Origin of the sequence: Propionibacterium cyclohexanicum (genome assembly GCF_900111365.1) — a bacterium.
GTDB classification, from domain to species: domain Bacteria; phylum Actinomycetota; class Actinomycetes; order Propionibacteriales; family Propionibacteriaceae; genus Propionibacterium; species Propionibacterium cyclohexanicum.
Window position 1 is genome coordinate 1 of record NZ_FOGZ01000004.1, and the last position, 57671, is coordinate 57671.

General features: G+C 66.6%; 49 protein-coding genes, 4 tRNA genes and 1 pseudogene (1 of these 54 running past the window's edge). 21 read left to right on the plus strand and 33 right to left on the minus strand.

Annotation, left to right across the window (positions count from 1 at the left end):
* Positions 1-844: 844 nt before the first annotated feature.
* From BMX93_RS13215 to BMX93_RS02935, 15 genes and pseudogenes are all read right to left on the minus strand, one after another.
* Positions 845-2182, minus strand: a pseudogene (locus BMX93_RS13215) (glycine dehydrogenase); the annotation flags it as partial.
* Positions 2183-2311: 129 nt separating this feature from the next.
* Positions 2312-2914 carry a MerR family transcriptional regulator gene (locus BMX93_RS02870; protein ID WP_425438738.1) on the minus strand — a complete coding sequence of 201 codons (603 nt, stop codon included), beginning with the start codon at positions 2912-2914 and terminating at the stop codon, positions 2312-2314.
* A 159-nt stretch (positions 2915-3073) separates the two neighbouring features.
* The gene (locus tag BMX93_RS02875) at positions 3074-3535 is read right to left on the minus strand and encodes a bifunctional nuclease family protein (protein ID WP_177170036.1); all 462 of its coding nucleotides are present in this window, start codon (positions 3533-3535) and stop codon (positions 3074-3076) included.
* Between the two features lies 1 nt (position 3536).
* Complete coding sequence (gene ftsR, locus BMX93_RS02880) at positions 3537-4229, minus strand: transcriptional regulator FtsR (RefSeq protein ID WP_091967647.1); 693 nt, start codon at positions 4227-4229, stop codon at positions 3537-3539.
* Positions 4229-4717, minus strand: a complete 489-nt coding sequence (locus tag BMX93_RS02885) for a double zinc ribbon and FHA domain-containing protein (RefSeq protein ID WP_091967650.1) — start codon at positions 4715-4717, stop codon at positions 4229-4231. The genes ftsR and BMX93_RS02885 overlap by 1 nt, the downstream gene beginning before the upstream one ends.
* Positions 4718-4819: 102 nt before the next feature.
* On the minus strand, positions 4820-5206 hold the full coding sequence (gene gcvH, locus BMX93_RS02890; protein WP_091967653.1) for a glycine cleavage system protein GcvH: 387 nt from the start codon (positions 5204-5206) through the stop codon (positions 4820-4822).
* Positions 5207-5374: 168 nt separating this feature from the next.
* Positions 5375-6016, minus strand: a complete 642-nt coding sequence (clsA, locus tag BMX93_RS02895) for a cardiolipin synthase ClsA (RefSeq protein WP_091967656.1) — start codon at positions 6014-6016, stop codon at positions 5375-5377.
* 17 nt (positions 6017-6033) lie between these two features.
* The gene (locus tag BMX93_RS02900; RefSeq protein ID WP_091967675.1) at positions 6034-7191 is read right to left on the minus strand and encodes a glycosyltransferase family 4 protein; all 1158 of its coding nucleotides are present in this window, start codon (positions 7189-7191) and stop codon (positions 6034-6036) included.
* Positions 7188-8066, minus strand: a complete 879-nt coding sequence (locus BMX93_RS02905; protein ID WP_091967678.1) for an LpxL/LpxP family acyltransferase — start codon at positions 8064-8066, stop codon at positions 7188-7190. Before BMX93_RS02905 ends, BMX93_RS02900 begins: the two co-directional genes overlap by 4 nt.
* Positions 8063-8686, minus strand: a complete 624-nt coding sequence (gene pgsA, locus BMX93_RS02910; protein ID WP_091967682.1) for a phosphatidylinositol phosphate synthase — start codon at positions 8684-8686, stop codon at positions 8063-8065. The genes BMX93_RS02905 and pgsA overlap by 4 nt, the downstream gene beginning before the upstream one ends.
* Positions 8679-9278 carry an HIT family protein gene (locus BMX93_RS02915; protein ID WP_245725692.1) on the minus strand — a complete coding sequence of 200 codons (600 nt, stop codon included), beginning with the start codon at positions 9276-9278 and terminating at the stop codon, positions 8679-8681. The genes pgsA and BMX93_RS02915 overlap by 8 nt, the downstream gene beginning before the upstream one ends.
* Entirely contained in the window at positions 9275-11335 is a 2061-nt protein-coding gene (gene thrS, locus BMX93_RS02920) for a threonine--tRNA ligase (protein WP_091967685.1), read from the minus strand. Before thrS ends, BMX93_RS02915 begins: the two co-directional genes overlap by 4 nt.
* Positions 11336-11656: 321 nt before the next feature.
* Positions 11657-11733 (minus strand) — tRNA-Val (locus BMX93_RS02925).
* Positions 11734-11804, minus strand: a tRNA-Cys gene (locus BMX93_RS02930). It abuts the tRNA gene before it with no gap.
* A 64-nt stretch (positions 11805-11868) separates the two neighbouring features.
* Positions 11869-11941 (minus strand) — tRNA-Gly (locus BMX93_RS02935).
* A gap of 361 nt (positions 11942-12302) precedes the next feature.
* Here BMX93_RS02935 and BMX93_RS02940 point away from each other — a divergent pair.
* Positions 12303-12374, plus strand: a tRNA-Val gene (locus BMX93_RS02940).
* Between the two features lie 342 nt (positions 12375-12716).
* Complete coding sequence (locus BMX93_RS02945) at positions 12717-13550, plus strand: sirohydrochlorin chelatase (protein WP_245725693.1); 834 nt, start codon at positions 12717-12719, stop codon at positions 13548-13550.
* Positions 13551-13668: 118 nt separating this feature from the next.
* Here the strand turns inward: BMX93_RS02945 and BMX93_RS02950 are convergent, their stop codons facing one another.
* Positions 13669-14544, minus strand: coding sequence for a PPK2 family polyphosphate kinase (locus tag BMX93_RS02950; protein ID WP_245725694.1), 876 nt, complete (start codon positions 14542-14544; stop codon positions 13669-13671).
* 110 nt (positions 14545-14654) lie between these two features.
* Here BMX93_RS02950 and msrB point away from each other — a divergent pair, with 110 nt between their 5' ends.
* The 3 genes from msrB (at position 14655) to BMX93_RS02965 (ending at position 17069) form a co-directional block, all read left to right on the plus strand.
* On the plus strand, positions 14655-15080 hold the full coding sequence (gene msrB, locus BMX93_RS02955; RefSeq protein ID WP_245725695.1) for a peptide-methionine (R)-S-oxide reductase MsrB: 426 nt from the start codon (positions 14655-14657) through the stop codon (positions 15078-15080).
* 89 nt (positions 15081-15169) lie between these two features.
* Positions 15170-15796 (plus strand): DUF3000 domain-containing protein, encoded by a 627-nt coding sequence (locus BMX93_RS02960; RefSeq protein WP_091967714.1) that lies wholly within the window; start codon positions 15170-15172, stop codon positions 15794-15796.
* Positions 15789-17069 carry an HRDC domain-containing protein gene (locus tag BMX93_RS02965; protein ID WP_091967717.1) on the plus strand — a complete coding sequence of 427 codons (1281 nt, stop codon included), beginning with the start codon at positions 15789-15791 and terminating at the stop codon, positions 17067-17069. Before BMX93_RS02960 ends, BMX93_RS02965 begins: the two co-directional genes overlap by 8 nt.
* 1 nt (position 17070) lies before the next feature.
* Here BMX93_RS02965 and dxs read toward each other — a convergent pair whose 3' ends face one another.
* The 3 genes from dxs to acnA form a co-directional block, all read right to left on the minus strand.
* Positions 17071-19011, minus strand: a complete 1941-nt coding sequence (gene dxs / locus BMX93_RS02970; RefSeq protein WP_091967721.1) for a 1-deoxy-D-xylulose-5-phosphate synthase — start codon at positions 19009-19011, stop codon at positions 17071-17073.
* A gap of 46 nt (positions 19012-19057) precedes the next feature.
* Positions 19058-19570: a hypothetical protein gene (locus BMX93_RS12660; protein WP_143052797.1), complete on the minus strand. Its 513-nt coding sequence runs from the start codon at positions 19568-19570 to the stop codon at positions 19058-19060.
* A 152-nt stretch (positions 19571-19722) separates the two neighbouring features.
* On the minus strand, positions 19723-22395 hold the full coding sequence (acnA, locus tag BMX93_RS02980; RefSeq protein ID WP_091967727.1) for an aconitate hydratase AcnA: 2673 nt from the start codon (positions 22393-22395) through the stop codon (positions 19723-19725).
* Positions 22396-22616: 221 nt separating this feature from the next.
* On the opposite strand from acnA, the gene BMX93_RS02985 reads away from it, so the two are divergent.
* The 3 genes from BMX93_RS02985 (at position 22617) to BMX93_RS02995 (ending at position 25736) form a co-directional block, all read left to right on the plus strand.
* Entirely contained in the window at positions 22617-24155 is a 1539-nt protein-coding gene (locus tag BMX93_RS02985; RefSeq protein ID WP_091967730.1) for an Hsp70 family protein, read from the plus strand.
* Positions 24156-24307: 152 nt separating this feature from the next.
* On the plus strand, positions 24308-24523 hold the full coding sequence (locus BMX93_RS13505) for a DUF2087 domain-containing protein (RefSeq protein ID WP_091967733.1): 216 nt from the start codon (positions 24308-24310) through the stop codon (positions 24521-24523).
* A 16-nt stretch (positions 24524-24539) separates the two neighbouring features.
* A complete protein-coding gene (locus tag BMX93_RS02995) occupies positions 24540-25736 on the plus strand; it encodes an MFS transporter (protein ID WP_177170037.1) in 1197 nt (398 codons plus the stop codon).
* A gap of 229 nt (positions 25737-25965) precedes the next feature.
* Here BMX93_RS02995 and BMX93_RS03000 read toward each other — a convergent pair whose 3' ends face one another.
* Both BMX93_RS03000 and BMX93_RS03005 read right to left on the minus strand, forming a co-directional pair.
* Complete coding sequence (locus tag BMX93_RS03000) at positions 25966-27135, minus strand: class I SAM-dependent RNA methyltransferase (RefSeq protein WP_245725712.1); 1170 nt, start codon at positions 27133-27135, stop codon at positions 25966-25968.
* A gap of 116 nt (positions 27136-27251) precedes the next feature.
* Positions 27252-29243 (minus strand): APC family permease, encoded by a 1992-nt coding sequence (locus BMX93_RS03005; RefSeq protein ID WP_091967742.1) that lies wholly within the window; start codon positions 29241-29243, stop codon positions 27252-27254.
* A 208-nt stretch (positions 29244-29451) separates the two neighbouring features.
* Here BMX93_RS03005 and BMX93_RS03010 point away from each other — a divergent pair, with 208 nt between their 5' ends.
* Both BMX93_RS03010 and BMX93_RS03015 read left to right on the plus strand, forming a co-directional pair.
* Positions 29452-30099 carry a potassium channel family protein gene (locus BMX93_RS03010; RefSeq protein WP_091968007.1) on the plus strand — a complete coding sequence of 216 codons (648 nt, stop codon included), beginning with the start codon at positions 29452-29454 and terminating at the stop codon, positions 30097-30099.
* A 33-nt stretch (positions 30100-30132) separates the two neighbouring features.
* Positions 30133-30807: a potassium channel family protein gene (locus BMX93_RS03015; RefSeq protein WP_091967745.1), complete on the plus strand. Its 675-nt coding sequence runs from the start codon at positions 30133-30135 to the stop codon at positions 30805-30807.
* A gap of 112 nt (positions 30808-30919) precedes the next feature.
* Here the strand turns inward: BMX93_RS03015 and BMX93_RS03020 are convergent, their stop codons facing one another.
* Both BMX93_RS03020 and BMX93_RS03025 read right to left on the minus strand, forming a co-directional pair.
* Positions 30920-31246: an OB-fold nucleic acid binding domain-containing protein gene (locus BMX93_RS03020; RefSeq protein WP_245725696.1), complete on the minus strand. Its 327-nt coding sequence runs from the start codon at positions 31244-31246 to the stop codon at positions 30920-30922.
* Between the two features lie 91 nt (positions 31247-31337).
* The gene (locus BMX93_RS03025) at positions 31338-32123 is read right to left on the minus strand and encodes a DUF3710 domain-containing protein (protein WP_245725697.1); all 786 of its coding nucleotides are present in this window, start codon (positions 32121-32123) and stop codon (positions 31338-31340) included.
* Positions 32124-32374: 251 nt separating this feature from the next.
* Between BMX93_RS03025 and BMX93_RS03030 the strand changes: the two genes are divergently transcribed.
* Complete coding sequence (locus tag BMX93_RS03030) at positions 32375-32662, plus strand: DUF4235 domain-containing protein (RefSeq protein WP_177170038.1); 288 nt, start codon at positions 32375-32377, stop codon at positions 32660-32662.
* A gap of 268 nt (positions 32663-32930) precedes the next feature.
* Here BMX93_RS03030 and BMX93_RS03035 read toward each other — a convergent pair whose 3' ends face one another.
* Positions 32931-33227 carry a DUF4193 domain-containing protein gene (locus BMX93_RS03035; RefSeq protein WP_091967758.1) on the minus strand — a complete coding sequence of 99 codons (297 nt, stop codon included), beginning with the start codon at positions 33225-33227 and terminating at the stop codon, positions 32931-32933.
* 342 nt (positions 33228-33569) lie between these two features.
* Between BMX93_RS03035 and sepH the strand changes: the two genes are divergently transcribed.
* The gene (sepH, locus tag BMX93_RS03040; protein WP_177170039.1) at positions 33570-34715 is read left to right on the plus strand and encodes a septation protein SepH; all 1146 of its coding nucleotides are present in this window, start codon (positions 33570-33572) and stop codon (positions 34713-34715) included.
* A 32-nt stretch (positions 34716-34747) separates the two neighbouring features.
* Here the strand turns inward: sepH and BMX93_RS03045 are convergent, their stop codons facing one another.
* The 3 genes from BMX93_RS03045 to BMX93_RS03055 are packed head-to-tail and all read right to left on the minus strand — an operon-like array spanning position 34748 to position 37151.
* Positions 34748-35410, minus strand: a complete 663-nt coding sequence (locus BMX93_RS03045; protein ID WP_091967764.1) for a thymidine kinase — start codon at positions 35408-35410, stop codon at positions 34748-34750.
* A 5-nt stretch (positions 35411-35415) separates the two neighbouring features.
* A complete protein-coding gene (locus BMX93_RS03050; protein WP_091967766.1) occupies positions 35416-36558 on the minus strand; it encodes an alkaline phosphatase family protein in 1143 nt (380 codons plus the stop codon).
* Positions 36555-37151 carry a DUF5998 family protein gene (locus BMX93_RS03055; RefSeq protein WP_245725698.1) on the minus strand — a complete coding sequence of 199 codons (597 nt, stop codon included), beginning with the start codon at positions 37149-37151 and terminating at the stop codon, positions 36555-36557. The genes BMX93_RS03050 and BMX93_RS03055 overlap by 4 nt, the downstream gene beginning before the upstream one ends.
* Positions 37152-37206: 55 nt before the next feature.
* Here BMX93_RS03055 and BMX93_RS03060 point away from each other — a divergent pair, with 55 nt between their 5' ends.
* From BMX93_RS03060 to BMX93_RS03080, 5 genes are all read left to right on the plus strand, one after another.
* Positions 37207-38271, plus strand: coding sequence for an App1 family protein phosphatidate phosphatase (locus tag BMX93_RS03060; protein WP_091967770.1), 1065 nt, complete (start codon positions 37207-37209; stop codon positions 38269-38271).
* A 97-nt stretch (positions 38272-38368) separates the two neighbouring features.
* The gene (locus tag BMX93_RS03065; protein WP_091967773.1) at positions 38369-39379 is read left to right on the plus strand and encodes an MDR family oxidoreductase; all 1011 of its coding nucleotides are present in this window, start codon (positions 38369-38371) and stop codon (positions 39377-39379) included.
* 83 nt (positions 39380-39462) lie between these two features.
* The gene (locus BMX93_RS03070) at positions 39463-41916 is read left to right on the plus strand and encodes a DNA gyrase/topoisomerase IV subunit A (RefSeq protein ID WP_091967776.1); all 2454 of its coding nucleotides are present in this window, start codon (positions 39463-39465) and stop codon (positions 41914-41916) included.
* Positions 41917-42170: 254 nt separating this feature from the next.
* Positions 42171-43106: a 2-dehydropantoate 2-reductase gene (locus BMX93_RS03075; protein WP_091967779.1), complete on the plus strand. Its 936-nt coding sequence runs from the start codon at positions 42171-42173 to the stop codon at positions 43104-43106.
* A gap of 139 nt (positions 43107-43245) precedes the next feature.
* A complete protein-coding gene (locus tag BMX93_RS03080; RefSeq protein ID WP_245725699.1) occupies positions 43246-43740 on the plus strand; it encodes a beta-class carbonic anhydrase in 495 nt (164 codons plus the stop codon).
* Positions 43741-43756: 16 nt separating this feature from the next.
* Here BMX93_RS03080 and BMX93_RS03085 read toward each other — a convergent pair whose 3' ends face one another.
* Positions 43757-45100, minus strand: a complete 1344-nt coding sequence (locus BMX93_RS03085) for an MFS transporter (protein WP_091968013.1) — start codon at positions 45098-45100, stop codon at positions 43757-43759.
* A gap of 151 nt (positions 45101-45251) precedes the next feature.
* Positions 45252-47339: a DNA gyrase/topoisomerase IV subunit B gene (locus tag BMX93_RS03090; RefSeq protein ID WP_245725701.1), complete on the minus strand. Its 2088-nt coding sequence runs from the start codon at positions 47337-47339 to the stop codon at positions 45252-45254.
* A 206-nt stretch (positions 47340-47545) separates the two neighbouring features.
* Between BMX93_RS03090 and BMX93_RS03095 the strand changes: the two genes are divergently transcribed.
* From BMX93_RS03095 to BMX93_RS03105, 3 genes are all read left to right on the plus strand, one after another.
* Entirely contained in the window at positions 47546-47980 is a 435-nt protein-coding gene (locus BMX93_RS03095) for an ester cyclase (protein WP_177170040.1), read from the plus strand.
* Between the two features lie 44 nt (positions 47981-48024).
* Positions 48025-48264 (plus strand): DUF7455 domain-containing protein, encoded by a 240-nt coding sequence (locus tag BMX93_RS03100; RefSeq protein WP_425438739.1) that lies wholly within the window; start codon positions 48025-48027, stop codon positions 48262-48264.
* A 155-nt stretch (positions 48265-48419) separates the two neighbouring features.
* Entirely contained in the window at positions 48420-49385 is a 966-nt protein-coding gene (locus BMX93_RS03105; RefSeq protein WP_091967788.1) for an L-lactate dehydrogenase, read from the plus strand.
* 131 nt (positions 49386-49516) lie between these two features.
* Here the strand turns inward: BMX93_RS03105 and BMX93_RS03110 are convergent, their stop codons facing one another.
* The gene (locus BMX93_RS03110; RefSeq protein WP_425438744.1) at positions 49517-50911 is read right to left on the minus strand and encodes an RNA polymerase sigma factor; all 1395 of its coding nucleotides are present in this window, start codon (positions 50909-50911) and stop codon (positions 49517-49519) included.
* Positions 50912-51211: 300 nt separating this feature from the next.
* On the opposite strand from BMX93_RS03110, the gene BMX93_RS03115 reads away from it, so the two are divergent.
* Positions 51212-52138, plus strand: a complete 927-nt coding sequence (locus tag BMX93_RS03115; RefSeq protein ID WP_091967791.1) for a sigma-70 family RNA polymerase sigma factor — start codon at positions 51212-51214, stop codon at positions 52136-52138.
* A 119-nt stretch (positions 52139-52257) separates the two neighbouring features.
* Here the strand turns inward: BMX93_RS03115 and BMX93_RS03120 are convergent, their stop codons facing one another.
* From BMX93_RS03120 to BMX93_RS03130, 3 genes are all read right to left on the minus strand, one after another.
* Positions 52258-53130 carry an acyl-CoA thioesterase gene (locus BMX93_RS03120; RefSeq protein WP_091967794.1) on the minus strand — a complete coding sequence of 291 codons (873 nt, stop codon included), beginning with the start codon at positions 53128-53130 and terminating at the stop codon, positions 52258-52260.
* A gap of 30 nt (positions 53131-53160) precedes the next feature.
* Positions 53161-57183 carry an ATP-dependent RNA helicase HrpA gene (hrpA, locus tag BMX93_RS03125; protein WP_091967797.1) on the minus strand — a complete coding sequence of 1341 codons (4023 nt, stop codon included), beginning with the start codon at positions 57181-57183 and terminating at the stop codon, positions 53161-53163.
* A 74-nt stretch (positions 57184-57257) separates the two neighbouring features.
* Positions 57258-57671, minus strand: partial view of a phosphoketolase family protein gene (locus tag BMX93_RS03130; RefSeq protein WP_218139202.1) — the final stretch only. 2076 nt of this gene lie beyond the right edge of the window; the window shows 414 of its 2490 coding nt (coding positions 2077-2490); its start codon lies off the right edge, out of view — the gene reads right to left on this strand; it ends in the stop codon at positions 57258-57260.

Sequence of the window (57671 nt, forward strand, 5' to 3'; positions counted from 1 at the left end):
CCCTGGGCTTCCGCAACCTCACCAACTACATCGCCAGAAGCCTGCTCGAGACAGGCGGATTCAGACCCCAACTACACCCTCGATTGGGATGAGCCCGTCCGGGTTGCGCGAGCCCGACCAGGGCATTGAGGTTGGCGCCATCGACATAGACCTGTCCGCCCGCCTCGTGCACCATCGAGCACAGTCTCGTGATGGTCTCCTCGAAGACGCCGTGCGTACTGGGATAGGTGACCATCGCCACAGCGACTGTGTCGCCATGGCGCGCCAGCTTGTCGGCCAGGTCCGTCAGGTCGATCTGGCCGTCGGCTTCGGACTTCACGACAACGACCTGAAGGCCTGCCATGCTCGCGGAGGCGGCGTTGGTGCCGTGCGCCGAGGACGGGATGAGGCAGACGCGGCGGTGGCCTTCGCCGCGGGAGCGGTGGTAGGCCCGGATGGCCGACAGGCCGGCGAACTCACCGGCCGCCCCGGAGTTGGGTTGCAGCGTGCATCCCGCGTAGCCGGTGATGGCCATCAGCCAGTCCGAGAGCTCTTTCAGGAGGATCCGGTAGCCCTGCGCGTCCTCGCTGGGGGCGAAGGGATGCAGGTCCGCGAAACCGGGCAGGGTCATGGCCTCCAGTGCTACGGCAGGGTTGAGTTTCATGGTGCAGGAGCCGAGCGGGATCATGCCCGTGTCGAGCGCGTAGTCGCGGTTCTGGAGAGTCCGCAGATAGCGCATCAAGCGCGTCTCGTTGTGCTGACCGGTGAACACCGGATGGGTCATGAACGCATCCGTGCGCAGATCGGCGCCCAGGCCGCCCCACGGTTCGGCCGGTCCCTGGGGGCTTCCAGCGAAGGCCTGCACGACATGATCGAGATCCTCGTCGGTGGCGTCCTCCCCGATGCTGATCCCCACCAAGTCGTGATCCACCAGCCGCAGATACACCCCCAGCTCGCGAGCGGCGGACACGATCTGGCGTGCCCGACCCGGCGCCCGTACCGTGAGCGTGTCGAAGAAACTCCCTGACAGGAGTTCGAACCCGCCGGCGCGCAACACCCCGGCCAGCCCACGAGCGCGCCCGTGGATGCTGCGCGCCATGGCTCGTAGTCCCTCGGGGCCGTGATGGACGCCGTACATCGCGGCCACCACGGCGAGCAGCACTTGGGCCGTGCAGATATTGGAGGTCGCCTTGTCGCGGCGGATGTGCTGTTCGCGGGTCTGGAGCGCCAGCCGATAGGCGACGGCGCCCTCGGCATCCCGCGAGACCCCCACCAGCCGCCCGGGCAGCTGCCGGGCAAGCTCGTCGCGTACCGCGATGTAGCCGGCATGCGGACCGCCGTAGAACAGGGGCACCCCGAAGCGCTGGGTGCTGCCCACCGCAATGTCGGCACCCCATTGCCCCGGTGGCACGACGAGCGCCAGCGCGAGCGGATCGGCGGCGGCGATCACCAGGGCCCCGGCATCGTGAGCTGCGCCGGCCAGGGCGCGCAGCTCGTCGGTGCTGTGCATCCGCCCGTCCACGGTGGGGGTCTGCACCACCACCGCGAAGGCCTCGCCCAGGGCAGCCGGATCGTCGGGGTGCGCTGCCGGGAACACCTCGACACCGATCGCATCCATCCGGGTGTGCAGCACGGCAAGGCTTTGCGGAAGCAAACCCGGCCCCACGACGACTCGTCCGCGCTTCCCACGGGAGACCCGGTGCGCCATCGCGACTGCCTCGGCCACCGCTGTGGGCTCGTCCAGCAGCGACGACCCGGCAATCGGCAGGCCGGTCAGCTCGGCGATCATGGTCTGGAAGGTCAGCAGGGCCTCCAGCCGGCCCTGGCTGATCTCCGGTTGGTAGGGGGTATATGCGGTGTACCAGCCGGGGTTCTCCAGCACATTGCGGCGCAGCACGGCAGGAGTGATGGTGCCGTGGTAGCCCATTCCGATCATCGCGCGGCGGGGATGGTTCAGCCCGGCGAGCTCGCGCATCCGGGCAGCGATGGCGGCCTCATTGCGGGCCAGCGGCACATCGAGACTGCCGGTCATCGCGATCTGGGAGGGGATGGCCTGACGGCTCAGCTCATCGAGGCTGCCCAGGCCGAGCTGCGCGAGCATCTCATCCTGGTCGGCAGCACTGGGGCCGATCTGGCGCGTGCTGAAATCATCGTACGGCCAGCCGGAGCCGCCGCCCTGCCCTGCCCGTTCGGCCCAATCCATGGAAGAAGTCTAGTGAGCGACCGGTACGCCGACCGGTCCGTGCAATGCGTCCGCGGGCAGCGGGGCGGTTCCAAGCGCCCGCTCTCAGCGCCCGCTGCCGGGTGCCACCTGCCGAGTACCGAGTACCGATCAGGATGCCGACTGCCGGGCGTGCCGGCGCCTGGCCCGTGAGAATTCGTCGTCGCCCCCGCCGGGCTCACGGTCGTCGCGTTGCACGGGCAATTCGGTGAGGGTTCCCTTGATCTCGCGAGCGACGCCGTCGAGGGCAATCGCGAACATGCCCTGGCCGCCCCGCAGCAGGTCGAAGACCTGGTGTTCGCTCGTGCACTCGTAGACCGAGACGCCGTCGCTGAGGATCGTCACACCACCGAGTTCCCGGTTGCCGCGGGTGTGCAGATAGTCCACGGCCTTGCGAATCTGCTGCAGCGAGATGCCGGCGTCGAGGAGGCTCTTCACGACCTTGAGCATGAGAATGTCGCGAAAGGAGTAGAGCCGCTGGGTGCCCGAACCCTCCGCAGAGCGGATGGCGGGGGTGACGAGCCGGGTGCGCGCCCAGTAGTCGAGCTGACGATAGGTGATGCCGGCGATGCGGCAGGCGGTCGAGCCCCGGAACCCAGCGTCCTCGGGGACGGGGGCGTAGTCGCCCTCGAACAGGACATCCTGCTGGATGTCGCTCGTCATCCGCCCGGAGGCTGGGTAGGTCACGCTGGCCTCTTTCCTCGGTCGACGCATCACAGGGCCTGCTGCGCTGCACTCCTGACGGTAAGCGTCCCACCCACCACGGCGCAATGACATCGGCGCCACGAAGCGGTCGTGTCGCGCCCCGAGCGGACCTGCCGTGCAGCGGCGATGAGCGGCTGTGCCCAGCGACGAGGGCGATCGCGGCCCGGTTCAGGGCTCGAAATCACCGGGGTCCACCTGGTCGAGGAAGCTCTTGAACTCCTCGACGACATCCGCGTCGCCGTCGACAGCCTCGACGCCCAGTTCAGACACCAACTCGTCGGGGCACTCCACGGGAAAGTCAAGCACGATGGACAGGGCGACGATGTCGGACAGCCGACCCTCGATCTCGTCTGCGTCGACGAGGATCCGGGCGCTGAAGACACCCTCGCGCCAGCCGGTGATCTCGGCACTGATGTCGTGAGGGTGCAGTGCCTCCACGATTTCGGCGAACAACCGGAAGCTGGGTGCCGCTCCGCCGTTGTCCTGCTCGCTGATGCCGAGCACCGTGGCCGCGGTCACGGCGTCCACCCACACGGGGATCAGCCGTGTCGTGCCCTTCTCGCGCAGCAGCAGCACGGGCTGGTCCGCGGACTCCATGATCCTGACACCGGCAACTTCGAGTTCGGCCATTTCAACGCTCCAGCAAGGTGTACATGAGGGCGACGTGTGCATGGATGACGAGCTGGGAGACTTCGCTGAGCAGATGGGCTGCGTCCGGGTTATTGCGCACGAACGGCTGAACGCCCTGCTCCACCAGCCCGGCCTCCCGCTCGGCGGCCTGTTTGATCGCCCGTAGATGACGGGTGTCCATACCGTATGCCTGCAGCTTTCGTGCCACCACGCAGATCATCAGGGCTTCACGCCCGTAATAGGACGAATTACGCCGGGGCATGACCAGTTGCTGGCGTTCCAGTTCGATGAGGCGCGCCTCGGGCAGTCCCGAGCCCCTGAGGAGTTCACGGCGGGTGAGGCGAATCGGCCGGCTCGCATGATTCTCATGGCGCTCAGCCGCCGCGCCGGAGGAGGACTCCACGGGCGGCGGGGGCGGCGGCTCGGCGCGCGGCGGCTCCTTGCCGGCGTCCATGAGCTCGAGGTTCTCGCGGATGACCTTGAGCGGCAGGTACTGATCGCGCTGCACCCGCAGGATGTAGCGCAACCGGTCGATGTCCGCCTGGGAGTACTTGCGATAGCCCGACGGTGCGCGTTCGGGCGAGACCAGACCTTCTCCCTCAAGGAACCTGATCTTGGAAATAGAGACGTCGGGGAACTCTGCCTTGAGGATCGTGAGGACCTGGCCGATGCTTCGCAACGGCGCCTGGGCCATCAGCGCAGCCCGTGCTCGCTCACGAAGAAGACCATCCGGAACTTGCCTATCTGGACTTCCTCACCTGGTCGCAGCACGGCCGACCCGTCAACGAGCGTCCGATTCACGTAGGTTCCATTGAGACTGCCGAGATCGGTGATCCGCACCTCGCCGCCCACCATGTCGAAACGCGCGTGATGGCGCGAGACGGTGATGTCATCGAGGAAGATGTCACAGTCGGGGCTGCGGCCGGCAGTGGTCTGCTGCTGGTCCAGCAGGTAGCGGGCGCCGACATCGGGGCCCCGGGTGACGATGAGCAGGGCATTGCCCTCGGGCAGGGCGCTGACCGCGGCGGTGTCCTCGGCACTGATTTCGGTGCGAGGGGCATCCTCCTCGATCGCGGGAATCACGGAAGTGGTCTCCGAGGAACTCCCGAGCCGCTCCCCACACTGAGCGCAGAAATTACTTCGGTCAGGGTTCTCGTGACCGCACTTCTCGCAAATCATCATGGCGCGAACTCTTTCCTTGGTGACGACCAACCTGGCCGGTCTCCCCCACCTTACCGACCGCAGGCGGCACTCTGGGCAGGCTGGCCGGGGGTCAACCGACACTCACTGCTCGCCGATGAGCTCCTGATATGCCTCGGCGTCGAGCAGCTCGTCAACGCCCGGATCGTCGGCCAACTCCACCTCGAACAGCCAACCCTCTTCGTAGGGAGCAGCATTGACGGTCTCGGGGGACTCGTCGAGAGCTTCATTGACAGCACTGACGATACCGGTGGCGGGTGCGAACAGATCCGACACCGACTTGGTGGACTCGAGTTCACCGCACGGATCCCCGGCGACGACTTGTGCCCCCACAGTGGGCGCAGAGACATAGACGATGTCGCCCAGCTCACGAGCGGCGTACTCGGTGACCCCGACACGCGCGGTGGCCCCCTCGACGCGCACCCATTCATGCTCGCGGCTGTACAGGAGATCGGAAGGAACTTCAGTCATGGCAGTACCTCTCTGACGTGTCGTTCGGATCCACTGCCTCACAAGTCAACCATCACTCGAGTAAGCTCGCGAGCTGCCCAGGAGCCTGGGCGAGCCTGCGAGCCCTTCAGTGGAGCCTGGGCGAGCCTGCGAGCCCTTCAGTGGAGCCTGGGCGAGCCTGCGAGCCCTTCAGTGGAGTCGGGAGCGAGCCTGCGAACCGTTGAGAGAAGGTGCGCTGGCGAGCAGCAGGCGGGTCTGGTGCACATAAAGTGCGCCGGCCCACCAATAGAGGAAGGCCCCCCACAGGGCGAACGCCCACCCGACGATCCGGGCTGCCGGTGCCCAGCCCCATGGCCCGGCGCCCAGCAGTACCAGCGGCAGGGCGTAGAGCAGGCAGAAGGTGGCGGCCTTGCCGACGAAATGCACCGGAAGGCTGGTGTAGCCGCGTGTCTTGAGCGCGGGGACGAGACACAGCATCATGATGTCCCTTGTCAGCAGCACCACGAGGAACCACCACGGGATGATGCCACGCACCGTGAGCCCCACCACAGTCGCCGCGATGTACAGCCGATCGGCAACCGGGTCGAGCATCTGCCCCAGCCGGCTGATCTGGTGGAGCCCGCGTGCGAGTTTGCCATCGAGCCAGTCGGTGGCGCTGGCGATGGCGAGCAGGACGATCGCAGCGACATCGGCATGTCGCAGGATGAGGGCGAGGAACAGCGGCACCCCGGCCAGCCGCAATGCGGACAGCAGATTGGGGATCGTGATGACGGCGTCGGTGTCGTAGCCGGTCTCCCGAACCGACACCTCGCTGTGTTGAGAATCGCCCACGTCCTCAGACTAGGCCATCACAGCGTCGCGCCCGGTGGCCGGCGCTCGTCCGTGTCCTTGTCACGCAACCATGCCGAATTCTGCTGGGCAAGCACATACATGGCGAGCACCTGGGGCCCGATGACCGACCAGTCGTAGCGCTCGGCCAGCGCCCTGCCGCGCGACAGGCGCAGGTCGCGGGGTTCGGCCAGACTGCGCAGAATGGCCCGTGAGGCACTGGCCGAGTTGCCGGCGCGGAAGAGCCAGCCGACCGGGCCGTCGTCGTCCGTGAGAACCTCGACGAAGGCACGCAGGTCGGAGGCGACGACCGGGGCGCCACAGGCGAGCGCCTCCAGCAGGACGATCCCGAAACTCTCGCGTCCGGTCTGGGGGGCGATGTAGATATCGCTTCGCCCCAGCCATTCGTTGCGCGCCTGATCGTCGAGCCCGCCCAGGAAGCGCACGCCCTCGACCGAGCGTGACGAGCCGTTGCCGATGACGACGACGTCCAGATCGGGATAATGGGCCCGCACCAGCGGCAGGGCGGCAGTGAGCACCTCGAAGCCCTTGCGTGGCTCGTCGTAGCGCCCGAGGAAGGTGAGACGTGGATGCTCGCCGCCTCGCCAACGTCCCTGCGTGCCACAGATCGGATAGTCGTCGACATGGATGCCGTTACCGATGACAACGGGTGCCACACCCCGGTGGTGCTGTGCCACGGCGGCCGCCTCGCTCGACACTGCGATCGAGGAGTCGATCCTGCTGACCACCCTCGGCAGGATACGGTTCGCCAGCTCCACCGCCCCCACGGCGGGGGTGGCTGTGTGGAAGGTCGCGGTGACCGGGCGGTCGGTGAAGTACAGCGCAAGCAGGCAGATGCTCGGGGTCACGGGCTCATGGAGGTGCACGACATCGAACTGCCCATTGTCGAGCCAGTGTTTGACCGCCAGCGCCGGACCGATACCGAAGTTGATCCTGGCCACCGAGCCGTTGAAGTTCACGGGGACGGCTCGTCCTGCGGAGACGAACTCCCCAGGCAGCAGGCCGGTTTCGGCGAGGAGGGCCGGCGTGGCGCGGCCGGGAGCGATGATGGAGACTTTGTGCCCATGTTCCTTGAGCCAGCCTGCCAGCCCCAGGACATGGTTCTGGACGCCGCCGGGCCGGGCGAACGAGTAGGGGCAGACGATGCCCACCTTCATGCGGTCACTCCCTTGAAGAATCGCTGGAGCATGTGCCAGTCGAGCGGGTGGGCACGGATCTGCTCGACGAAGAAGTCCGCCAACCACTGGCTGGCTTCGATGAGCCCCTGCTCGTGGGGTCCTACGGCAATCGGGCCCGCTATCACGACATGGAGCTTGCGGTGCCCGTCGAACCAGGTGGCGGCTGCCATGAGGGGATGATTGCCCTGCTGGGCCAGCAGGGCTGGGCCCGGCGGCATCGTCTGCTCCAGGCGGCCGGTGGGAAGATCCCAGTGCACGGGCAGACCGCGACGGCTGAAGTCCCGATCGGCGACCAGACAGACGAGCGCCCCCGCGTCGACGTCGTCGCGCAGCAGACCGAAGACATTGCGCTCCTTGACACTGAAGATCTTGATACCGAGCTTCGCACGCAGATCGCGGAAGTACTCGAACTGACCGTCGGGCAGGGCCTCGGCGACAGACGTCACGGGTAGCTGTTCCAGGCCGGCGTAGGCACCTACCAGGTCCCAGCTGCCCATGTGCGGCAGAGCTACCACCAGCCCTCCCTCGCGGCTGAGCCCGACCAGCCGCGCCCAGGCCTCGGGATCCTCGATGACGACCTTCTTGCGGATCCTGGCCGGTGACCAGTGACCCAGCTGCAAGGACACCGCGACATTCTCGAACCAGGAGCTGAAGGCCTTGCGGGTGGCGCGGCGCCCGGGTTCGGCCCCGGTGATCACCTGGTAGTTGAGCTGCCATTGCCGCACGTGGCGAGGGGGTTTGGCCACCAGCCAGCGCAGCACCACCGCCCCGAGCGGACGCCACAGCCATTGCGGCGTGTGGGCGCCCACCTTCATCACCGCGAGCTGGCTGAGGACATGCTTCCTGGGCTTCACCGGGTCCCGCTCGCTTGCTGGGCGCCCTTCATCTGGCCGTGCACGAGGGCCATGCGCTGGCCCACGGTGACGATCCCCGCGACCGCGAGAACCACCAGTGCGGCAGGCAGGGCCCAGTGCACCCCCAGACCGGTGAGGAATGCGCCGAGCAGGCCGATGAGTAGCCGATCGGAACGCCCAGCGAGGCCGCCGTTGACGCTGTAGCCCAGGGACTCGCCGCGAGCCTTCGTATAGCTGGTCACCTGCCCGCAGACGAGCGCAACGATGGCGAGTGCAGCCCACACCTTGTTGTAGTCCTCCCCCACGTAGTACAGGGCCAGGCCACCGAAGACCGCACCGTCGGCGACCCGGTCGAGACAGCTGTCGAGGAAGGCACCCCAGTCGCTGCTCGTCCCGCCCATCCGGGCCATGATGCCGTCGAAGCTGTCGGAGAAGATGAAGACGAGCAACAGCAGGGTGCCCTGCCACAGCCATCCGGCAGGGAAGCAGATCAGCGAGACGGCGATGACGCCGATCGTTCCGACCCAGGTCACCATGTCGGGGGTGATCTTCGCCTTGAGCAGCAGCGCGGCCAGCGGCGACAGCACCTTCGTCCATCGGGAACGCAGATGCTCAAGCATGGTTGTCCTCCTGTGCGGGGCCGAACAGCTCGACCCATGCCCGGGCGAAGAGCGCCCTGGTGTCCGAGAGAAGCTGGGGCAGGGCCTTGGTGCGGCCCACCACGGGCAGGAAGTTCGAGTCGCCCTGCCATCTCGGGACGATGTGCTGGTGAAGATGGCCGGCGATCCCGGCGCCTGCCACCTCACCTTGATTGATGCCGATGTTGTAGCCGGCGGGCCGGGAGACCTTCTCGATGACCGCCAGTGCCTGCTTGGTCAGCAGCGCGATCTCCGCGCTCTCCTGCTCGGTGGTGGCACCGTAGGCGCTCACATGACGATAGGAGCACACGAGCAGGTGACCGGGATTGTACGGATAGAGATTGAGGATCGTATAGGCGTATCTGCCACGCCGGGTGATGAGCGCGGTCTCGTCGTCGCGCTGCGGTGAGAGGCAGAAGGGGCATTGCTGGGGTGAGCTGGTGTCGCTCGGCTTGTCCTTGCCGTCGATGTAGACCATCCGGTAGGGCGTCCACAGTCGCTGCAGGGCGTCGGGCACGCCGGCCAGCAGATCGGCGGATTCGGGAGTTGAGCCTTCCTGCTCGGGATGGTTCACCGTGCCGCTCCCGGTTGGGCGCTGGGGTCCTCGGCGCTGCGTGAGGCGATGTGGTCGAGGATCCTGGCCACCGCCTCGTCGACGGGTATCCCGTTGTCCTGACTGCCGTCGCGGAAGCGGAAGCTCACCGAGCCAGCGTCGCGGTCCTGTTCTCCGGCGATGAGGATGTAGGGCACCTTCTCACGGGTGGCGTTGCGGATCTTCTTCTGCATCCGGTCGTCGGACTCGTCCACCTCGGCGCGCACCCCGCGCGCTCTCAGCATGTCGGTGATGCCCTTGAGGTAGTCGCTGAACTCGCCGGCCACCGGCACACCGATGACCTGCACGGGGCTGAGCCATGCTGGGAAGGCGCCAGCGTAGTGCTCGGTCAGCACCCCGATGAAGCGTTCGACCGAGCCGAGCTTCGCTGAATGGATCATCACCGGGCGCTGGTGGCTGCCGTCCGCCGCGGTGTATTCCAGCCCGAACCGCTCGGGCTGGTTGAAGTCGTACTGGACGGTGGACATCTGCCAGGTGCGGCCCAGCGCGTCCCTGGCCTGCACGGAGACCTTCGGCCCGTAGAAGGCGGCGCCCCCCGGGTCGGGTACCAGCTCCAGGCCAGTGGATTCGCAGGCCTGCCGCAGGACCTCGGTGGCAACCGACCAGTCGTCGTCGGATCCGATGAACTTGTCCGAGTTCTCGTCCCGGGTTGACAACTCGAGGTAGAAGTCCTTGAGTCCGAAGTCGCGGAGGATCCCGAGGAAGAAGTGGAGGAGCATCCGGATCTCGTCGCCGGCCTGTTCGGGAGTGCAGTAGGTGTGCGAGTCGTCCTGGGTGAATCCGCGCATCCTCGTGAGGCCCTGGACCACACCGGACTTCTCGTAGCGATAGTCATGCCCGAGCTCGAAGAAGCGCAGCGGCAGCTCACGGTAGGAACGGCCCCGGCTGCGGAAGATCAGGTTGTGCATCGGGCAGTTCATGGCCTTGAGGTAGTACTCCTGGCCCTGATGGGTGATATTGCCCTGGGCGTCACGCTCCTCGTCGACATTCATCGGGGGGAACATCGTGTCCGCGTAATAGGGCAGGTGGCCCGAGGTGTGGAACAGCCCGCCCTTGCTGATATCGGGGGTGTGCACGAAGTCGAAGCCGGCTTCCAGATGGCGCTGCTCGATGTAGCTCTCGATGACGTGACGCAGGATGCCGCCCTTGGGATGGAAGACGACCAGGCCGGGGCCGATCTCCTCTGGGAAGCTGAACAGGTCGAGTTCGGTGCCCAGCTTGCGGTGGTCACGCTTCGCGGCCTCAACCAGGCGGGCCTGGTAGGCCTTGAGGTCATCACGACTGGCCCAGGCCGTGCCATAGACCCGCTGCAGTTGGTCGTTGTGCTGGTCGCCACGCCAATAGGCGGCGCTGGTCTTGGTCAGCGCGACAGCCTTGATGTAGCCGGTATTGGGCACATGGGGGCCGCGGCACAGGTCCCGCCATGCGACAGTGCCGTCACGGCGCACGTTGTCGTAGATGGTCAGCTCGGAGCCGCCCACCTCGACTGCCGAATCGTCCTCGGCGGAAGGATGGCCCTTGTCGGAAATCAGTTCGAGCTTGTAGGGCTCGGCGGCCTCCTCGGCCCGGGCCTGCTCCTCGGTGACCACGCGGCGGACGAAACGCTGCCGCTGTTTGATGATGGCGGCCATCTTCTTCTCGATGGCTTTGAGGTCCTCGGGCGAGAGCGGATCGGTCTTGAAGTCGTAGTAGAAGCCGTCGGTGATGGGCGGGCCGATGCCGAGTCGGGCCTGCGGAAAGATCTCCTGGAGCGCCTGAGCCGTCACGTGCGCGGCTGAGTGGCGGATGATCGACAGTCCCTCGTCGCTGGTGTCGAGCACCGGCTCGACGAGATCGCCGTCGTGCACTTCGGTGGCCAGGTCGACAGTGATGCCATTGAGCTTCATCGCCACGATCGAGTGGTCTTCGCCGAACAGGTCAAGACCTGTCGTAGTGCCCTCGATCACCTTCGCCTGCGAGTGCTCGTCCTGAGTGATCGTGATGGTTGAGGACACGATGATCTTCCTTTCGGGCGGCATACCTGGCCGCGCGTGGGCAATGACGCCCCCCATTGTGCCCGATATCGGCCCCAGTTCGGCCCCACGGGTAGCGAAGTGGCGGGACAGGCTGACAAAGCGTCAGATCACGCATTCGCTTCTGGTGGGTTCGTGCGCTTCTGGTGGGTTCGTGCCCCTGCCCAGGTGCTGGAATCGCTCGGGCCCTGGTGCCTCTCGGCGAATCCCGCACCCGGCGTCCCGTGGCAGTGGACCCGCCGCGACACGCCCGCCATCGGGACGATGGCGGTCACATGGCGGTCAAGACCCCCGTGGGGGTGTTTGGCAATCCATGTCCGGTCCTACTGGGTGGGCGACACTGGGTTTGAACCAGTGACCTCTTCCGTGTCAGGGAAGCGCGCTACCACTGCGCCAGCCGCCCGAGGTGGAGACGGGATTTGAACCCGTGTATACGGATTTGCAGTCCGCTGCCTCGCCTCTCGGCCACTCCACCATCTGAAGAGTCACCTCATCAGAAAGGCTTGTGACCATCTGGATGGGGCAATTGCCTCTCTCCGAGCGGACGACGGGACTTGAACCCGCGACCCTCACCTTGGCAAGGTGATGCTCTACCAGCTGAGCCACGTCCGCATGCTTGGTCGAGGCCTGCCTCGTTCAAGCGCGTTGGCTACTCTAGCGAAGACGGTCAGAGCACACAACTCGGGTTGTGTGCCCATCAAGCTCGAACACAACTCGGGTTGTGTGCCCATCAAGCTCGAACACAACTCGGGTTGTGTGCCCATCAGGCTCGAACACAACTCGGGTTGTGTGCCCATCAGGCTCGAACGTCGGTAGCCGCTGGACGATCGGTTCGTTGCCCTCCAGAGTCGTTCGACTGCCATCTACCGTGGTCGGTGCACTGGCTCGGGCACCGGGATCAGCTGGGGCAGCCAGGAAGGGCGTCCGGCAAGTGGCAGCAATTCGCGTGGTGCGCTAGCCTTGTCGACGGTCCGGGCGATTGGCGCAGGGGTAGCGCGCTTCGTTCACACCGAAGAGGTCACTGGTTCGATCCCAGTATCGCCCACCGGACGCAGGGCTGCCCCAGATTCCGATCTATGTGCGGGGCAGCTCTTTTGCTATCAGCCGTGCCATCTACCCTACCCTTGCGAGCCACCCCGCCCCCGCGAGCCGGAAGCGCCAGAGACCAGAAGTCTCTACCACGCGTCTCACTCTGTGTTACGTCTGCGTTACGGGGGTTCTGAAGATTCTTCGGTATTTCCCGTTCTCAGCGAAGGATTGGGCGTCCTCGAACAGTGATCAGCGTCTCAAAGAGTGGTTTTTGGTGTCACATGGTGGACGCACCGCTTGCGCGGGATCTGCTCCCGGGCAGAGAGTTACCACAAGCTACGGCAACGGCGCCGCCCTGATGATCGAACGAAAGGGCACGCAGATGACTGCACCGGCATTGGTCCTCTTGGCCGAGGGCTCCGCGGAACCCCGCGTTGTCGAGGTGATCCACCAGTTGCGCAAGCAGATGCAGGTGCAGCGCCCTGAGCTGTCGATCCATCTCGCCTTTCTCGATCACTGCCCACCCAGCGGGCCTCAGGTGGTGAGCACTCTCGCAGCCCGGGGTGTCAAGGAAATCGTGTTCGCTCCCCTGACGCTCAGTCACGCCGTTGACGTCGGCGATGCCGCCGAGCAGATGCTCGCAACGGTGCGCAGGAACCACCCCGGTCTCAGTGTCACCGTGGCTCATCCCATCGGGCCGGCCACCGAGCTGCTCAATGTGCTCGACCTGCGGCTGCGCAATGCCCTGTCCGCCTGCCACGCCCTGGAGCTCGACGCCTTGGTGCTGTGCGCCCCCGATTGCGGTGACCCGCGCGGCGCCTCGCTGCTGGCGCGCCGGGCCCGCCAGTGGGGCTCCCACCACAAGTTGCCGGTCGCTGTGGCCTGCGCCGATGGTTCGGGAACCTCGGTCGTCTCGGCGATGGCCAGTCTCCACGAGCAGGGCCGGCGTGCGATCGCAGTGGGCTGTCTTTTCCTCACCGCCGACGACTCCTATGTCCTGGCGAGCGAGCAGGCCATCGCTGCGGGTGCCGTGGCAGTGAGCGCCCCCTTGGGCGCAGACGGGCACATCATCGATCTGATCATCGCCCGGTATGCCTTCGCGGCGATGGCCATGCTCGACAATGCGCCGGCTTCCGAGCACCTCGGTGCCGATGTCCTGACCACGGGCAACACCCAGCTGATGGCTCTGTGAACCCGCCTGTCGCACAGTTTCTGCCGGGCCGCTGGATGAATGGACATGTGGCTCGGCAGACAGCGCAAGCGGCCTGCCGCATCTGGGCGACACCACCACAGACCGCCTTGCGCAGCTCTCAGCACTGCGCAACCCTGAGGCGCTCGGCCTGTAGGTCGAAGTCTGCCGGTGGCCATGTCATGCCCATCGCCTCCAGCTCCTCGATGAGGATTGTGGTGATGGCCCAGTTGCGGTACCACTTCTTGTCGGCCGGTATGACATACCACGGGGCGTAGTCGGGATTGCAACGGGTCAACGCCACGCCATAGGCCTCCATGTACGCGTCCCAGTGCGACCGGCTCACGAGATCGCCGGGGTTGTACTTGTAGTACTTCTCGGGATCGTTGATCCGGTCGAGGAAGCGCTGCTTCTGCTCCTTCTTCGACACATTGAGGAAGAACTTCACCACCCTTGTTCCCCGGGTGGTGACTTCGGCCTCGAAGTCATTGATCTGGCCATAGCGCGCTTCGATCTCCTCGGCCCGGGCGAGCTTGTTGACGCGCCCGATGAGCACGTCCTCGTACTGGGATCGATCGAAGATGCCCAGCTGTCCCGGTTCGGGCAGCTCGCGGCGGATACGCCACAGGAAATCGTGAGCCAGCTCCTCCTCGGTGGGCGCCTTGAAGGCGTGGAGGCGCACTCCCTGGGGATCGACCATCCCCACCACATGGCGGATGGTGCCACCCTTCCCGGACCCGTCCATACCCTGCAAGACCATGAGCAGGGACCGGGCCCGGGGCTGCTTCGAGTTGGCGTAGAGACGTTCCTGTAGATCGTCCAGGCGCGGACGAAGCTCCTTGAGCTCCTTCTCGCCGTCGTTGGAACCGCTGCCGGGAAACAGTGGTGTGGCATCGCTGGGGAAGCTGGTCACATCCACCTCACCACGAGGGCAGCGCAGGGCAGCCCGCACGGACTCCTTCGGATCGTCGAGGACCTTCTCATGCTTGTCATTCATGTGACTCATTGTTGCCGACCGGGCTGGCGGGCCAGTGCCATACCGCGCATCCACACCAGCGAGTTGAGCAGGATGCATAGCCTGGTTGTCACCAGGAGGCAGGAGGAATGATGTCCGATCAGGCACAATCCCCGAAGACCCGAACCGAGGAGCAATGGCGGGCGCAGCTGAGCCCCCAGGAGTTCCATGTCCTGCGCGAGGCGGGCACCGAGGCGCCGTTCCAGGGCGAGTACACCGACACAACGGTCAAGGGCGTCTATCGATGCCGGGCCTGTGGCGCCGAGTTGTTCCGCAGCGACACCAAATTCCCTTCGCACTGCGGCTGGCCCAGCTTCTACGCACCGCTGGCCGGTGACACCGTGCAGTACCTCCGCGACGACTCGATCCCGGGTCGGCCCCGCACGGAGGTGCGCTGCGCCAACTGTGGCTCGCACCTGGGGCACGTCTTCGAGGGCGAGGGGTATGACACCCCTACCGACCAGCGCTACTGCATCAACTCGATCTGCCTCACCCTTGAGCCCGACCCCGAGCCGTGAGCTCTGTGGCGCCGGAGGCGATGACCGAATGAGATGTGCAGGCGGCGTGGCCCCCTCACCGCGCCGCCTGCACCGCGTAGGGTCACAGCATGGCCGCCGACAGTGACGAAACCGCAGCCCGTCAGCGGTTCGACAGCCTTGTGGTGGCCATCGAGCAGTTCCACTGGCGCGCAGACGTGAGCGTCCAGACGATTGCCGCGCCCCAGCGGCTGGCCGAATACAGCTATGCGCTCGAAGCAGACTTGGGCCGCCACGACGAAGAGCTGGGCTCCGGACGCCTCGTCATGCTGCACGATCCGCTGGGAAGCGACGCCTGGCAGGGAACTCATCGTCTCGTGAGTCTGGTGCGGGCCGACACCGATTTCGAGCTGGTCACCGATCCGCTCATCGGCGAGGTCGGGTGGAGCTGGTTTACCGAGGCGCTCGATGAGCGCAAGGCCCGGTACCGCGCACCAGCCGGTACAGTCACGGTCGTGTCCAGCCGGTTCTTCGGCGACATGAACACCGAACCTGATCGGGCCGAGGTGGAGATCAGGACAAGCTGGACTCCCGTGCTCGATGCAACGACGGACATCACTGCCCATCTGGCGGCATGGCAGGCACTGATCTGCCACGTCGCGGGCCTGCCTCCTCTTCCCGAGGGGATCAGCCCACTCATCCCCAGACCGTGGCAGGGTCCCTCGCGAGATCTTGGAGATGAACTGAACAATGAGTGACGCTCTTACCGTCGACCACGAGATCGACGAGGACTCGGGACTTCCGATCCTGTCGATGCCGCGCGACGGGCTACCCGCCCTGGTCGACACCCCGCAGGCACTGGACGAGTGCATCGCCAGCCTCGGGTCAGGATCTGGTCCGGTGGCGATTGACACCGAGCGGGCTCAGAGCTTCCGCTACAGCGCCAAGGCCTATCTGCTGCAGTTCCGGCGTGCCGGATCGGGGACCTGGCTCATTGATCCGGAGGCATTCGAGCCGGCACCCGGCACCGTGTCCGATCTGGGGGCACTGCGCGAGGCGCTCGCTTCGGCGGAGTGGATCATCCACGCAGCAACCCAGGACCTGCCCTGCCTGGTGGAACTCGGGCTGTGGCCCCACACCCTCTTCGACACCGAGCTGGCCGGGCGGCTGCTGGGACTCGATCACGTCGGTCTGGGGCACATGGTCGAGCATTATTTCGGCCTGCATCTGCTCAAGGAGCATTCGGCGGCCGACTGGTCCACCCGGCCGCTGCCCCGCGACTGGATCGCCTATGCGGCGCTCGACGTGGAACTGCTCGTCGAACTGCGCGACAAGATCCGCGCAGAGCTGGCTGAGGTGGGCAAGTTGGAGTGGGCCGCTCAGGAGTTCGCCCACCTTGCGCGGGCCTGCCGGCTTCCCGTGCCAGCGCGCAAGGAGCCATGGCGGCGCACCCACGGCACGCATACCGTGCACAGCCGACGGGGCTTGGCTTTGGTGCGGGCGCTGTGGACGGAGCGCGACGAGATCGCCCGGGCGCTGGACAAGGCACCCGGCAAGATCGTGCCGGACAAGGCAATCACAGAACTGGCCGCAAAGGTCGTCAAGGACGATGCGCCGGTGCCCGGCGCCCGAGAGCTGGACTCGGTCATGGGCTTCCATTACCGCATCGCCAAACAGCACCGCGACCGGTGGCTGAAGGCCTGCGAGCAGACGGCTGCCCTGCCTGCTGGCGAACTGCCCAGCCTCCATGCGGTGCACGACGGCCCACCCCAGCCGCGCAGCTGGCAGCGCACTCGGCCCGAAGCCTGGGATCGCTGGCAGCGCATCCGGCCGGCGGCGAATGCGCTCGCCGAGCAGCTCGTCATGCCGTCGGAGAATCTGGTCTCCCCCGATGCGCTGCGCCGGCTTGCCTGGGATCCGTTGCCCTCCAACGACGAGCAATCGATCGACGCGCGGCTGGCTGAGTACGAGGTGCGCCCCTGGCAGCGGGCCCTGCTGGATCCGGTGCTCGGCGCGGCCCTACGCGCCTGAATCAGTCGCCGGGCCGGTACGAGGCGGTGCCTGCATCCGAAGGGACGGCTGCGGATGTGTCGCGGGGTCGCACAGCGATGGCCATCTCGGTGACCGAGCGGGCAATCTGCTGGTCGGTCAGACCCAGCTCATCGAGCAGCTGAGAGCGGCTGGCCACGGGCAGATACTCCTGCGGCACCCCGAACTGCCGCATCGGCACATCCACCCCGGCGGCGCTCATCGCCTGCTGCAGGTGCGAGCCGAGCCCCTCGACGACCAGACCGTCCTCAATGGTCACGACCAGGCCGAAGCCGGAGGCCAGCTTCACGAGCGTCGGGTTGACCGGGAGGGCCCATACCGGGTCGGCGACCGTAACACCCAGGCCCTGGCGGGCCAGTCGCTCGGCGGTCCTCAGTGCCATCCCCGCCATCGCCCCGTAACCGATCACCAGGACATCGCGCGAGTTGTCGCGGCGCAGCAGGTCGATGCCGTCCTGGCAAGCCACCGCGGCAATGGGAGAGGGCAGCTTCCCTTTGCTGTAGCGGATCAGCGTTGGCGCGTCATCGATTTCTACCGCCTCCACCAGGGCATCGCTGAGTCGCTGGGCGTCACGCGGGGCGGCATACCGAAGGCCCGGGACGATACCGGCCAGGCAGGCATCCCACACCCCATCGTGGCTGGGGCCGTCGGGCCCGGTGATCCCTGCGCGGTCGAGGACGAAGGTGACGCCCAGCCGGTGCATGCCGACGTCGAGCAGCAGCTGGTCGAAGGCACGGTTGAGGAAGGTGGAGTAGACGGCGAAGACCGGATGAAGCCCGGCCCGCGCCATGCCTGCGCAGGAGGCAACGGCATGCTGTTCGGCAATGCCGACATCGAAGACACGCTCGGGATAGGCCGCAGCGAAGCGGGTCAGTCCCACCGGATGGAGCATCGCCGCCGTGACACCCACCACGCGAGGGTGATCGGCGCCGATGTCGACCATGTCCTGGGCGAAGGCGTCGGTCCATGTGGCTTTCACCTCTGCCTGGATCGGCTCACCGGTGATGGCATTGATCTGGCCGATGGCGTGGAAGCGGTCCTCCTCGTGGTTCTCGGCGAGGGGGAATCCTTTGCCCTTCACCGTGATGGCATGCACGATCACCGGCCCGCCGAAGCCTTTGGCCTGGTTCAGCGCGGTGACCAGGGCATTGAGATCGTGGCCGTCAATGGGACCGATGTACTTCAACCCGAGATCGGAGAACAGGCCTTGGGGGGCCAGCACGTCCTTGAGACCAATCTTGAGACCGTGCAAGAGCTCGTAGGCCTGACGCCCGAAAAGCGGGGCACGGCTCACCGAGGCCTTGATGAGGTCGAGCGTCTTCTCATAGCGGGGGTCGGTACGAAAACCGGACAACTGCTCGGACAGTCCACCGACAGTGGGGGCGTAGGAGCGCCCGTTGTCGTTGACGACGATGACCATTCGCAGATCGGGTTCCACCGCGATGTTGTTGAGCGCCTCCCAGGTCATCCCCCCGGTGAGGGCACCGTCGCCGACCACGGTCACCACCGTGCGATCGCTCTGCCCGGTGAGCCGGAAGCCCCTGGCCATTCCTTCCGACCAGCTCAGGCCTGTGGAGGCGTGGGAGTTCTCGACCCAGTCATGCTCCGACTCGGTGCGATTCGGATAGCCGGTCAGCCCGTCCTTCTGACGCAGTGTGGTGAACTGCCCGGCCCGGCCGGTGAGGATCTTGTGGACATAGCTCTGGTGCCCCGTGTCGAAGACGATCGGATCGTGGGGAGAATCGAAGACCAAGTGGATTGCCATGGTCAGCTCGACCACGCCCAGATTCGGGCCAAGATGCCCGCCGGTGCGCGCCACATTCGTGATGAGAAAGCGGCGGATCTCCTTGGCAAGGACGCGGCGATCACGCGGCGTCAGTGCTTTGAGGTCTGCCGGCCCATTGATCCCGTCCAGGAGCGCCATGGCGGCAAGTTTAGGACCGGGAACCGCATTTCTTCGGCCAGCGCCCCTACAACCGCCGGACGAAGACATTGCCGCGCAGCGCCTCTTCGATCAGCGCCACTGCCCGGCGCAGACGCACAAGCCGTGCCTCCTCGCGCTGGAGCATGTCAACGGCAGCGTCGAGAACCTCCAGGCTCACCACATCGGCCAGGCCGGTGCGGGCCCCGGCCAGGGCCTCCCGGGTGGAGCGGATCTGCCCCTCGACATGGTCGGCCGCGAAACGCGCCAGCACTAGCGGCTGGCGCCGCAGCAGTGGATAGCCGCGATAGTCGGGAGGGCAGCAATTCAGCAGGAAGGCCACCGCGTCGGGCTCCATCCGATCGGTCCCGGGAGGCGCCACCCTGTCGGGCCAGCCGGGCGGCAGATAGCTGCCCTGCGAGTCACGGCTGTCCGCATTGGCGGCCGAGCGGCTCCTTGTACGAACCCCGCTACCGGCATGGCCCGCCGCGTCGAGGCCCCACACCCGATGCCCACCATGGCGGCGCGTGGAAGACGCATCTGCTGCTGAAACCGTGCTCATGGAACTCACCTGCCATCTGTGTCAGTGAGCCGGTGGGAAAGACCCGGCATCGAACCTGTGTTCGATAAATCCAGTGTGCATCGCGACACTGACAGGAACGAAGGCCGGGCCGCCCATCCGACAGCAGAGAACAGGACCGGAGCCCGAGAAGATCAGGCTGCGGCGAGGTGGCGCAGCACGTACTGCATGATGCCGCCATTGACGTAGTAGTTGCGCTCCCCGGGTGTGTCGATGCGCACCACGGCCTCGAAGACGGTCTGACGACCCTGCGGTGAGACCGCGACGACCTCGACCGAAGGCGGGGTCACTCCCGCATTGAAGGCATCCAGACCATGGATGGAGAAGGTCTCCTCGCCGCTCAGACCCAGCGTCTGGGCGCTCTCCCCGAGGGGGAACTGCAGGGGCAACACCCCCATCCCGATGAGATTCGACCGGTGGATCCGCTCGTAGCTCTCGGCAATGACGGCCCGCACGCCGAGCAGCATCGTGCCCTTGGCCGCCCAGTCCCGCGAGCTGCCCGAGCCGTACTCCTTGCCGGCCAGCACGACCAGCGGGATGCCAGCCGCCCGGTAGGCCAGGCTCGCCTCGTAGACGCTCGTCAGGGGACCATCTGGCCTTGTGAAATCCCTCGTGAAGCCCCCCTCAGTACCCGGCGCCAGCTGATTGCGCAGCCGGATGTTGGCGAAGGTGCCACGCACCATCACTTCGTGGTTACCGCGCCGCGAGCCATAGGAGTTGAAGTCGAGCAGCTTCACGCCATGCTCGCGCAGATAGCGACCGGCCGGGGAATCGGCCTTGATCGCGCCGGCAGGGCTGATGTGGTCGGTGGTGACCGAATCGCCGAGCTTGAGCAGCACCCGGGCCCCCAGCACATCGCCCACGGGATCCGCCGTGGGCTTCATGCCCTCGAAGTATGGAGGCTTGCGCACATATGTGGAATCCGGGTCCCAGTGGAACAGATCGCCCGAGGGGGTCTCCAGGCTCTGCCAGCGTTCGTCGCCGCTGAAGACATCGGCATAGGAGTCCTTGAACATCTGCGGGTCGACGCACCGCGAGATGACCTCGTCCACCTCGTGTGGGCTGGGCCATAGATCGGCCAAGTACACCTCCTGACCATCCTTGTCGATGCCCAGCGGCGAACCCGTGATGTCGAAATCCATACTGCCGGCCAATGCGTAGGCCACCACCAGGGGCGGGCTGGCAAGGTAGTTCATCTTCACATCGGGATTGATCCGGCCCTCGAAGTTACGGTTGCCCGACAATACGGAGGTGATCGCCAGATCGTTCTCATTGGCCGCGGCACTGACCTGCGGGATGAGCGGACCGGAATTACCGATACAGGTCGTGCAGCCATATCCGACGATATCGAAGTCGAGTTTAGCCAGCGGGTCGAGCAGATCGGCCTTTGCCAGGTACTCGGTGACCACCTGGGAACCGGGGGCCAATGTGGTTTTCACCCACGGCTTGCGGCGCAGGCCCCGCTCGACCGCCTTCTTGGCCAACAGTCCGGCGGCCACCATGACGCTCGGATTGGAGGTGTTGGTACAGCTGGTGATCGCGGCGATGCCCACCGCGCCGTTGTCCAGGCTCACCTGCTCGCCGTCGAGATCGAACGTGGCAGCCGCCGTGGTCTCGCTGACGTAGTTGGCGACGTCGCCCTCGAAGACCTCCTTGGCCTCGCTGAGCAAGATACGGTCCTGGGGACGCTTGGGGCCGGCGATCGAGGGCTGCACCGTGGACAGGTCGAGTTCGAGATATTCCGAGTAGTGCGCCTCGTGCTCGATGTCGTGCCACAGGCCCTGTTCCTTGGCGTAGTGCTCGACAAGGGCGATCTGGGCGTCGCTGCGCCCGGTCAGGCGCAGGTAGTCGAGAGTCTTCGCGTCGATGGGGAAAATGGCGATTGTGGAGCCGTACTCGGGGCTCATGTTGCCGATCGTCGCCCGGTTGGCCACCGGCACCTGCTCGACCCCCGGACCATAGAACTCCACGAACTTGCCGACCACCTTGTGCTTGCGCAGCATGTCGGTGATCGTGAGCACCAGATCGGTGGCGGTCGTGCCCTGCTGCAGCTGGCCCGAGAGCTTGAAGCCGACAACGCGCGGGATGAGCATGCTCACCGGCTGGCCGAGCATGGCGCACTCGGCCTCGATACCACCGACTCCCCAGCCGACCACGCCGAGCCCATTGACCATCGTCGTATGGGAGTCGGTGCCCACGCAGGTGTCGGGATAGGCCTGTACGAGCCCCTCGGACTGGCGGGTGTGTACCACCTGGGCCAGGTACTCGATGTTGACCTGATGGACGATGCCGGTGCCCGGCGGTACCACCTTGAAATCGTCGAAGGCGGTCTGCCCCCAGCGCAGGAATTGGTAACGCTCGCGGTTGCGTCCGTATTCGATGTCAGTGTTCTGGCGCAGGGCATCGGGAGTGCCGAACTTCTCGGCGATCACCGAGTGATCGATGACCATCTGCGAAGGGCTCAGCGGATTGATACGGGCCGGGTCGCCACCCAGATCGGCCATCGCCTCACGCATCGTCGCGAGATCGACGATGCACGGCACGCCGGTGAAGTCCTGCATGATCACGCGCGCGGGGGTGTACTGGATCTCGTGGCTGGGCTGGGCGGACGGATCCCAGTTCGACAGGGCCGTGATGTCATCGGCGGTGATATTAGCCCCGTCTTCATGGCGCAGCAGGTTCTCCAGCAGGACCTTGAGGCTGTAGGGAAGATGTGCGGACCCCGGCACCGCATCGAGCCGGAAGACCTGGTAGCTGCGCTCACCCACTGTCAGCTGTGATCGAGCCCCGAAACTGTTGATGCTCATTGAATCCCTCTCCTGGAATCGTGGTTGCAGGGGCGGACTGCCGACCAACCGCGATGCCATCACCTGTCTCGCCCGGGAATTATCTTGACATCAAGATACCTGCTCGAGTCGTTCGATCCCAGTTTGGCAGACGCATGCCGCGCCCGACACGATGCCGGGGGATAGGACGCCTCGCCGACGGGCCCTCCGCCGCGCGGAGCCCGGCAGCTTAGGCTGAGGGCATGCATGTGGGAGTCGATTTCGGGACGACCCGGACAGTGGTGGCCTTCGCCGATCGGGGGAACTATCCCGTGGTCAGCTTCTTCGACCATCTCGGCGACTCATTCGACCACTTCCCCAGCGTCGCGGTCGTGCGCCCGGACGGCCGTCTCGATTTCGGCCCGGCGGCCCTCGACGACCGCCCAGGGGTGCGGGTGAGGTCATTCAAGCGCGCCCTGGCAGCCCCCGATGCCTCGATCGACACGGTCGTCGAGGAGCAAGGCGTGCGGGTCCGCCTCATCGACCTCTTGGTGGGTTTCCTGTCGGCCCTTCGCGCTGCGCTCGCCGACGACTCGACCCTGTCAGAACTGATCGCCGATGATCCGCTGGAGAGCGTGGTCATCGCGGTGCCAGCCCATGCGACGAGCGCTCAGCGCTTCATGACGCTCGAAGCCTTCCAGCGTGCCGGCTTCCCAGTTGTCGCCATGATGAACGAGCCCTCTGCCGCCGGCTTCGAGTACACCCACCGTCAGGAACGCACGGTCACCGCCCGCCGCACCCAGATCATCGTCTACGACATGGGTGGAGGTACCTTCGACGCCTCGCTGGTCGATGTGCGCGACCACGCTCACGAGGTCCTGGATTCCGTCGGCATCAATCGCCTCGGCGGTGACGACTTCGACGAGACCCTCGTGCGGCTCGCGCTGTCGGCGGCCGGGACCAGCGCCGCCGGGCTGAGCCCGGGGGCGCTGGCAGCCTTGCGGGAGCAGGCCCGCCAGGCAAAGGAGTCGCTCGTCCCCCAGACCCGGCGCATCGCGCTCGATATCAACGACCGGCCGGTGAGAATCCCGGTCGATGATTTCTACGAGGCTGTCGAGCCACTGGTCTTGCGGAGCATCGACGTTGTCGCGACGCTGCTGGAGCGCGATGGACCTGCCCGGGACGCCGAGCTGGCGGGCATCTACGTGGCGGGCGGCGCCTCGGCCTTGCCAGTGGTGCCGCGCATGTTGCGCACACGCTTCGGACGCCGGGTGCACCGCGCGCCCTATCCCACCGCCTCTACCGCCATCGGCCTTGCCATCGCCGCCGATCCGGATTCCGGCTACACCCTCACGGACCGGCTCTCGCGCGGCTTCGGTGTCTTTCGCGAACGGGACAACGGACGCCAGGTGGTCTTCGATCCGATCGTTTCCCGCGACGAGACCCTGCCCACCGCCCAGAGCCTGCGGCTGGTGCGGCGCTACCGCCCGGTGCACAATGTGGGCTGGTTCCGCTTCGCCGAATACTCGCGCCTCGACGCCGACGGCCAGCCTGTCGGCGACACCGCGCCCTTCGGCGTGGTGCTCTTCCCCATCGATCCAGCGCTGCGCGAGACGACAGATCTGGAGAAGATCCCGGTGACGCACATCTCGGACGCCCCGCTCATCGAGGAGGCCTACACGGTCGATCCGAACGGCATCGTGCACGTCGACATCACCGACATCGAGGACGGCTATCGGCGCAGTTACTGGCTGGGCCAGTCCGGCAATCACGGCGACCAGACCCGCCCGCAATCCCGGTAAGGCTGACCGCTTCATCGACTGTTATTCCTTGATAGATTCTCATGGAGCACGCAGAGCGCCTCGAGTCATTTTCTTAGAATTCTTTAAAGGGTGACCTCATAGTGGACTACAGCAGGCAATTCCAAGAACGATTTGTCTCACCAGAGGGCAGAGTGACCGCTATCCCCCGGAAGAGGCAGTTTCTAGCTGAGCTATTGAAGTTCTCTGCGGCGAAGTTCAAGGAGAATATCGTCTATTCGGAAGCGGAAGTGAACATCATCTTGGCTGGCATTATCGACGACAAAGCCTGGCTTCGTCGTATGTTGGTCGACTATGGTTATCTCCAGAGGGATCCCTATGGAAAATCATATAGGTTAAGACAAGCGTGAGGGATTGGCGGGACCAGTGCGAAACTTGCGAGGAAACAGGAACTTCATCGCGCTGCTGACGGCGCAGCTGGTGTCGAGCCTTGGCGACTGGTCTACATCGATCGTTATACCGGTACTGCTTTATAAGTATACCGGGAATAGTGCCACGACAGCCGTCTTGATGCTGTGCCGGTTCTTGCCTGCGCTGCTAGCGAATTGGATCATCAGAGGCTTGCAACTTAGATTCCTCAACCCTGTCGCAATTATGCGAGTCATGGACTTGATCCGCATGCTCCTCTTCCCGATATTTATTGTGGCAACGGCTCCCTGGCACTTCTATGTGCTCACCTTCGTCACCTATCTGTGCAGTGCCGTAGCAAAACCATGCTCGCTTTCCGTCGTCAAGCTGTGCTGTGAATCCGACGACCTTGCTTCGGCGAACAATCTTCTAGGGGCAGGTCAGAATCTGCTCATGCTCATCGGACCTCTCATTGGTGGGATCCTCTACGCGTCCCGTGGGGCTGCGTTCGTCCTGGTCTTGAACTCGGCAACCTTCTTGGTATCGTTCCTGATTCTCCTCCGGGTGAAGGTGGCTCACAGCGGTCCTGCGAACAGCGCCGAAGAAGCATGGGGCAGACATGGTCTGTATCGTGATGTTCTCCGCCTTGCTCGCAGCTATCCGCAGATCGTTCTATTCATTGTTGTGGATGCTGTTTCAGGCTTCGCCTTTGGTGCACTGAACACACTCATCCCGGCGGGGGTCCAACTGCGATTCCACAACTCGGCGTTCATCTATAGCGCCCTGCTTTCGTCGCTGACAGGCGGCATGCTGATCGGCAACATGGTGTTTCAACGGTGGTTCATCCGATTCAAACTCCTCAGGGTCTACCTTGTCGCGACCTCTGTGGCGCTCGTGTTCTTCCTTCTGTCCGGTCTGGCGACCATGGCCGCCTTGGCTGCTGTTTTTCTTGCCATAGTAGGGCTGTGCAACTCGATGCAGGACGTGGTTCTCGCCACGAGTGTCCAAGCCGCAGTCGAGGACATCAGGGGTTTGACTACGGTATTTGCTATCAGTGAATCGCTCGCTGCGGTTTCGGTTGTCGTGTCATCAGCCTTGTTGGCTGTCCTGCTCCAAAAGGTCTCTGTGACAACTCTGACGATTCTCGTGTTCGCTCTTGCCACGGGAGGATGTGTGGTCTACTGCCTGTTGCATAGACGGGCTCTTGCTACATAGACGTGCTGGCGAAGGCGATCTCGCATGGCAGCGATATTCACTCCCCCAAGGCTGGAGTCCGGTGGGACCATATCTGGCTTTACCGGTCCTCGCATCACCAACCGGATCCATGCCGCCAGGACTGGGGCAGCCAGGCGCTCTTGCGGGGGACGGGCACGCGGCACCTCGCGCAGAGAATCCATCTCGCTCTCATCGCTCGGTGAGACCGAGCACTTCCCGTGCGATTGATTCACGACGGTTGACCTGGCCTCGACGTCGAGCGTTCCAAAATGGCCAGGCACTCCACATGATGGGTCATGGGGAACATGTCGAAGGCCCGCAGGGTGCTCACGCGGTAGCCGCGCGCGCCGAAAGATGCGAGATCGCGCGCCAACGCGGCAGGATCGCAGGCCACATAGGCGACCCGACTCGGGGTGCGCGCGGCGATCCCGGCCACCACCTGGCGCCCCGCCCCCGACCTCGGCGGGTCGAGGACCACCAGATCACAGTGGCCCGGCAATGAGCCAAGAGCCCGCTCCACCCGGCCAGCCACGAAGCGCGCCTCGGGCACATTCGTGCCGGCCAGCCGGATGGCCGGCCCATCCAGCTCGACGCCCGTGACCCGCGCTCCCGCATCGGAGAGCGCGGCAGCGAACACGCCTACCCCGCAGTACAGGTCGAGGGCTGTCTCGGCGGGGCGCGGTTCCACAGCGGCCAGCACGGCCTCGCTCAATGTGCCAGCTGCTCCAGGGTGCACCTGCCAGAAGCCGTCGGCCCGCACCCTGAACTGCCTCTGCCCCACCTGCTCGCGCACGATGAGGTCGCCGGCCAGCATCCGGCCCTCGCTCATGATGCTCACCCCTGAGGCGGCGGTGGTCACGAGGAGTTCCCGGCCGGCCCGACGAGCGAAGACATCGAGTTCGGTGCCGCGCGGACCACGCGGATCGGCGATGAGGCAGCCCTGCGGCGGCAGCTCGACGAAGTCATTGCTGCGGTAGGCGCGCATCCCGGCTCGTCCGTCGCGCACGAGATAGCGCATTCGGGTGCGCCAGTCCAGACCGTTCGACGCAGCTCCGGGCACCGGTTCGACGACGACCTCCCGGTGCAGGCCGGCAAGCCTGTCCAGTTGTTCGGAGATCACCTCGGCCTTGAGCCGCCGCTGGGCGTCCAGCCGGATGTGCTGGAACTCCAGACCCCCGCACTCCGGAGGCACCCGGCAGGGTGGATCCACCCGATCCGGGGCAGCTCGCCTGATCTCCACAGCGTCACCGCGCCAGAATCGGGCATGGCCCACCTCGGTGAGACGCACCATGACGAGTTCGCCGGGAAGGGTGTGGCGTACAAAGATGACGCGGCCCTCATAACGGGCCACGAAATGCCCGCCGTGCGCGACCCGCCCGACCTCCACCGGCCCCACAATGTCGCCGACCTCCTGAGCGCCCGGCGAGACCTGGGCGGCGTCGTGGTCGCGCACTCCCACCTCGAGTTGGCGGCGGCGCACCCCGCCTCGGGCTGCCGGCCGTGACCACCGGCCCATCAGCGTCGGCCAGCGAGGGTGCGCTGGCGGTACCGGTCGGCAAGCTCACGGCTCGACTTGAGCTGATAGGGCACCGAGGTGACCATGACGCCCTTCATGAAGTGCAGCCGGGTACTGATGAGCAACGCGGTCTGGTTGTGCAGCAACTGCTCCCACCAGTGCCCCACGACATACTCGGGGATGTACACGCAGACGATGTCACGCGGATTCTCGCTGATCAGCTCCCTGACATAGTCCAGGAAGGGCTGGGTGACCTGGCGGAACGGTGAGTCGATCACCTTGAGCGGCACGGAGAGGTCATCCGCCTGCCAGGCCCGCACCACCTCGGCGGTCTCATCCGGATCGACAGCGACGGTGACCGCCTCGAGCTCGCTGGGCTGGGTGGCTTTCGCGAACTGGATTGCCTTGACAGTGGGCTTGTTCAGGGCGCTCACCATGACGACTGCCCGCACCCGGCTGGGCAGTGCCCGGTCGGAGGGCCCGATCGTCCCGACCTCCTGGCGCACCTGCTCGTAATGCCGGTGGATCTGGCGCATGAGCCAGAAGATCACCACCATGGCAAGCAACGCGAGCCAGGCACCGTGGATGAACTTGCTCACCACCACGATGATGAGCACAACACCGGTCATCACCATGCCGATGCTGTTGATGACTCGGCTGTGCTTCATCTGGCGCCGGGTGGCCGGATCGGTCTGCGTCTTCAGCTTGCGGGTCCAGTGGCGCAGCATGCCGATCTGGCTGAGCGTGAACGAGATGAACACGCCCACCACGTACATCTGGATGAGCATCGTCACCGAGGCATCGAAGACGAGCACCAGCACGACCGCGCCGGTGGCCAGGGTGAGAATGCCATTGGAATAGGCCAGCCTGTCGCCGCGGGTGTGCAACTGGCGGGGCAGCCAGCCGTCGCGCGAGAGGATCGAGCCCAGCGTCGGGAAACCGTTGAACGCCGTATTGGCGGCCAGGAACAGGATGACCATCGTCATGGTGATGAGGAAGTAGAAGCCCAGTGGAAAGCCGGGGTAGAACACGGCCCGGGCGAGCTGGCCCATGACGGTGGTCGGCTCGCCGGTGATCCGCTGGCCCGTGCTCGACATGAAATAGGAGCCGGCGCTTACATCGATCATCTTCACGCCGGCGAGCCGCGCCAGCACGAGAATGCCCAGCAGCATGCTCACCGCTATCGTGCCGAGCAGGAGCAGCGTCGTGGCCGCATTCTTGCTCTTCGGCTTGCGGAAATTGGGCACACCGTTGCTGATGGCCTCCACCCCGGTGAGCGCCGCGCAGCCGGACGAGAAGGTCCGGGCAAGCAGCGCCACCATCCCCAGCCCGACGAGAGGTTCGTATTGCTGGGTGCCAACGACCGTATAGCCAGCGGTGGAGGCGGTCAGTGGGTGACCGAGCACGAAGATCTGCACGAGACCCCAGATCACCATGACGGCCACACCGGCCATGAACAGATAGGTGGGCACCGCGAAGATCCCGCCGGAATCGCGTACCCCTCGCAGGTTCACGGCCATGATGAGCACGATGACGACGGCCGCGACCTCGCCCTCGTGGCCGCTGATGAACGGCAGCATCGCCTTCGCGTTCTGGACCCCCGAGCTCACCGAGACGGCCACGGTGAGTACATAGTCCACCAGGAGCGCGCTGGCCACGACGAGCCCTCCGGTGGGGCCCAGGTTGGTGGTGACGACCTCATAGTCACCGCCTCCGCTGGGATAGGCGTGCACGGTCTGGCGATAGCTCGCAACGACCACGAGCAGGACCGCCGCCACGGCCAACCCGATGGGCAGCGAGAAGCCGAAACCGGCCATCCCGGCCAGGGAGAGGGTGATGAGGATCTCATCAGGCGCATACGCCACCGAGCTCAAGGCATCGGAGGCGAAGATCGGCAGCGCGATACGCTTCGGAAGCAACGTCTCCCCCAGCTGTGCACTTGACAGCCGGCGTCCGACGAGCACGCGTTTGACCGCATCGGTGATGCTCACGACGGCCCACCCTAATGCCGCACCGAAGCGAAGCTGCCATCGCGTCCGGCAATGGAAGCCCGCTGCACGCCGCCGACCACGGCCGGCGGGCGGGGCGCGGACTGTCCGGGTGCCTGGCTACGCTGGGGACGCACTGGCGAGGCGGGTGCACCAAAGCGGCGCGGATCGGCGCCGACAGATCGCGGAGGTTCGAGTGCATTTTGTGATCATGGGCTGTGGGCGCGTCGGTGCAAGCCTGGCACGGATCCTGGAGAAGCGCGGCCACTCCATCGCCGTCATCGACCTCAATGTCGAGGCGTTCCGCAAGCTCGGGCCGGACTTCTCCGGACGCACGGTCAAGGGTGTGGGTTTCGATCGGGACGTGCTGCTCAAGGCCGGGATTCGCGAGACCGATGGCTTCGCCGCCGTGGCCAGCGGCGACAACTCCAACATTCTCGCAGCCCGGGTCGTGCGCGAGGAGTTCGATGTGCAGAACGTCGTGGCGCGCATCTACGACCAGGGCCGCGCCGAGGTCTACGAGAAGCTGGGCATTCCCACCGTCGCCACCGTCCGCTGGGCCGCAGGCCAGGTGATGAACAGGCTGCTCACCGACGTGGCCACCCCGGTGTGGCGTGACCCCTCGGGCATGACCTCCCTCCTGCAGGTGCCTTTCGAGAGCTCCTGGGCCGGTACCTCGATCAAGGACATCGAGTCGAAGCTGCATGTGAAGGTGCCCTTCATCACCAGGCTCGGCAGTGGCCAGATCCCGGCCGACCAGCTGCTCCTCCAGGAGGGGGATGTGCTCTACATCGCCGCCACTAATGACCGCGCCCAGTCGGTCTTCCGCGCGCTGTCCGCGGCCCCGGAAGGGCATTGAGCCGATGCACACGCCAGAAAGGGCAACGCAGGGATGAGAGTTTCGATCGTGGGTGCCGGAAACGTCGGCCGCTCCATCGCCAGGGAGCTGATCGCCAATGGGCACGAGGTGCTGCTCATCGAGAAGGACCCGCACGCCATCAAGTCCGATACCGTTCCGGAGGCGGAATGGCTCCTCGCGGATGCCTGTGAGATGGACTCGCTGGCCGAGGCCGATCTGCAGACCTGCGATGTCGCCATCGCCGCCACCGGCGACGACAAGGCCAATCTCGTGCACACTCTCCTCGCGAAGACCGAGTTCGGGGTTCCGCGGACAGTTGCGCGGGTGAACCATCCGCGCAACGAGTGGATGTTCGACGAACGTTGGGGCGTCGATGTTGCAGTGTCCACGCCACGCATCATGTCCGCGCTGGTTGAGGAGGCCGTCAGTGTCGGCGCCGTGGTGCGACTCATGACCTTCAAGAAGGGATCTGCCAATCTCGTCGAGCTCACGCTGCCCGAGGAGTCGCCGGCGGTCGGCTCCCGGGTACGCGAGCTGAGCTTCCCCGGCGACGGGGTCCTGGTGGCCATCGTCCGCGACGGGCGGTCCCGTCCCCCCGAGCGCGACGCCGCCGTGGAGATGGGCGACGAGTTGTTGTTCACGATCTCCGAGGAATACGAGCAGGAGCTGTCGCGCTATCTCGTGCCGACGCCGGCCAAGAGGCGCTGAGAACCGGCCGGCTGCCTGCGTTCCCGTCCCGGTGCGCCACGATCCGCGATTCGCCACGATCCTCGCGCGGACCGCCCGTCCTCGAATGTGGGGTGCCGCCGTCCTAGCGCGTTCAGGCGAGCAGCTTGTAGCGGGGGTTGTAGATGATCGCAGTGCGCCCGTCGTGATTGACCAGCCCTTCAACCCGCAACCGGCGCCCCGGATCAACCCCGGAGATGGTGTGCCGACCCATCCAGATGAGCTTCACCGTCCCTGAGCCATCGGTCAGTTCGGCTTCGAGCCAGTGGTGACGCTCATTCGGATTGAGCGTGACCACCGACACAGTCCCCTGGACGGTGACGCGCTGACGATCCCCGACCTCACCGATGGGGGTGGCGCCTGAGCGGATGGCCTCGTCCACGAGCTCTTCGGATTCCAGCTCGCGGTCGGAGCTGATCAATCGCCGCAGTCTGCGACGCCACCAGGAATCCTTGCGAGCTGGTCGGGTGCGGTCGTCCCGGTCGGTCGGCATGGTGATCAACTCGCTGATCTCAGCGTGCTTCCGGCTGCGATCCGAGATTCTCCGGCAGGCTCAAGGGGATGAGATCGCCGGGAACCATTGGACGCTCACCGCGGCGCACGACGGTGTTCGCGAAGAACTCGTAGAGCAGCTCGGCCGGGCCCTCAATGCCCTCCGAGACGCCCGCTTCCCCCATGAGCACGCCACGCAGCAGCCACCGCGGGCCCTGGGCGAACCAGGTGCGTGAGACGTGGTAGCCATGCTGTCCATCGGGTGTGGTGAGGGGGACGACCCGGCGGACCTCGGTTCCGAAAGGCCCCTTGCCCAGGGTGAAGGTGCCGCCCGCAGAGTTGGTGTTCTCCATCATCTCGGCACGAATCGTCGGGAGCATGCTGTGATGGGCGGGGGCCGCGAACAGCGACAGCTCCAGCACTGACTGGCCCTGGACCACCAGCACGGCCTGCACCTCCTGGGTGGCCTGGTTCACCTGCAGCTGCAGCTGCATGCCGTCGAAGGGAGTGAGCACCAGGCTGCCGAAATCGAGCCGCTCGACGTCGTCGGCCTCCAAGTCCACCTCGGTGATGTCGAAAGGTCCTTCGGTGCGCCAGTCCTTCGACTCGTCGAGCAGTTCCCATTCGTCGGCGGGTGCCGTGCGGGCAGCTGCCTGCTGTTCGGAACCGTCCGCATCAGGGGAGAGGCCGGAGTCGACGAGCCGCTCCTCCGCGGACTGCGCGGGGTCCTCGGTATGCGTGGTCGCGCCCGCGGCCTCTTCCGCATCGCTGTCGACCGACGTGTGCTTCTTGCGACCAAAGATCACTGCTCTCCCACCATCGTGCCGGGCCCTCGGTGAGGGGACGCGCCTGCGCAGCACATCGGATCCAACATTAGCCCGGCAACGCGTGCCCCAGCGCGTGACCCGCATCCGAGGAGGCAGATCCTCCCGCCGCCCTGCCGCGCCACCGCGCTCCGCACTTGCGGGCGGGGCAAGGACATGGATCTAGAATGGGCAGCATCGTCCGCACGCCAGGTGGACGCCACGTCTTGCCCGCACCATCGAACGGAGAGCCCATGGCAACCCCCAAGAACCTGCAGTTCAAGCTCCTCGGTGCGGTGGCCAGCGCCGGCGTCGCGCTGGTCGGGCAGCGGCTGCTCAAGGGTGGCTGGCGTCGGGTCACCGGCGAAGAGCCTCCGGACCCCTCCGATCCTCAGGTGCCGGCCACGAAGGCGATCAGCTGGCTGATCCTCAGCACGCTCCTCATCAGCGTGGTCCAGCTGCTCATCCAGCGCAAGGCCGCTCGTCAGACCAACCCCATCACCAAGGACCGCGGATCGGCGAGCGCTCCCTTCTCGGTGTAGCCACTGGCTCATGGCCCGCCCGGGTGCTGTGCAGGGGCGCATTCCCGGGCGGACGGACGACTGAACGGACGCCTGAGCAGAACCGGACGACACTGCCGGACAATGACGACACTGCCGGACAATGAGTGGGCCCATGCCGATCGGCATGGGCCCACTCATTGTCCACTTCAGTACTTGTCCACCCTGTGTCTGTCCACCCAGTGCTTACCCACCCCGGTGCTACAGCGAGATCGCGTCCCGGCTCCTGGCCCGGGTGCCATTGGAGGTTTCAGACACAGTCGATGCAGTACATGTCCTTTCCCCGCGTCTCCGCGAGCTGGCTGCGGGACTTCACGAGGAAGCAGCTGGCGCAGGTGAACTCGTCTGCTTGACGGGGCAGCACACGAACGGTGAGCTGCTCGTGCGAGAGGTCGGCCCCGGGCAGCTCGAAGGCCTCGGCGGCCTCAGCCTCGTCCTCGTCGACCTTGCCGGAGTTCTTGTCGTTGCGTCGGCTCTTCAGCTCCTCGATCGAGTCCTCACGTGTCTCGTCCTCAGACTTGCGAGGTGCATCGTAATCAGTCGCCATGGTGCCCTTTCGAATACCTGCAGCCGGAGGAACCCGGCCGCTTCTCATCGGGTGTTCCGGACCTCGATCCGGAGCACCTGCTCGTTCTGCCGCCCACAGAACGCCCGAATTTTACCCATTGTTCCCCGAAGTGCAACCCTGTTCCCGTCAGTTTCTAGGACCCGATCCGGTAGCCGCGCAACCGGCGGCCCTCCCTCCGGGCAGCCGGGGGCTTCCCGGTGAGCGTTCTTCGCCGCGCGCTCGCGGTAGGTTTGTCCCATGCCCCGTCGAGACGCGGCGGCGGGCACGAGAGCGACGAACGCGCCGGGGCTGTGTCCCCCGGCGCCATGCAGGGGGATCCAGATGGACAGCGCATTGACGCCGAGAGAGATCCAGTCCCGCATCAGAGCGGGAGAGTCTCTCGAAGACGTTGCGCGCGCCGCCGGGGTGCCCACCGGGGACATCGAGGGATATGCGGCACCGGTGCTCGCCGAGCGCGAGCACATGGCAGCCCTCGCGCAGAGCGCGCAGGTACGCCGAGCCACCGGCCCGAGCACCCCGATCTCGCTTGACGAGAGCATCGTGCCCCGGCTCGAGAACAGGGGCGTCGATCCCGCCTCGGTGCTGTGGGACGCCTGGCGCGAGGAGGATCGCGCCGATCGGCACTGGACGGTAAGGCTGTCCTATCAGTCCGGTTCGGCGGGCCACGAGGCGCTCTTCGACTTCGATCCCCGAGGTCGTTCGGTGAGCCCGGTCAATTCCGACGCGCAGAAGCTGGTGGGTGAGCCGCAGGAGCACAAGCGTCCGGCCCCGCGGCCCCGCACCAAGACCGACCCCGACACCGAGCCCACGGTCGATCTCAATGACGAGCTGGCGCTCGTGCGGGCAGTCCAGGACGACGAGACGCCGATCATCGCCGGTGGGTCGGCACTGGCGGAGTTGTATGCCGCGGCAGCCGCCAACCACACCGGCCGAAGGCCGAGGAATTCGCCGACCGACAATCTGCGCGAGACGGACGGCATCTACGACATCGTGCCGAATCCTCCCTCCGACATGGATGTGCTCTACGACATGCTCTCGGGCTTCGACGAGGATTCGGTGCACGTGTATTCCGGGCTGGAGCGGCCCGTCCATCTCGGCGGCGAGCCATCCGCCGACATAGCGGACACCCCCACCGCCACCGGCGAGCCACCCGCCGAGGACCACGACGAATCCGCTGGAGCCCCCCGGTCAACGCAGCGAGCGAGCACGCAGGCAGCGACGCAACCCGCTGGCCCACCGGCCGGCTCGAACGCCCCGGAACCGCCCGAACAGGACGCACTCGGGCCCAAGGAGACCACCCATCACCCCGAGACTCTGAAGAACCCGACCAGCCCTGCGCCTGCAGCCGGCAAGAAGAGCCCACGGCGCCGGCGCGCCCACCGCGCGAGCGTGCCCACCTGGGACGAGATCATGTTCGGTGGCCCGCGCCCCGAGTCGTCGGGTGAACCCCCGCACGACAAGCAGTGACACTTCCCCCCTGCCGAGGCGGCGAGCTGGGCTCATCCGAAGGGCAGAGTCTGGGGACTGAGGGTGGCATGCAATGGACGGCCCATGCCAAGCCGAAAGTGCTTACGGCACAGCACCTCGTAGTGCAGGCCGGCTGGCGTGCCCTCGGCGGTGTCGGCAATGAGCACCTGCTCACCCTGCCTCACCAGATGGCCCTCGCGCACCCTCGCATTCATCGTGCCGCGTGCCCCACACCAGCACAGCGGTTGCACCTGCATCGTCTCCACCCGATCGGCGAGCTCGACGAGCCGACGCGATCCGGGAAACATCAGGCTGCGGAAATCGCTGAGGATCCCGAAGCAGAAGACGTCGATGCCCAGCTCGTCGACGACCCGCGCGAGCTCATCGATGTGGGTCGGCGTATAGAACTGCACCTCGTCACAGACCAGGAAGTCGATCCGCGCACCCGAGGTCAGTTCCTTGACGATCATCGCCCAGAAGTCCAGCGCATCGTCCACCTCCACCGCAGGCCGGCTCATCCCCACCCGGGAGGTGATCTCCGGCGCCCCGCTGCGATCCTGCCTGGTGAACAGCAGACCCCGACGGTCGTGGGCCGACTGGGTGTGCGCAGTCTGCAGGGCAAGGGTCGACTTGCCGGAATTCATCGGCCCGCTGAAGAACAGCAGCTGGGCCGTGGCAGGAGCGCTGGCATCCATTCCGCTCATGACTGCCCACCCCAGCCCTCGTCAACGACCAGCGGCACACGCATCTCCTCATCGCTCAACGATCCGTGCTGGCCGATCAACTCCAGCTCATGGGGTCTGGCAGTGGTCATCACCGCCCAATTTCCGCGCATCGCCACGAGCACATCGCCCAGCCTGCCGGCCGCGGACGCGCCGAGCACCGGTCCGAACCAGCCCGCCTCGGCGGCATCCCGGCGGGTGCACACCCACGCGCGGTCCCCCAGACACCGCGACCAGCGCGCGGCCACCGCATCCGCAGAGCCGGTGTAGAGCTGACGAAACCGGCCCTCCCCCGACAGCAGATCGACCCCGCTGCGCAGCTGCGGCTCGTCCTCGAAGAGGATCTGCGCACCAGCTGGCACGTCGATCATCCCGTGATCACCGGTGACGAGCAGGCAGACATCGCCGGGCAGGGCGCGGCGCAGCAGCTCCAGATCGTGGTCGATGCGCGCCAGGCAGGCGCGCCAGCGCGAGGAGTCGACCCCGAAGGCGTGCCCGGAGTGATCGAGATCGCCCTCGTAGACATAGGCGAGGGCTGGGCCAGGTGTGGCGACGGTACGGCAGATCTCCTCGATGCGCTGCTGGGTGCCGACATCGTCGACCGGGTGGTAGCTGCCTCCGCGCAGTCCGGCACGGGTGAGCCCGGAATCGGAGAACTTGGCACGGGCAACGGTGCTCACCGCGACCCCGGCCTGCTCGAGACGCTGGAACCAGGTGGGGTGGGGCTGAAAGAGCTCGGGCTGGGGATCTCCGGATCCCCAGTGAAGGGCGTTGAGCACCCTTCCGCCCGGTGCAGTGCGGAAGGTGTACCCCACGATGCCATGCTGGCCCGGCGGCAGGCCGGTCCCCAGTGTGGTCAATGACACCGCGGTCGTCGAGGGCACGGCGGCGCTGATCGGGCGCGCCTCGCCCAGCAGCTCGGGAAAGTACTCGAGGATCGACAGATGGCGGCGCAGCTGATGCCAGCCCAGGCCGTCGACGAGCAGCACGACGTAACCGCGGGCCTTCGGCAATCCCCAGGGGTCGTGCCCGCCGGCACCGAGCCTGCAGGCGACAGCGCCCAACACCTCGGCGAGGGTGTTGTGCCCATAGTCGGGAGCGGCGGGCAGCGGTCCGCTCATCGCTGCAATCGCCGGGCCGGCACCTCGCGCTGCAGGCGCGTGGCAAATCCCTCGAGCCGGGCGACCGAGGCGGGGTCGTCCGCAGTGGGACTCATCCGCATCGTGATGTCCTCGTTCACCTCGTCGGCATCGAAGCCGTGCTCGGCCTGGCATTCGGGATCGGAACAGTGTGCAGGGACGATCTCGAAATGACGCACCGCACCCCAGCCGATCGTCAGGACGATCTCCCTGATGATGCTCGCGTCGGTGCCGTATCTCTCCGGATTCGACACCGCCCGGCTCAGCGAGACGACTCCGATGAGATCCAGCGGCACCGATTCGGTGCTTGTCACAGCCATGTTCTGGCCCCGCTCGTCGGACTGCTCATCGGTGTGTACCACGAGCAGCCGGTTGGCAGTGAGCACGAGCACAGTGAGATGACGCAGGATTTCGTCGGTTGCCACGACCGCCTCGTGCTGGACCACGAAATCGGCAACCTCCTCACCGGCGAGAGACTGCTCCACGGCATCGACGACCAGTTGCGGGAAGAAGCCGCAGTCGTTGATCCAGCGGACCAGGTCGTCGGGCAGGTTGCTCACGGGCGCGGTCGTCACGGGCCCATCTTGCCACCATCCGCCGGCACCCGGCCTTCCCGTTAGGGTGGGGGCCATGAAGCATCGCCCCTTCATCGGCACGCGCGTCGAGGACTTTCTCACCCGCGTCATCGCACGGGCGCTGCGCCGGCGGGGATGGCATGAGGCCCTTGTTCCCTACACCGGCTACGGAACCGAGGATCACATCCGGGTCCTGGCCCGGATCGTGCTCAACCCGCCGCACGCCGAGCGAGCGCTGCCTGGCTACGCTGCGGCGTGGCTCAACCGCCGGGGGTGGCGCAACTTCGTCGGACTGCCGGTCCAGCACGGCCACGCCGTGCTGCGCCTGGCCGGCGAGACGCTGCACCTGCGCAGCGACCGGCAGGGCTATATCGATATGACCGTCAAGGCCCACCAGCTCAGCCCCGGATGGCACAAGGTGCGCCTGGAAGCCCCTGGCGCTCAGCCGGTGGATGCCCCGGTGCAGGTGGTCGCCAGCGACGAGAGCTTCGGCATCATCTCCGACATCGACGACACCATCATCTCCACCTCGCTCCCGCGCATCGTCCTGGCGGCGTGGAACAGCTTCGTCCAGATGGAGGGCAATCGGCAGGCGGTGCCTGGGATGGCGAGGATGTACCAGCATCTGCTCGCCGAGCACCCGGGCGCCCCCGTGGTCTATGTCTCGACCGGCGCCTGGACCTCGGTGCCGTTCCTGCGACGCTTCATGGCGCGCCACGGCTATCCCCGCGGGGCGATGCTGCTCACCGATCTGGGCCCGACGAACACCGGCTGGTTCCGCTCCGGCCCGGACCACAAGCGCTACTCGATGGGCGAGCTTGCCCGAGACTTCCCCAATATCTCCTGGGTGCTGGTGGGCGACAACGGCCAACACGATCCGGTCCTGTATCGCGAGTTCGCCGATCTGCACCCCGGCAGGGTGCGCGCCATCGCCATCCGCACCCTCACCGCAGCCGAGCAGATGCTTGCGCACGGCACCGTCACCGTCCTCGTGGACAGCGCCCATCTGGAATGGACGCCCTCGCAGGCTCCGCTGGTCACAGGTGCCGATGGCGATGAGCTGTGGCCGGCGTTGCGCGAGGTGCTCGAACCGGCCCGGCGGGCCGGCGAGAAGGACTGAGCCCCGCCACCGCTCACCAGCTCATCGAGGGGCGCAGCGTGTCGGCGCGCTGGAATAGCATTCGTCCCAGTCATCCACCCGGTTCAGGAGGTCAGCCGTGCCACGATCGATCGTTGTCCGCGCTGCGGGCGAGCACAGCGCGCCCGGTGCGCCTGTCAATACCGCAGGCATCGAGGACTTCCCTGCCAGCGATCTCGGCGAGGGGCCGGTCACCGTCGAGGTGAACTATTCGAGCATCAATTACAAGGACGCGCTCGTCCTCACCGGACGTCCCGGGGTGGTGCGCACCACCCCGCTGATCGCCGGTATCGATCTGGTCGGGACCGTCGTGGAATCCTCGTCGCCACGCTGGCATCGAGGCCAGCAGGTGCTCGCCAACGGCGCAGGCATGTCGGAGACCCGCCATGGAGGCCTGGGCGCGCTGGCCCGGCCGCCGGCCGAGGCACTCGTCGCCTTGCCCGGGGAGCTCACCGCCCGTCAGGCCGCCGCGCTGGGAACAGCCGGATACACCGCTGCACTGAGCGTGCTGCGCATCGCCCAGGCGGGCGTCGAATCCTCGCGCGACGAGCCCATCCTCGTGACCGGCGCCACCGGCGGTGTCGGCTCGGTGGCGGTCATGCTGTTGTCCGCCCTGGGCCACCACGTCGCGGCGCTCACCGGGCGGGTGGACGAGTTCAGTGACTATCTCATCGGGCTGGGCGCAGCCCAGATCGTCGACCGCCAGGAACTGGGCACACTTGGGCGTCCCCTTCAAAAGCAGCGCTGGGCCGGTGTGGTGGACACGGTGGGAGGGACCGTGCTCGCCAATGCCCTCGCGCAGACCCGCTACCAGGGCACCGTCACTGCCTGCGGGCTGGCGGCCTCCACCGATCTGCCCGCCACCGTGATGCCCTTCATCCTGCGCGCGGTCACCCTTGCCGGCATCGATTCGGTGCAGGCCCCCTACGCGGCGCGGCAGGCTGCCTGGGCGCTGCTTGCCGAGAGGGTCGACGTGGGGGCCCTCGAAGCGCTGACCCGAACCGTTGCGCTCGGCGAGGCCGTCGAGGCGAGCGCGCAGTTGCTCGGGGGGCAGTCCCACGGACGCATCGTCGTTGACGTGAGCGCCTGAACCCACGGCGATGCCGGCCGGGTCCGCGCCGCCGGGAGACTGGCCGGGCCCAGAACTGAACACAACAAGGAGCTTCACCGCATATGGCAGCCAGCAAGACAGCCGAGCCCGAGGACGACTTCGAGGAACGCATCATCGACGTCGACGTCACCCAGGAGATGGAGAACTCCTATCTGGAGTACGCCTACTCGGTCATCTACTCCCGCGCCCTCCCGGACGCCCGCGACGGCCTCAAGCCGGTGCAGCGACGCATCCTGTACGGCATGCACGAGCAGCACCTGCTGCCCGACCATGCCTTCGTCAAGTGCGCCCGCGTGGTCGGTGAGGTGATGGGCAAGCTCCATCCGCACGGCGACTCGGCGATCTACGACGCCTTGGTGCGGATGGGCCAGGACTGGTCGATGCGCCTGCAGCTCGTCGACGGGCACGGCAACTTCGGCTCGCTCGATGCCGGGCCGGCCGCGATGCGCTACACAGAATGCCGCCTCAACCCGGCCGCTCTGCCGATGCTCGAGGGCCTCGACGAGGACACCGTCGACTTCCGCCCCAACTACGACGGCAAGGGACTCGAGCCCTCGGTTCTGCCGGCCGCGTTCCCCAATCTGCTGGTCAACGGCGCCACCGGCATCGCGGTCGGGATGGCCACGAACATCCCCTCCCACAATCTCGCCGAGGTCGTCCAAGCGCTCGTACACCTGCTCGCCCACCCCGATGCCGAACTCGACACCCTCATGTCCTTCATCCCCGGGCCCGATCTGCCGACCGGCGGGAAGATCATCGGTCTGGCGGGGATCCGCGACGCCTATGCCACCGGGCGCGGCATCTTCAAGATCCGGGCCAGCACCCGCATCGAGCAGGTCAGCCCACGTCGACGCGGCATCGTGGTCACCGAACTGCCCTTCGGGGTGGGCCCCGAGAAGGTGATGGAGCAGATCAAGCACCTGGTGCAGGCGAAGAAGATCTCCGGCATCGCCGACATCAAGGACCTCACCGACCTAGCGAACGGGCTGCGGCTGGTCATCGAAGTGAAGAACGGCATCAACCCCGAGGCGCTGCTCGACCAGCTCTTCCGCCATACCAAGCTCGAGGACTCGTTCGGCATCAATGCGGTGGCCCTCGTGGATGGGCAGCCGCGCACCATGGGCCTCAAACAGATGCTGCAGGTCTATCTCGACCACCGCCTCGAGGTATGCCTGCGGCGGGCGCAGTTCCAGCTGCGCAAGGCACAGGACCGGCTGCATATCGTCCAGGGCCTGCTCCTGGCTATGGTCGGCATCGACGATGTCATCGCCATCATCCGCTCCAGCGACGACGTGCCCACCGCCCGCACGCGGCTCATGGAGGCCTTCGAGCTGGACGAGGTGCAGGCGAATTACATCCTCGACCTCCAGCTGCGCCGCCTCACGAGGCTCTCGCGCCTCGAGCTGGAGGCCGAGCGCGATGATCTGCAGCGTCGCATCGCCGAGCTGTCAGGCCTCATCGCAGACCCCCAGAAGCTGCGGGCCCAGGTGCGCGACGAGTTGCGGGCGATCTCGAAGAAGTTCGGCACCGCCCGGCGCACCGTGCTGCTCGAGGCCACCCGGGTGCCACCGGCCGGCGCGACGCCTCTGGAAGTGCCCGATGACCCGTGCTGGGTGATGCTCAGCTCAACCGGCCTCATGGCACGAATGAACCGCGCCGAGGACCGCCCTGGCCTACCCGATGCCGGACCACGCTCAGCTCACGACGTCATCGTGTCGGCGGTCGCCACGAGCGCCCACTCCGACTTCGGCGTCATCACCAACCATGGCCGGCTGCTGCGCGCCCACGCCATCGATCTGCCGGAGGTGGTCAGCACGGCGAACGCGCCGAGCCTGCGAGGTGGCTCGCGTGCCCGCGAGCTGCTCGCGCTCGGCAAGAACGAGCACGTCATCGCGCTGTGCTCCCTCGACCCGAACTCCGCCGGGCTCGCGCTGGGGACGCGTCGCGGCATCGTCAAGCGAGTGGTCCCGGAGGTGCTCACCAAGGACGCCTGGGAGGTCATCTCGCTCGCCGCCGGCGACGAATTGGTGGGCGCCGCCGAGCTGGTCGACGAATGCGACGAGCTGGTGTTCGTCAGCTCGGACGCACAGCTGCTGCACTTCCCGGCGTCACTCGTGCGCCCGCAGGGCCGCGGTGGTCACGGGGTGGCCGGCATCCGGCTGGCCGATGGCGCCTCGGCCATCTGGTTCGGCGTCAGCCCGAGCACCGACGCCGTCGTCGTCACCGCAGCGGGCTCGTCCACGGCGCTGCCCGGCACCGAGGCGGGCACCGTCAAGGTGACGAGCCTGGATCAGTACCCGGCGAAGGGCCGGGCCACCGGCGGAGTGCGCTGTCACCGGTTCCTCCGCGGCGAGGACGCCCTGACCTTGGCCTGGGTGGGCCCGCAACCGGCGGTGGCGGCGAGCTCGAGCGGAATCCCCGTCCAGATACCACCGGCAACCGGCCGGCGCGACGGCTCGGGCACCCCCCTGGCCCAGGCACTTGCCGCCGTCAGCTCGCGGGTGATGCCGCACTGAGCACCACCCCCACACGGCTCCACCCCTTACGGGGCTCCACCCCCACACGGCTCCACCCCTTACGGGGCTCCACCCCCACACGGCTCCACCCCTTACGGGGCTCCACCCCCACACGGCTCCACCCCTGACGGGGCTCCACCCCCACACGGCTCCGCCCCTGACGGGGCTCCACCCCCACACGGCTCCGCCCCTGACGGGGCTCCACCCCCACACGGCTCCGCCCCTGACGGGGCTCCGCGTGGGAAGCTGGAGGCATGAGAATCGCCATCATCGGCGCCGGTGCCATTGGCGGCTTCTTCGGCGCCAAGCTGGTCGCTTGCGGCCAGGACGTCCATTTCGTGGCCCGGGGTCGTACCCTCGACGTGCTTCGCTCGCAGGGTCTCACGCTCGTCAGCGGGGCACGCCGGCAGGTGATCCCTGTACACGCCGCCGAGGACAGCTCCGACATCGGTCCAGTCGACATCGTGCTGTGCTGCGTGAAGGCCACCCAGGTCATCGACGCCCTGGAGCCAGCCGGCGCCCTCATCGGCTCGGGGACCGGTGTCGTCACCACGCAGAACGGCGTCGACGGCCCGCGGCTCACCGCGAGTGTCGTCGGGCGCGAGCACACCCTGCCCGGGGTGGTGAAAGTCTTCGCTCAGGCCCTCGAGCCAGGACTGGTCAGCCATGTCGGCGGCCCCGGCTCTCTGGAGGTCGGCGAATGGCACAACGAGCCCACCGCGCGGATCGCCGCACTGCGCGCAGCGCTCATCGCAGCGCAGATCCCCTCGCCCGCCCCGCGCGACGTATGGGAGTTGCTGTGGGAGAAGTCGATGATCGTCGTCCCGGCCGGCGGACTCGGTGCCCTCTCGGGCGTGCCGATCGGTGAGCTGCTCAGCCGTCCGGGTCTGCGGCGGGTGCTGGTCTCCGCGATCCGCGAGATCCGCGAGATCGCTGCGGCGCGCGGCGTGTCGATGGCCGATGAGGTCGTCGAGCGCACAATGGCCTTCATCGAGTCCGAGCCACCTGCCGCCACGACCTCGCTGCAGCGCGATCTCATGGCCGGCCGGCCCAGCGAACTGGACCCGCAGCTGGGGGCGGTGGTGCGATATGGCCGTGACGCCGGCGTGCCCACTCCCCTGCACGAGCTCATGTACGAGGTGCTGAAGCTGGGCCGGGGCCGGCAGGGCCCCGTAGGGCTTGCCGGGTGAACACAATCCGGCCAGGCATCAGCGCCCTTCACTACCCGATCGCGCGCCAGACATGCGCAGGGACAACACGCTTCGGCCCTCAGCGATCGGTGCCCTGTGCCAGGCCCGGATCCAGCCTCGCATCGCTAGCCTGTGGGCCGTGCCCGATTTCGATGATCTCCTCGCCGCCAACGCCGGCTATGCCCGTGACTTCGCTCTCAAGGGTGCAGCGCCCTACGCCGTGCGGGGGGTGGCGATCCTCACCTGTATGGACGCCCGGCTGGAGCCGCTGGCGATGTTCGGGCTCTCGACCGGCGACGCCAAGGTGCTGCGCAATCCCGGCGGGCATCTGGATGAGGGTGCACTCAACGGCCTCATTCTCGCCGTTCAGCTGCTGCGGGTGAACCGGATCTGCGTCGTGGAGCACACCCGCTGCGCCATGGCCGGTGGCGACGATCAGGCGGTGTTCGCGAAAATCGCCGCCGCGACAGGCGATGACGCCTCGTGGTGCACCTTCGGAGCCGATCCCGATCAGCCTGCGCGGGTCAGCGCAGACGTCGCCAAGCTGCGCGCCCACCCGCTCGTCGGCCCGCGGGCCACCATCGGCGGCTTTCTCTACGACGTCGACGACGGGCGGCTCAGCCAGCTGGCGTGAGCAGACCGACAGGCACTTACCCGGCAGCCGGCCGCCCGGCCTCGTGCCGACCCACTGGGATGAGCGCGATGAGCCCGGCGAGAAGCACGATGGCGATGCCGATGATTCCGAAGTACTGCGCGTTGGAGGTACCGGTCACCGCCATCCCGATGGTGACGAACAATCCGAACAGCGCGGGCGACAGCGGCGAGGCGACCCGCCCGGTGGTGGCGTACAGGCCGAAGACCTCACCGCTCATGCCGGCCGGGATGAGCCGTGCCAGATAGCTGCGCGAGGCCGCCTGGGCCGGCCCCACGAACAGGCACAGGATGAGGCCCAGCACCCAGAACATCGCCTGGCCCCGGTCATGGAGGAAGAAGACCGCCATGGCCAGCACGATGAGCGCCACCAAGGAGATGACGATCACCGGCTTGGGACCGATCCGGTCGTCCAGCCTGCCCATGAGGATCGTTGCCACCCCGGCGACGATGTTGGCGGCGGCGCCGAAGATGAGCACCTGCGAGGCGCTGAACCCGAAGGTGTTCTGCGCCATCGCGCCACCGTAGATGAAGATGCCGTTGAGACCGTCGCGGAACAACGCCGAGGCCAGCAGGAACCACACGATGGTGCGATGGGTGCGCCACAGGCCGGCGATGCTGGCGAAGAGCCGGCGGTAGGAGCCGACGATGCCCAGGCGGGGCACCGGCTCGCGAGGGGGCTGGTCGCGCAGAGTGCGGAAGATCGGGGCCGTGAACACCACGATCCATACCGCGCAGAACAGCATGGACACCCGGATGTCCATGCTGTTGGTGCCGCTCACGCCGAACAGGCCCACCTCGGGGGCGATGAAGGCGAAGTAGATCGCGAGCAGCGCGACGATCCCCCCGAGATATCCCATTCCCCAGCCGAAGCCGGAGATCCGCCCGACATTGCCGGGCGTAGCGACCTGGTCAATCGCGGCGTTGTAGCTCGCCGACGCGATCTCGGACAGGATCGTGCCCGCTGCGACGAGCAGGAATCCCGGCCACAGCCAGGCCGGGGAGGGGGCCACCACGACAAGGCTGGCGGTGATGATCGCGAGCCCCCACGTGAGCCATCTCAGGGTGCGCATCGTGTGGCCGCTACGGTCGGCGCCTTGGCCGGAGAGCGGGGCGGTGAGCGCGATGATGACGCTGGCGCTCGTCAGGCAGACCGACTGCACCAGGGCCGTGTGGTTGGCGGTGCCGAAATGGCTGCTCACCAGATAGACACTGAAGACAAAGGTGGTGACGACGCTGGCCCACGGCTGGGTGCCCCAGTCCCACAGCGCCCAGGCGGTGATCTTCTTCCTCGTCGCCGGGCCGGCGGCCCCAAGGGCCGACGCTGGCGCGGCAGCATCGATCTGAGAACTCACCTCCTCACCGTAGAGCGCTCAGGTGAACGGTGAGCGACATCGTGTCGACCCCTGTCCCCCTGCTTCTCCCGGTGCGTGCCCGCCGGCTGCTTCTCCCGGTGCGTGCCCGCCGGCCCGGCGGAAAGGAGCTGAACGGGACTTATACGTCGATCCGATCCTCGTCGAGCTGATAGGCGCCCTGCACGATGAAGTCCTTGCGGGGGGCCACTTCCGAGCCCATGAGCAGTTCGAAGGTGGCAGCGGCCGATTCGGCATCGTCCAGGGTGATCCTTCGCAGCAGACGGTGCCGCGGATCCATCGTGGTGTCCGCCAGCTGATCGGCATCCATCTCGCCGAGACCCTTGTACCGCTGCGGTTCCTTGAAGTGCACGCCCTTGGAGGTGAGCTGGGCCATCGTGCGCTGATACTCGGGATCGGAATAGGTGTAGATGTACCGCTCCATCCCCCTCTTGGGGTTGGTCAGCTCGAAACGGTGCAGCGGGGGAACGGCGCTGAACACCCGGCCGGCTGCCACCATGGGGCGCATGTACCGGAAGAACAGCGTGGCGAGTAGGCAGCGGATGTGCGCACCATCGGAGTCCGCGTCGGCCATGAAGATGATCTTGCCGTAGCGCGCCTGATCGATGTCGAAGGACTTTCCCGAGCCCGCGCCCACCACCTGGATGATCGCCGCGCACTCCGCGTTCTTCAGCATGTCGCCGAGCGAGGCCTTCTGCACGTTGAGGATCTTGCCTCGGATCGGCAGCAGTGCCTGGAACTCGGAGTTGCGGGCCCGCGAGGCGGTGCCCAACGCGGAATCGCCCTCGACGATGAACAACTCGCTGCGCTCGCCGTCGCTGCTTCGGCAGTCCTTGAGTTTGGGCGGCAGGCTCGAGGACTCCAAGGCGTTCTTGCGCCGCTGGTTCTCGCGATGGGCGCGCGCCGCGACCCTGGTGCGCGAGGCGGTCACGACCTTGTCCATGAGGGCGCGGGCCTCCTGGCGGGTCGACGCCTTCGTTGCGGTGAGATAGTCCGCCAACTCGGTCTCGACGATTCGGGTCACGAGACGGGCGACCGGCGGGGTACCGAGCACCTCCTTCGTCTGCCCCTCGAACTGGGGCTCGGGAAGCCGTACGGTGACCACTGCCGTGAGGCCTTCCAGGATGTCTTCCTTGGTGACCTCTTCGCCGCTCCTGAGCAGCCGGGTGCCGTCGAGCGCCTTCGCGAAGGCACGCACCATGCCACGTTCGAAGCCTTGCACGTGGGTGCCTCCCTTGGGGGTGGCGATGATGTTGACGAAGGAACGCTCGACGGTGTCGTATCCGGTGGACCAGCGCAGCGCGATGTCCACGTCGAGACGTCGCTCGACCTCAGCGGAGATCATCTGGCCGTGAGCGTCGGGCATCGGCACAGTTTCGGTGAACGAGTCGGCGCCGCGCAGGCGCAGGATGCCGGTGAGCGGCGAGCCCTCGGTGAGGAAGTCGACGAACTCGCTGATTCCACCCTCGTGACGCAGGGCGGTGGTCTGAGGCACCTCCCCCCGCGCATCCGTCACCTCGATGGTCAGCCCGGGAACCAGGAAGCTGGTCTGGCGCGCCCGCCCCAGGAGCTGGTCCAGCGAGAGCTGGGCGTCCTTGAGGAAGATCTGGCGATCTGGCCAGTAGCGAATGCGGGTGCCAGTCGCGGATCTCGCGGTCTTTCCGACCACACGCAGCCCGCTGCCGGGGGTGAAAGGCGCGTCGGGACCCTCCCCCGCGAAGATGCCGGGGTGTCCGCGCCGGAAACTCATCGCCCAGGTCTTGCCGCCTCGGTCCACCTCGACATCGAGACGCGAACTGAGCGCATTGACCACCGAGGCCCCGACGCCGTGCAGGCCGCCAGCCGCGGCATAGCTGCCCGCGCCGAACTTGCCACCGGCATGCAACTTGGTGAAGACCACCTCCACCCCGCTGAGACCGGTTCGCGGCTCGGTGTCGACCGGAATGCCGCGAGCCACGTCGCGGACGCTGATCGATCCATCGGCGTCGAGGCGAACATCGATGTGGTCGCCGAACCCGGCGAGCGCCTCGTCCACGGCATTGTCGATGATCTCCCACAGGCAGTGCATGAGTCCGCGCGTGTCGGTGGTGCCGATGTACATGGCAGGGCGCTTGCGCACTGCCTCGAGCCCTTCCAGGACGAGGAGATTCTTGGCGCCATAGGCGGCGCTCAGCTCGGGGCCTTCCTGCACGGTTCTGTTGGTCGACACGCGGGCAAGCCTAGTGGGAGTGCGACGTCAGCCCAGGATGCTCGACGCCCAGGGATGCTCGACGCCCAGGACGCTCGACGCTGGGCCCACCGCCCAGGGCCTGCAGACGGTGGGCCACCGCTGCAGTTAGGCTGTCGGGGGGCCCAGTAGGTCCCATGGGTCGGCGTCATCCGCGCGGCCCACCTGAACCGGGGGGGTCAAGCGCCATGGCAGCGGATCAGCCAGATCGTGGCGCGGTCGACGCCTTCTACGAGATCTTCGCCACCGGCGATCCGGAACGGATGCGGCAGGTGCTCGCGCCGGACTGGCGCAACCACCCGGCAGATCCAGGCCACACCCCCGATGTGTCCGGCTTCATCGCCGGCGTGCGCGACACCCGCGCTGCACTGTCGGATCTGCGCATCGACCGGCTGGCCACTGTCGCGCAGGGTGATCTCGTCGTGTGCCGCAGCCGCCTCTCGGGTGTCTTCGTGTCCGGTCTCGCCGGCCTCGCGCCGACGCACCGGGCTGGCTCCTTCGACGCGATGGACATGCACCGGCTCCGCGACGGTCTCATCGCCGAGACCTGGCACTTCGAGCACCCCGAACAGCTGGTCCTGGAACAGCGAGTCCTGGAACAGCCGGTGGAGCATAGCGGCTGAACCGTCGATCCACCAGAGGGGTCGTTTTCCGCCCACGGCGTGGCATGCCTGCTTGGCTGCCAGGCGGGTCCGCGTACGCTGGCCACGTGAGTACAACAGCATTCGACAGCACCCAGCTGACCGCGGCCGACCGCTGCGATCGATGCGGCGCCCGGGCGCACCTCAAAGTGCTTCTGGCCAACGGCGGCGAGTTGTTGTTCTGCGCGCACCACGCCCGCGCACATGCCGAGAAGATCAAGCAGGTTGCTGTGAGGCTTGAGGGTGACGCCGGTCTTCTAGACTGAGGCCGGAACGCCGCACTGGCGATGTGACGAACTGTGGCAGTCGTGCGACAGCATTCGACGCTCGCCTGCGCGGCTTTGGCCGAGCCATTGGGCGCGGCCGCTTCCAGCCGGTTCCGGCTCCTGCCGGAATCAGTCACCTTCAGTAAGGAGTCTCAATGGCCACGACCCATGTCGTGAGTGATCTTCCCAAGGTAGGAATTGTCGGTGCGGGCCAGGTGGGCTCGGCGATGGCTTATGCCACGATCATTCGCGGTGTTGTGCCGCGGATCGCGGTGTACGACATCGACGAGAAGCGCGTCAACGCCCAGGTCGCCGATCTCGCTCACGGCACGATCTACGCCGGTGCGGAAGTTACCGGGGGCGCTGACCCCGAGGTCCTGCGCGACAGCGACATTGTCGTCATCACCTCAGGGGCTCCGCAGCGTCCCGGTCAGACCCGCCTCGACCTGGCCGATGTCAATGCAAAGATCATTGGCGACATCATTCCCAAGGTGCTCAATGTGGCCCCCGACGCGATCATCGTCATCGTCACGAATCCCTGCGATGTGCTCACCGTCGTGGGCCAGAAGATCAGCGGCCTGCCCGCCAGCCGCATCTTCTCCACCGGCACCAGCCTCGACACGGCGCGCCTGCGGCACATCATCGCCCAGCGCGCCAATGTCCGCGAGAACAATGTGCATGCCGAGATGGCCGGCGAGCACGGTGACTCCGAGTTCGCCCTGTGGTCGAGCGCCACGATCGGTCTCGTCCCCATCAAGGACTGGGTCGACGACGAGGGCAACCACCCCTTCACCGACGACGTGACCACCCAGATCGCCGAGGACGTGGCGCAGGCTGCCTACCACGTCATCGAGGGCAAGGGTTCCACCAACTATGCCATCGGCCTGTCCGGTGCGAATCTCATCGAGCGCCTGCTGTCGAACAGTCGAACCCTCATGCCGGTTTCCAGCATCCTGGACGACTACTACGGCATCTCCGGGGTGGCCCTCTCGGTGCCCACCCTGCTGAGCAACCAGGGTGTCATCCGCGCTGTCCCCACTCCGATGTCAAAGGCCGAGCGTGGCGCTCTGGACACCTCGGCGGCAACGCTCAAGGCCATCATCAGCTCGCTGGGTTACTGAGCCCACGCCACGACGACAGGGCCAGCCCGTGGTGTGGCCCGCTCCTCAACCCGATGAAGGCGGGCCCGGCGAGTTCCTCGCCGGGCCCGCCTTCATTCTCCTGAGCTCGTGGTCCACCTGTCGGGGCTGGCTCAGTCCAGATAGTCCCTCAGCACCTGCGAGCGGCTGGGATGGCGAAGCTTGCTCATGGTCTTGGATTCGATCTGGCGGATCCGCTCGCGGGTGACGCCGTAGACCTTGCCGATCTCGTCGAGGGTCTTGGGTTGTCCGTCGGTCAACCCGAAACGCATCGAGACGACCCCAGCCTCGCGTTCACTGAGCGTGTCGAGCACATCGTGCAGCTGCTCCTGCAGGAGGGTGAAGTTCACCGCGTCGGCCGGCACGATGGCCTCGGAGTCCTCAATAAGATCCCCGAACTCGGAGTCGCCGTCCTCGCCCAGCGGAGTGTGCAGGCTGATCGGCTCGCGGCCGTACTTCTGCACCTCGACCACTTTCTCCGGGGTCATGTCGAGTTCCTGGGCAAGCTCCTCGGGGGTGGGCTCACGGCCCAGGTCCTGAAGCATCTGGCGCTGCACCCGGGCCAGCTTGTTGATCACTTCCACCATGTGCACCGGAATGCGGATGGTGCGGGCCTGGTCGGCCATGGCGCGCGTGATGGCCTGCTTGATCCACCAGGTGGCGTAGGTGGAGAACTTGTAGCCCTTCGTGTAGTCGAACTTCTCGACGGCGCGGATGAGGCCGAGATTGCCCTCCTGGATGAGATCGAGGAAGAGCATGCCTCGGCCGGTATAGCGCTTCGCCAGGCTCACGACCAGCCGCAGGTTGGCTTCGAGCAGATGGTTCTTCGCGCGGTGCCCATCCTGGGCAATCCACTCGTAGTCCTCGAGATCAGCTGCCGGCACGGCCTTGTCAGCCTGGCTGAGCTGCTCGTCGGCGAACAGGCCGGCCTCAATGCGCTTGGCCAGGTCGACCTCCTGTTCGGCGTTGAGAAGCGCCACCTTGCCGATCTGCTTGAGATAATCCTTGACCGGGTCCGCCGTGGCGCCGGCGACGGTGACCTGCTGCTCGGGCTCGTCGTCGTCGTCGGTGTCCGAGAGGCTGAAACCCTGGTCCTCGGCATTGATCTTGGCCTCGTCCTTCTCGGCCTGGTGCTTGTCGAACTTCGAATCGTCGACATCGTCGAGATTGCGCTTCTTGCCTCCGGCACGCACCACGATGTCGTCGCCCTGGCGCTCGAAGGTGACCTCGACCCCGCCCTGCTCGACGGTCCCCTTGTCCTTGCCATGGATGGCTTGCGTGAGCGAGGCAGCGCTCGTGGTGGCCGTCTTGGCGGCCTTGGTCGTGCGGGATGCGCGTGAGGCCTTCGTCGAAGTCTTCTTGCGGCTCGTCACCGCCACGTCACCTTGGGGTGTTTCGGGTGTCGCCTCCTTCACCGAGGAATCGCCGGTCGAAGTCGTAGCTTTCGCGCGAGCCGTCACAAGGGACCTTCCACATACGAGGGGCTGGCTGTTGACCACCGCGGTCAGGGTGTGCACGAGCCAGCTGCTGTCAAGAGTGCACCTGCTCAAGTGTGACACGCAGCGGTACGGTACCCAACTCAGGTAGGCCTTATCGGGCGAAACGGCGTAGGGTGGCCCATCGGGTCGCTCGACCCTGGCCCGGTGACCAGAGCCCGTGCCTCTGAGGTGCCGCCCGCGCGGTGCGAGGTCAGACCAGGGTCGCAGCCATACCCGCAACTCGTACTCTTTTCAAATTCCTTCGGCGTTCTGGGATGGATCTGTCACAGATTCACGTTGAACACTGTCGAGGACACGGAAGGAAAGCCCATGGATTCGAAAACTCGTGTGCGCAGCACCGACGGCATCGACGGCAAGGACTCCGTCGGCCTCTACCTGGAGTCAATCGCCAAGACGCCGCTGCTGAGCGCCGCCGAGGAAGTCGACCTGGCCAGGCTCATCGAGGCCGGACAGTACGCCCAGGCGATTCTGCGTGGCACCGTCGAGAGCGATGTCGAGGCGAGCGAGGACGAGCTGCGCGCCATCGCCGACGAAGGTGAACGCGCCATGCAGCACTTTGTCCGTGCGAACCTTCGGCTCGTGGTGTCGGTCGCCCGCAAGTACGGGCGCAGCCAGATGCCGCTGCTCGACCTGGTTCAGGAGGGGAACACCGGACTGATCCGAGCCGTGGAGAAGTTCGACTATGCGAAGGGATTCAAGTTCTCCACCTATGCCACTTGGTGGGTCCGGCAGGCCATCAGTCGCGGCATTGCCCAGCAGGGACGCATCGTGCGGCTACCGGTGCACGTCGCCGAGCAGGTCAACCAGATCTCGGCGGTGCGGCGCAATCTGGAGCGCAAGCTCGGACGCGAACCCGAGACGGCCGAGATCGCCGCAGAGCTGGGAGTCGACGAGGCGAAGGTCATCGACCTCATCCGCTATTCACGTGAACACATCAGCCTCGACGCCCCTGTCGAGGACGATGGCGACACCTCGTTGGGTGATCTCATTGCCCGCGAGACCGCGCCGGGCCCCGACGAGCTGGTACTGGACGCCGAGGATCGCACCCGCCTTGAGGCGATGCTGTCCGACCTCGACGATCGCTCGGCCGATGTCATGCGCCGGCGTTACGGCCTGCTCGACGGCCGGCAGGCGAAGCTCTCGGACATCGGGGCAGTGTGGGGTATCACCGCAGAGCGGGTGCGCCAGATCGAGCGGGCCGCGCTCAACCAGCTACGCGCCACCTCTGCCGCCTGACATCCAACCGCGCCGACTGCCGAGCGGGGTCCGGGACTCGAGTCCCGGACCCCGCTCGTGTTGCTGCGCATCGTTGCGCAGCAACACGAGCGGCCATGCGAATTCCCCCGCCAGCTGTCTCAGGTCAGTGCCGGACGGTCCTTGACCACCCTGATGAGCCCCTCCTGGGCGCAGGAGGCGATGAGGCGTCCGTCCTGGAAGAGCCGCCCGGTGGACAGCCCCAGCGAATTGCTGGCCGAGGGCGAGAGCATGTCGTAGAGCAGCCACTGGTCCGCGCGCGGACGGCGATGGAACCACATGACGTGGTCGATGCTGGCGATCTGCAGCTGCTGGGACAGGAATGCGACATTGTGGGGAATCGTGGACACCGACAGCAATGTGAGATCGGACAGATAGGCCAGGATCGCCTGGTGAATGCCGATCTCGTCGGGCAGCGGGTCGGTGGTTCTCACCCAGACCCGCATATGTGCCCGATGATTGGCCGGTTCGATGCCGCCGCCGTCGCTGGAGTCGCCCGCGAAGCGCACCTCAAGGGCATCCCACTCGTGCCACAGCGCTCCGTTTCCGTAGCGCTCCTGCGCGACGTCGATGAACGGACGGCAGTCCTGGGGGCCTGGAACCCCCACCGGCTCGGGATCTCCGTGGTCAAGGCCTGGCTCCAGGACATGGAAGGACGAGGACATCGCGAAGATGGCCCGGCCGTCCTGTACTGCCGTGACCCGCCGTGAGGAGAATGCGCCGCCGTCTCGCAGGGCCTCCACCTCGTACTCGATGTCATGGTGGGCGTCCCCGGGGCGGATGAAGTAGGCGTCCAGCGAGTGCGCCACTCGATCGGGGGCCACGGTTCCGTAGGCCGCCATGAGGGCCTGGGCCAACACTTGGCCACCGTAGGTGCGCTGCATCGTGGTCCGAGGGTGACGTCCGACGAAGACCTTGTCAGGGGCCGCTTCGAGACGAAGCAGATCGACCAGTTCAGCGGTAGTGGCAGGCATGACCCCACTGTGCCACGACTGCGGCGCCGATCACGCCAGCTGCTCGGCCGCGGCCCTGATGGCCTTGCGGATGCGCTGGGGCGAGACGCTCACAGCGGTACGCAATCTCTGGGCGAAGGTCTGCACCCGCAGCTCCTCGATGAGGAATCCGATGTCGTCGACCTCGTCGGGAAGCGGTCCGGGCGGACAGGCCTGGCACAGCTCGTCGTACTCGGCACACAGCTCGTCCAGGCCGGCGCGCACTCGCTCGTCATGAGCGGGATTGGCCCGGGCCGCGTCCAGGCGCTGGGCGGCGGCCGCGAGATAACGCGGCAGATGGTCGTACCAGGGGTCACGGGTGAACGAGATGAACGCCGGGAAGACGAGGTTGTCGAGCTGCGCGGCGACGTCCTCCGCGGCCGGCGCGGGTGCCCCTTCGAGTGCGGAACGCACCCGCTGAGCGTTCTCCAGCGCGCTCGCAGCCACCGAAACCACCTGTCGCATCATGTCGGCCTGCACCTGGCGCACCTGGAGTGCCAGCGCCTCGAAGGCCGCGGCGTCGCGGATCCCCGCGATCTCGGTGAAGCCCCGGGCGGCACGGTCGACCGTCTTGAGCCGGGCATCGGCCAGCAGTTCGCCGATCGAGCCATAGGGACTGTTTCCCAACCACAGCTTCTCCTGGTTGCCCAGATGGGAGACGACCCACCGGGTGGGATCGGGAGTGGTGAGCACGAGCAGCCGGCGCACCCCGGCCGCATGTGAGCGTTCGGCATGCTCGGCGGTGTCGAGCACGACGACAGCCACAGAATCGCCGTCGTCGCGCAAGGCCGGGTGGCCGACCGCAGTGATCCCGCGATCGCTGAACTGCTGGGTCCTGGCCAGCGGCCCGAAGGTCCAGCTCGTGTAGCCGGTCCGGTCCGTGGCCGAGGCCTGCCGTGTGAGGGTCTGTGAGACATGGTCGGTGAGCTGGTGCTGGAGGCCGGCCAGGTCCTTGCTGACGTGCGCCTGCTTCGCCCGGTCGCTCACCCGGAAGCTGACCCGCAGATGTCCGGGTACCTGCTCCGGTGCCCAGTCGGCCGAATCGACCAGGACTCCGGTGGTGGCCGCCAGGGCGCGTCCGAGCTCCTCATGGAACCAGGCCCCATGGTCGGGGTCGTGCGCGCGCAGCCAGCGCAGCGCCTGGCGTGCCCGGTCGGGAGCGGGCACCAGCTGGATGCGCACCGGCTTGGGCAGGGTCCGGATGAGCTCGGTGGCCAGCTCGGTGCGCAGTCCGGGCACCTGCCAGCTGAAGGTCTGGGGACAAAGCTGGTTCAGTTCGGCCAGGGGCACGCTGACCGTGACACCGTCGGAGCCCGACCCGGGCTCGAAGACATAGCTCACCGGGAGCGTAAGGTTCCCTACCTGCCACTGGTCGGGGAAGTCGGTGGCCTCCACGGTGTCGGCATCGTCGCGCACCAGATCGCCATGGTGCAGGTCGAGCAGGCTGTGGTCCTCGGTGTGTGCCCACCAGGCGTCGAAGGTGGCGGCGGAGTGCACCTGGGAAGGGATGCGAGCGTCGTAGAAGTCGAAGATGGTCTGATCGTCGACGAGCAGGTCACGGCGCCGGGTGCGCTCCTCCAGTTCCTCGATCTCCTGGCGCACCTGCCGGTTACGCTGCAGGAAGGCGTGCTCGCCGCGGCGCTCATCGGGAACCCAGGACTGCTCGACCAGCCCGGTCCGGATGAAGATCTCGCGGGCCTGTGCCGCATCGATGCGCCCATAGTCGACCAGTCGCCTGGCGATCACCGGAATGCCGTAGAGGCTGACCTTCTCGTAGGCCAGCACGCCGGCGGTGGAGCTCGACCAGTGCGGTTCGGAGTAGCTGTGCTTGAGCAGGTGGGCGCCCACCTGCTCAATCCATTCCGACTGGATCTGGGCACAGGTACGCGCCCACAGCCGGCTGGTCTCCACCAGTTCGACGGCCATCACCAGTTCGGGTGGATGCGAGCTCAGTGCCGATCCGGGCTGGATGGCGAAATGAGCGCCGCGGGCACCGAGATACTCCTGGGGTCCCTTGCGCTGTCTGCGCCCGCGATGGCTCTGCTTCGCCTCGGCTTTGTCGTGCTCGGCCAGGCCGACGTGGGAGAGCAGGCCCGCAAGGATCCCAGTGAGCGCCCCCTCGACGCTGGCCGGCTCGCGGTTGCGGGTCACCCCCAGCTCGTCGTCGATACGGCGGATCTGGGTGTGCAGGTCCTGCCATTCGCGGACCCGCAGGAAGTTGATGTACTCCGCGCGGCACAGGCGCCGGAACTGGTTGCCGGACAAGGCCTTGCGTTGCGCGCCAAGGTAGCGCCACAGCCGCCAGATGGCCCACAGGTCGCCGCCCTCACCGGGTTGCTCCCGTGCGCCGAACTCCCCGCGACGGCCCTCGTGCACGCTGTAGCGCGCCGGCGAACCCGTTGTCCCGATGCTGTTCGGCGCGGGCTGTCCGGAGAGGATCTCGTCGCTGAAGAAGCGTCGGTGCAACTGATCGGCCTTCTGCCGCTCTTCCGCCGGACGTTCGCGCACATCCTGGATGGCCAGCGCCGAGACGATCACCTCCACCTCGCGCAGGCAGCCCAGCCGTCCTGCCTCGATGAGCATCCGGCCAAGTCTGGGGTCCAGGGGGAGTTCGGCGAGTTGGCGTCCTATGTCGGTGAGCCGGGGATGGCGCCGATCCCCGGGCCGCAGGGCGCCCAGCTCGTCGAGCAGGCGCAGGCCGTCGCCGACCTGCACGCGATCGGGGGCCTCCACGAACGGGAAGGTGGCGATGTCGCCGAGTTCGGCCTGTGCCATCTTGAGGATCACCGACGCGAGATTGGTGCGCAGAATCTCAGGTTCGGTGAATTCGGGACGCGAGGCGTAGTCGTCCTGGGAGTACAGGCGTATGCACACCCCTGGTGCCACGCGTCCGCAGCGTCCGGCCCGCTGGTCCGCGCTGGCCCGGCTGATCGGCTCGATGGGCAGCCGCTGCACCTTCGTGCGGGCGGAATAGCGCGAGATACGGGCGAGGCCGGTGTCGATGACACTGCGGATCCCCGGCACCGTGAGCGAGGTCTCGGCGACATTGGTGGCCAGCACGACCCTGCGGGTGGCGTGCGGTGCGAAGACGCGGTGCTGCTCGGCCGCCGAGAGACGGGCGAACAGCGGCAACACCTCCAGCCCGGTGAACCTGGCTCCCTCGATGGCGCGGGCAGCCTCACGGATCTCACGCTCGCCGGACAGGAAGACGAGCACATCGCCGCTGGGTCCGAGCTCCCGCAATCCCGCCACGATCCCGGCAGCCATGTCCTGGTCTTCACCGTGGTCGGCGGTGTCGGCTGCCACCGGGCGGTAGCGCACCTCTACGGGGAAGGTCCGCCCGGACACCTCCACGATCGGTGCCGGGCGGCCCTGCTCGTCGGCGAAGTGCTCGGCGAATCGCTGGGTGTCGATCGTGGCCGAGGTGATGATCACCTTGAGATCGGGCCGGCTGGGCAGCAACTGCTTGAGATAGCCGAGCAGGAAGTCGATGTTGAGGCTGCGCTCGTGCGCTTCGTCGATGATGATCGTGTCGTAACGGCGCAGGAGCCGGTCGTGGTTGATCTCAGCGAGCATCACGCCGTCGGTCATCACCTTGACCCGCGTCTGGCGCGAGGACTGTCGAGTGAAACGCACCTGATAGCCAACCGTCTCGCCCAGCGGGACCTGCAACTCCTCGGCCAGCCGCTCGGCCACCGTTCGTGCAGCAATCCGGCGCGGCTGGGTGTGGCCGATCCGTCGCCTGCCCAGCTGGAGGCAGATCTTGGGTATCTGGGTGGTCTTTCCCGAACCGGTCTCGCCGGCCACCACGAGTACCTGGTGGTCGGCGAGCAATGCGCCGATCTGTTCGACGTGGGCGCTGATCGGCAGGGCCGGATCGTAGCTGATGACCGGTTCGGCGGGCTGTCGCGCTTCTGCCTGCGAGAGCCTGTCAGGTACCCGCGCCGGATGCGCTGCACGCCGTCTGCGATCCGGGTCCTGGCCGCCGACGGGCTGCGGCCGGGACCTCTCAGCGGCTGGCTCGTCGGAAGTCATGACTGGGCAAGCCTAGTTGCACCCAGAAGCATTCCGGAACGGCCGCCTCGCGAACTGCCCGGTCGGCGGGCAGCTCAGTCGGCCGGAGGCACGGCGATGTCCTCGCCCTGTTCCTGGGTCTGTTCGCTGGTGCGCGGCTCAGGCTCCTGGGGAAGCGGGAGCGCACCGGACGCATCCCCGCCCAGCCGCCAGTCACGGATCTCGGGCATGTCCTCCAGGTTCTCCACGATGTAGTCCGCGTGGCGGCGGAGCTGGTCCTCGCACCAGCGGTACAGCTCATGGCTGCCCTTGGGTGTCTGCCATGCGTTGTTGAGGCAGTCCATCACGAGGTGGTAGCGGTCGACGTTGTTGCGGACCACCATGTCGAAGGGCGTGGTGGTGGTGCCCTGCTCACGGAATCCGCGGGCACGGAAGCGGTCGGGATTCGGGCGGCCGTGCACAAGCTGGTGGATCGCACCCGGGTAGCCGTGGAAGGCGAAGACCACGTC

Excerpts from the sequence above, each read along its gene's own strand:
- BMX93_RS02870 (WP_425438738.1), bottom strand. The coding sequence starts at position 2,914 with ATGCGTCGACCGAGGAAAGAGGCCAGCGTGACCTACCCAGCCTCCGGG.
- BMX93_RS02875 (WP_177170036.1), bottom strand. The coding sequence starts at position 3,535 with ATGGCCGAACTCGAAGTTGCCGGTGTCAGGATCATGGAGTCCGCGGAC.
- ftsR (WP_091967647.1), bottom strand. The coding sequence starts at position 4,229 with ATGGCCCAGGCGCCGTTGCGAAGCATCGGCCAGGTCCTCACGATCCTC.
- BMX93_RS02885 (WP_091967650.1), bottom strand. The coding sequence starts at position 4,717 with ATGATGATTTGCGAGAAGTGCGGTCACGAGAACCCTGACCGAAGTAAT.
- gcvH (WP_091967653.1), bottom strand. The coding sequence starts at position 5,206 with ATGACTGAAGTTCCTTCCGATCTCCTGTACAGCCGCGAGCATGAATGG.
- BMX93_RS02900 (WP_091967675.1), bottom strand. The coding sequence starts at position 7,191 with ATGAAGGTGGGCATCGTCTGCCCCTACTCGTTCGCCCGGCCCGGCGGC.
- pgsA (WP_091967682.1), bottom strand. The coding sequence starts at position 8,686 with ATGCTTGAGCATCTGCGTTCCCGATGGACGAAGGTGCTGTCGCCGCTG.
- thrS (WP_091967685.1), bottom strand. The coding sequence starts at position 11,335 with ATGCCGCCCGAAAGGAAGATCATCGTGTCCTCAACCATCACGATCACT.
- BMX93_RS02945 (WP_245725693.1), top strand. The coding sequence starts at position 12,717 with ATGATCGAACGAAAGGGCACGCAGATGACTGCACCGGCATTGGTCCTC.
- BMX93_RS02950 (WP_245725694.1), bottom strand. The coding sequence starts at position 14,544 with ATGAATGACAAGCATGAGAAGGTCCTCGACGATCCGAAGGAGTCCGTG.
- msrB (WP_245725695.1), top strand. The coding sequence starts at position 14,655 with ATGTCCGATCAGGCACAATCCCCGAAGACCCGAACCGAGGAGCAATGG.
- BMX93_RS02960 (WP_091967714.1), top strand. The coding sequence starts at position 15,170 with ATGGCCGCCGACAGTGACGAAACCGCAGCCCGTCAGCGGTTCGACAGC.
- BMX93_RS02965 (WP_091967717.1), top strand. The coding sequence starts at position 15,789 with ATGAGTGACGCTCTTACCGTCGACCACGAGATCGACGAGGACTCGGGA.
- dxs (WP_091967721.1), bottom strand. The coding sequence starts at position 19,011 with ATGGCGCTCCTGGACGGGATCAATGGGCCGGCAGACCTCAAAGCACTG.
- BMX93_RS12660 (WP_143052797.1), bottom strand. The coding sequence starts at position 19,570 with ATGAGCACGGTTTCAGCAGCAGATGCGTCTTCCACGCGCCGCCATGGT.
- acnA (WP_091967727.1), bottom strand. The coding sequence starts at position 22,395 with ATGAGCATCAACAGTTTCGGGGCTCGATCACAGCTGACAGTGGGTGAG.
- BMX93_RS02985 (WP_091967730.1), top strand. The coding sequence starts at position 22,617 with ATGCATGTGGGAGTCGATTTCGGGACGACCCGGACAGTGGTGGCCTTC.
- BMX93_RS03010 (WP_091968007.1), top strand. The coding sequence starts at position 29,452 with ATGGGCTGTGGGCGCGTCGGTGCAAGCCTGGCACGGATCCTGGAGAAG.
- BMX93_RS03015 (WP_091967745.1), top strand. The coding sequence starts at position 30,133 with ATGAGAGTTTCGATCGTGGGTGCCGGAAACGTCGGCCGCTCCATCGCC.
- BMX93_RS03030 (WP_177170038.1), top strand. The coding sequence starts at position 32,375 with ATGGCAACCCCCAAGAACCTGCAGTTCAAGCTCCTCGGTGCGGTGGCC.
- BMX93_RS03035 (WP_091967758.1), bottom strand. The coding sequence starts at position 33,227 with ATGGCGACTGATTACGATGCACCTCGCAAGTCTGAGGACGAGACACGT.
- sepH (WP_177170039.1), top strand. The coding sequence starts at position 33,570 with ATGGACAGCGCATTGACGCCGAGAGAGATCCAGTCCCGCATCAGAGCG.
- BMX93_RS03045 (WP_091967764.1), bottom strand. The coding sequence starts at position 35,410 with ATGGATGCCAGCGCTCCTGCCACGGCCCAGCTGCTGTTCTTCAGCGGG.
- BMX93_RS03050 (WP_091967766.1), bottom strand. The coding sequence starts at position 36,558 with ATGAGCGGACCGCTGCCCGCCGCTCCCGACTATGGGCACAACACCCTC.
- BMX93_RS03060 (WP_091967770.1), top strand. The coding sequence starts at position 37,207 with ATGAAGCATCGCCCCTTCATCGGCACGCGCGTCGAGGACTTTCTCACC.
- BMX93_RS03070 (WP_091967776.1), top strand. The coding sequence starts at position 39,463 with ATGGCAGCCAGCAAGACAGCCGAGCCCGAGGACGACTTCGAGGAACGC.
- BMX93_RS03075 (WP_091967779.1), top strand. The coding sequence starts at position 42,171 with ATGAGAATCGCCATCATCGGCGCCGGTGCCATTGGCGGCTTCTTCGGC.
- BMX93_RS03095 (WP_177170040.1), top strand. The coding sequence starts at position 47,546 with ATGGCAGCGGATCAGCCAGATCGTGGCGCGGTCGACGCCTTCTACGAG.
- BMX93_RS03100 (WP_425438739.1), top strand. The coding sequence starts at position 48,025 with ATGCCTGCTTGGCTGCCAGGCGGGTCCGCGTACGCTGGCCACGTGAGT.
- BMX93_RS03105 (WP_091967788.1), top strand. The coding sequence starts at position 48,420 with ATGGCCACGACCCATGTCGTGAGTGATCTTCCCAAGGTAGGAATTGTC.
- BMX93_RS03115 (WP_091967791.1), top strand. The coding sequence starts at position 51,212 with ATGGATTCGAAAACTCGTGTGCGCAGCACCGACGGCATCGACGGCAAG.
- BMX93_RS03120 (WP_091967794.1), bottom strand. The coding sequence starts at position 53,130 with ATGCCTGCCACTACCGCTGAACTGGTCGATCTGCTTCGTCTCGAAGCG.
- hrpA (WP_091967797.1), bottom strand. The coding sequence starts at position 57,183 with ATGACTTCCGACGAGCCAGCCGCTGAGAGGTCCCGGCCGCAGCCCGTC.